A 57,671-nucleotide genomic window follows, 5' to 3' on the forward strand; every position below is an offset into this window, starting at 1 on the left:
GTCAACCACTACTTCCCCCAGATCGCGCGAAGAACCTTTTTTTTTGACCCTTTGCGCGTCAGGGCGTGTTCCGGACGGCAGGAGATGCAAGGTCCGTGGCGCGCGGCGGCGCAGCCGGCCGGTCTATTGCTTTCGCCGGGTGCCGCACTGCAATACAATGTTGATCTGTATCAAATTGAGGTTCCGGCCTCCGCGTATTCTTCGTGCCGACGTCGCCGGGGAGTCCGTTAGCGGTCGGGTGGCGTTGCTCAAAAGGGGTTTTCAACTAAGAGGTGACTCACATGCAATCGCAAGCGACTTATAACTATAAAGTCGTGCGCCAGTTCGCCATCATGACGGTGGTGTGGGGCATCGTGGGCATGCTGGTCGGCGTCATCGCCGCAGCACAGCTCGTGTGGCCTGAACTGAACGTTCACGAATTCCTGCATTTCGGCAGGCTCCGTCCGCTTCATACCAATGCGGTGATCTTCGCGTTTGGCGGTTGCGCGCTGTTCGCCACGTCCTACTACGTGGTGCAGCGGACCTGTCATACCCGTCTGTTCGCCCCCGGCCTGGCAGCCTTCACCTTCTGGGGCTGGCAGCTGGTCATCGTACTGGCTGCGATCACTCTGCCGCTGGGCTACACGACTTCCAAGGAGTACGCCGAGCTCGAGTGGCCGATCGACATCCTGATCGCCATCGTGTGGGTGTCCTACGCGATCGTGTTCTTTGGCACCATCGCCAAGCGCAAGATTTCGCACATCTACGTTGCCAACTGGTTCTTCGGCGCCTTCATCCTGACCGTTGCGCTGCTTCACATCGTCAACAGCGCCGCGATCCCGGTGTCGCTGACCAGCATGAAGTCCTACTCCGCCTACGCGGGCGTGCAGGACGCGATGGTGCAGTGGTGGTACGGCCACAACGCGGTGGGTTTCTTCCTGACCGCGGGCTTCCTGGGCATGATGTACTACTTCGTGCCGAAGCAGGCCGACCGTCCGGTGTATTCGTATCGCCTGTCCGTCGTCCACTTCTGGGCGCTGATCTTCACCTACATGTGGGCGGGTCCGCACCACCTGCACTACACCGCGCTGCCTGACTGGACCCAGTCCGTCGGCATGGTGTTCTCGCTGATCCTGCTGGCGCCGTCCTGGGGTGGCATGATCAACGGCATCATGACCCTGTCGGGGGCCTGGCATAAGCTGCGCACCGATCCGATCCTGAAGTTCCTGATCACCTCGCTGTCCTTTTATGGCATGTCGACCTTCGAGGGTCCGATGATGTCGGTGAAGACCGTGAATGCGCTGTCGCACTACACCGACTGGACCGTCGGCCACGTGCACTCCGGCGCGCTGGGCTGGGTGGCCATGATCTCGATCGGCTCGATCTACTTCCTGCTGCCGCGCCTGTACGGCAAGACCGAGATGTACAGCGTCAAGCTGATCAATGCCCACTTCTGGATCGCCACCATCGGCGTGGTGCTCTACATCGCTTCGATGTGGATTGCCGGCGTGATGCAGGGTCTGATGTGGCGCGCGACAAACCCGGACGGCACGCTGACCTACTCCTTCGTCGAGAGCGTGAAGGCCAGCTATCCGTTCTGGACTATCCGCTTCATCGGCGGCGCGCTGTTCCTCGGCGGCATGGTGATCATGTTCTACAACATGGTGAAGACCATCGCCGGCCAGAAGGCCTACGACGCTCCGGTGCTCGCCCCCGCAGCCGCCCACGCCTGATCGGAGAAAAAGAACATGGCTCAATCGAAACACGAAAAAGTCGAACGCAACGTATTCCTCATGATCGTTCTCACGCTCCTCACCGTGAGCGTGGGCGGTCTGGTGGAGATCGTGCCGCTCTTCTTCCAGCACTCGACCACCTCTCCGATCGGACCGGGCGGCAAGCAGTTGGACGTCAAGCCCTATGACCCCGTTCGACTGGTCGGCCGCGACATCTACATCCGCGAAGGTTGCTACAACTGCCACTCGCAGATGATCCGTCCGTTCCGCGCCGAGACCGAGCGCTATGGCCACTACTCGGTGGCGGGCGAGTCGATCTACGACCACCCGTTCCAGTGGGGCTCGAAGCGTACCGGTCCCGACCTGGCCCGCGTCGGCGGCCGCTACTCGGATGAGTGGCAGCGTGTTCACCTGCTGAACCCGCGTGACGTCGTTCCCGAGTCGAACATGCCTGCGTTCCCCTGGCTCGATCGTCCGGTCAAGGCCGACGACATCCAGGACAAGATGCGCGCGCTGAACAAGGTCGGCCTGCACAAGTACAGCGACGAGGAGATTGCCGCCGCGCCTGCCGCGCTGGAAGGGAAGACCGAGCTCGACGCCGTCGTTGCCTACCTGCAAGGGCTGGGCAAGGCGCTGCAGAACGTGAGGTAAGGAAGGAGACGCGTCGTGGATATCAACGATCTGAGAAGTCTGATCACCGTGCTGGGGCTGCTGTGTTTCCTGGGCATCTGTTACTGGGCATACAGCAAGCACTCGAAGGCGGGGTTCGATGAGGCGGCGCGTCTGCCCCTGACCGATGACGACGTGCCAGCCGCCGGCGGCTGGCAAGACAAAGAGGGAAAAGCAAATGGCTGACTTTATCAGCGGTTTCTGGAACATGTATGTGATGGTCCTCGTGGCCCTCTCCATCCTGTTCTGTGTGTTCGTGCTGGTGTCGAACATGACCAAGCGCGAGAAGGGGCCGGTCGAGCTGCACGGCCACGTGTGGGACGAGACGCTCGCCGAGTACAACAACCCGCTGCCGCGCTGGTGGATGTACCTGTTCTGGATCACCATCGTGTTCGCGATCGTGTATCTGGCCATCTACCCCGGTTTCGGTAACAAGAACGAGCACCGCGGTCAGTGGAGCCAGTACGAAGCCGAAATGAAGGCCGCCGACGAGAAGTACGGCCCGATCTTCGCCAAGTACCGGGAGATGGACCTGATGGCGGTTGCCGCCGACCCGGAAGCGAATGCGATGGGCCAGCGCATGTTCCTGACCTACTGCGCGCAGTGCCACGGCTCGGCGGCCCAGGGTGCGAAGAGCTTCCCGAACCTGACCGACAACGAGTGGCTGTGGGGTGGCGAGCCTGATGCCATCAAGACCACGATCATCGGCGGTCGCATGGGTGTGATGCCGCCGTTCGGCCCGGCGCTGGGCGGTGAAGGCGTCAAGGACGTCGCGAACTACGTTCGTTCGCTGTCGGGCCTGGCGCATGACTCGCTGCGTGCGCAGCGTGGCGCCGACCTGTTCGCGACGAACTGCGTGGCCTGCCACGGTGCCGACGGCAAGGGCAACCCGATGCTGGGCGCGCCGGACCTGACGAACAAGTCCTGGCTGTATGGTTCGTCCGAAGCCGTGATCATCGAGACGGTCACCAACGGTCGCAACAACCAGATGCCGGCCTTTGGCGAGTTCCTCGGTGAGGACAAGGTGCATCTGCTGGCGGCCTACGTGCTGAGCCTGAGCAAGAAGTAATGTAGTACTGCAGTTCCAACCCGGGGGGAGGGGGTCCCCCCGGGGTCTTCAATAAGAATAAAAACAATAATTCATCGGTAAATGACCATGAACAGCCCGTCCCCACAGCCGCAGCAAGCGGCCAAACCGAATTCCCCCCAATCTGCCGACACCCTTTACGAGTCGCGCAAGAAGCTCTACGTCCGTGCCGTCACTGGCGTGTTCGCAAACTGGCGCTGGGCGCTGGTGTGGATCACGCAGATCATCTTCTACGGCTTGCCATGGCTGTCGTGGAACGACCGGCAGGCCGTCCTGCTGCATCTCACCGAACGCAAGTTCTACATTTTTGGCTGGGTATTCTGGCCGCAGGATGTGTTCTTCCTCGCAATCCTGCTGATCATCTCGGCCTACGCGCTGTTCTTCTTCACTGCGATAGCCGGTCGCCTGTGGTGTGGCTACGCCTGTCCGCAGACGGTTTACACCGAGATCTTCATGTGGATAGAACAGAAGATCGAAGGCGACCACATCAAGCGCCAGAAGCGCGACCAAGGGCCGATGAGTGGCGAAAAGCTGCTGCGCCGCGGCGCGAAGTTCCTTGTCTGGGGCCTGGTGGCCTTGTGGACCGGCTTCACCTTCGTTGCCTACTTCTCGCCGCTCCACGAACTGCTGCAATCCGTGCCCACCTTCGGCTTCGGGCCGTGGGAGCTGTTCTGGATCCTGTTCTACGGCGCTTTCACCTTCCTGTTTGCCGGCGTGATGCGCGAGCAGGTGTGCAAGTACATGTGCCCCTACGCCCGCTTCCAGGCGGTGATGTTCGACCCGGACACGCTGGTCATCACCTACGACGAGGAGCGCGGTGAGCCGCGCGGCACCCGCAAGAAGGGGATCGATCCGCGCACGGTGAGCAAGGGCGACTGTATCGACTGCGGCATTTGCGTGCAGGTCTGTCCGACCGGCATCGACATCCGCAACGGCTTGCAGTACGAATGCATCGGCTGTGCCGCGTGCATCGACGCCTGCGACCAGGTGATGGACAAGATGAATTACCCGCGCGGGCTGATCCGGTACACGACCGAGAACGCGCTGAAGAAGCACTGGGGCAGCAAGGAGATCCTCGGCCACGTGCTGCGTCCGCGCACACTGATCTACGGCACGATCCTCGTGGCGATCAGCCTCGCCTTCGTCTGGGGGTTGGCGACCCGCGATCCGCTGCGCGTCGACGTGATTCGCGACCGCGCTTCGCTGGCGCGCGAGGTGGAGGATGGTCAGATCGAGAACGTCTATCGTCTGCAGGTCATGAACATGACCGAGGCGCCGCGTGCGTTCCGCTTCGAGGTGTCCGGCCTGCCGGGCGTGAAGATCGGCGGCGAGCAGCGGGTCGAGGTGGCCCCTGCCGCAACGCAGGCCGTGACCCTGCAGGTACTGGTACCCTACGATGCGGGCAAGCCGGGGTCCAACCCGATCCACTTTCAGGTCACGGCAGAGGACGACCCGTCCCTGACCGTGCGTGAAGAAACCACTTTCCTGTTGCCGCGCTGACGTGAGTACGACATTGACTGAAAAGCACCCCTCGCCCTGGTATCGCCAGGGCTGGCCTTGGTTTCTGATTGCACTGCCTGCAACGGCTGTCGTTGCCGGGATCATCACGCTGATCATCGCGGCACGCACCTTTGACGGCATGGTGGTCGACGACTACTACAAGGAAGGTCGCGCAATCGTGCAGACGCTCGACCGCGTTGAGCGCGCCAGTACGCTTGGGCTGGTGGCTGACCTCAAAGTACGCAGCGAGTCGGTGCGCATCGAACTCAGCGCTCTGCACGCTGATGATTTGCCCGAGCGTGCGATCCTGACCGTCATCCATCCGACGCGCGATGGTCAGGACCAGGAGATCATCATGACCGGCTCAGGCGGCGTGTATGAAGGCAGGCTTGCGCCGCTGAGTACCGGTCGCTGGCTGTTCCAACTAGAAGACGAGTCCCGCAGCTGGAGAATGAACGGGGCCGCATACCTCCCGACAGAGACGGAAATCCGGATTGACCCATCAAGTTCCTAACCTGTCTGTTTAAACCTGGAGGTGTACCATGGCCTGGGATCTTCTGATCAGTAGCGATATCGGTCTGCTCAGCCTGTTCACGATCGGCTTCATTCTCGTGATGGCGGTCTATCTCGTGCGCTTTGCCAAGCGGCATATCGCCGAGGACGAGCAGAAGGCGAAACTGGGACAGTAAGCGCACAGTTTCGAGGTTCACGGTTTAGGAGAAGCGCGATGCTGAAATGGATACAGGTGCTGTGGCCGTCTTTCCTGGTGGCTGCGGTGGCAGAGGCGATCTTCTTTACCGTGATCGACCCGCAGGAGTTGTACCTTTTCGGTCAACCGGTTCACTACGGGCCGCTGGCGACGTACTCGATCGGATTTCTCGGGTTCTGGTTGGTGTGTGCGGCCTCCAGCCTGAGTACGGTCTTCCTGCAACGCGGTGCCGACGAACTCAATCGTCGGCATTGATGCGAACCAAAGCAAAACGGCCCTTGCGGGCCGTTTTGCTTTCTTGGGGCGCTTCTCAGCGATAGACCAGCACGGGGGTCTTGCTGTGGGTCAGCACTTTCTGCGTCTCGCTGCCGAGCAGCAGCCCGGCGATACCGCGGCGGCCGTGCGAAGCCATGAAGATGAGGTCGCAACCGTGACGGTCGGCGGCGTCGATGATGGCTTCGTACGGGACTTCATTCACGACGGTGTCGGTTGCCGCCACCACGCCTTCGGCATCCGCGACGGCCTTGGCCTTGGCGAGGATCCCCTGCGCTTCGGCAGCGGCCGACTTGGCGAACTGCTCGGGCGTGGTGGGGTCGATCAGTGCACCCTCGCCGTAGATCGGCATCGGGAAATCGGGCTGGGCATAGAAGAAGGTGATGCGCGCCCCAGCTTCGCGCGCGAAGGTGACGGCGCGGGACACCGTGCCTTCCGACAGGCTGGAGCCGTCGGTCGGAACGAGAATATGTTTGAACATGGCGGAGAGTCTCCTGTCGGTTGTTACGGAACTGATTATAGCGACCTGATGGTCATCATCCGGCTTGATAAGGGTCAAACGTGCGCTTGCTTGAGGGGCGCATAGTTTGAAACAGGGAGGTGAGCGCGGTGAAACTCAGTTTTTTCGGTGCGGCAGGTGAGGTGACCGGTTCCTGTCTGCGCGTTGATCACGCGCAGGGAGCCTTTCTTGTGGATTGCGGCCTGTTCCAGGGCGGGCGGCACGCCGATGTCAAGAATCGGCAGGCGCTCGACTTCGATCTGAAGCGGATCGACTTCGTGTTGCTGACACATGCCCATCTCGACCACAGCGGCCTCATCCCCAGGCTCGTTGCGCTCGGCTACAAGGGGCCGGTCTATGCGACGCCGGCGACGGTGGACCTGCTCGGCATCATGCTGATGGATGCCGCGCACATTCAGGAGAAGGAGGCTGAGTGGGCCCTGCGCCATGCGCGCAACCGGCAGGCACGTCATCGCGTCGAGATGACGCCGCTGTACACGGTCGAGCAGGCCCGTGTCAGCCTGGGCCGGCTGAAGGCGGTGCCTTACGAGACGGACTGCCGCCCCGGAGCCGGTGTGAGCTTCCGCTTCCGCGAGGCTGGCCACATCCTCGGCTCGGCGATCATCGCGCTGGATGTGGGCGAGGGTGCCGCCGCGCGCCGACTCGTGGTGTCCGGTGACCTTGGACAACCGATGCGCCCGGTGCTGCGCGACCCGGTCTACGTCGAGCGCGCCGACGTGCTGTGTGTGGAGTCGACCTACGGCAACCGCGCGCACCGATCCTTCGATGCCACGCTCGATGAACTGGCGGACGCCATCAACCAGACGCTCGTCGGACGAGGTGGCAACGTCATCATTCCCGCGTTCGCGGTCGGTCGTACGCAGGAGATTCTGTTCGTGTTGGCCGATCTGGTGCGTGCAGGTCGGGTCGGGCCATTGAAGGTCGTAGTCGACTCGCCGATGGCCTCCGCCGTGACCGAGTTGACCGTCCGACACCGCGATCTGTGGGACGAGGAAACGCGCAAGCTCTTCGCCTGGTCGCAGGGCAACGGAGCAAGGTTCGATGTCCGTTTTGTGCAGGACGTCGAGGAGTCGATGGCTCTCAACAATGTCAGGGGCGGACTCGTGATCATCTCGGCGAGCGGCATGTGCGACGCTGGCCGCGTCCGCCATCACCTGCGCTACAACCTCGGGCGCAGCGAGTGCTCGGTCATCATCGCGGGTTTCCAGGCGGCTGGCACCCTCGGGCGCCGGTTGGTCGATGGTGCGCGGCAGATCAGCCTGTTCGGCGAGCGGATTCCCGTCCGGGCGCGGATTCATACCATCGGTGGCCTGTCCGCCCATGCCGACCAGCCGGCGCTGCTCGACTGGATGGCACACATCAAGCAGCCGCCGAAACGGACCTTCGTCGTGCATGGCGAGCCGCTGGGCGCGATGGCGCTCGCCGACGCGATCCATGCCAGGCTGGGTTGGCCTGCGCCAGTGATGCCCGATCCGGGCTTGAGCTACACGATGCCGTGACGCAAGGAGAAGAACATGGCCAGCGAGAACAAGCAGTCGTCCTCCCCGGGCGGGCGGCGTAGCCAGCCTCGAGCGGGGGCGCCGAACGGGCCGGAGATGGTGCGCAGCTTCCACCGATTGCGCGAGAGTGTCGTCGACGCGGTCGATCCGCTCGGCATGACGGCGCCGATCGTGCATGCACAGCTGGCCTGGCTTGCGCATCCGCAGGAGCTCGCCGAGCGCGCGGTGCGCCTGTCGAGCGATCTGTGGCGATTGCAGTGGCACACCTGGGACCGGATGCTGGGCGTGGCCAGCCCGGATCCGATTGCGCCCAACGCGGACGACGCGCGCTTCGCCGACCCCGTGTGGACGGAGTCGCCGACCTGGGACCTGATGAAGGAGTGGTACCTCGCCTTCACCCATCACACCCAGGACATGCTGTACGACACCCCCGCACTCTCCGGCAAGGAGCGGCGTCGTGCCGCCTTCTGGTGGCGGAAGTGGCTCAATGCGGTGGCGCCTACCAACTACCTGCTCACCAACCCGGTTGCAATGCGCAAGGCGATGGAGACGCGGGGTGACAGTCTCGTGCGGGGCTTCCGCAATTTCCTCGACGACCTGCAGGCTGGCAATGTCCGCATGACCGACCCCGGCGATTTCAAGGTCGGCGAGAACCTAGCCACCACACCGGGCGCGGTCGTGTTCCGTAACCGCCTGCTCGAAGTCATCCACTACGCGCCGACCCAGCCGCGTGTGCATGCCGAACCCGTGGTCATCGTCACGCCGTGGATCAACAAGTTCTATGTGCTCGACCTCGTGCCGAAGAAGAGCATGATCCGCTTCCTGCTCGATCAGGGGCTCGACGTGTTCATCACCAGCTGGAAAAACCCGGATGCATCGATGCGGGACGTCGGCTTCGACGACTACCTGCTGGAAGGCGTCGACACGATCGTGCGCGTGGCGCGCGAGTTCAGCGGAGCAGCGCGCGTGCATGCGGTCGGCTACTGCATCGGCGGCACGGCGCTGGCGATGTACATGGCGTGGGCGAACCGCCACTACGCGGCGGATGCCATGCCGGTCGCCGACTGGACGCTGTTCACGACGCTGGTCGACTTTCACAAACCAGGCGACATCGAAGTCTTCATCGACGAGGGCAGCATCGACTACCTGTGCGACCGCATGGAGCGCAAGGGCTACCTGGACGGTGGTGAAATGGCCGCTTCATTCAGGCTGTTGCGTTCCAACAGCCTGATCTGGCACTACGTCGTGCATGGCTGGCTGTACGGCGACTCGCCGCCACCGTTCGACGTGCTGTACTGGAACATGGACACCACGCGCATGCCGTATGCCATGCACGCGTGGTACCTGCGCGAGCTCTACCTGCATAACCGCCTCATCCAGACCAATGCCCTGCAGGTCGCGGGCGAGGCGCTCGACCTATCGACGATCCGCCAGCCTCTGTATGCGGTGTCCGCCGAGGACGATCACATCGCACCTTGGCGCCAGACCTTCGCCGTCAACAACCACGTGGTGGGCAACAAGCGCTTTGTGCTGTCGAGCTCCGGGCACATCCTCGGCATCGTCAACCCCATCGTGCATCCGCCGAAGCGACGCTACTGGGTTGCCGATGCGCAGCGGTCGGATACGACCGACTCGTGGCGCCGGCGTGCGGAGGAGCATGCCGGCAGCTGGTGGGAGGACTGGATGCGTTGGCTCAAGCCCCGCGCCGGGGAAGAGGTCGAGGCACGCCCGGCTGCCAGCAAACGCTTCCCGGCCCTGTGTGCGGCACCGGGCAGCTACGTGCGCGAAAAATAGGCGCGGGCCTCAGGCCTGGTAACGGGCGAGGCGGGCAGGGTCGTGCAGCGTGATGCGCTTGCCCTGCACACTGATCAGGCCGGACTCGCTGAGGTCGTGGAAGATGCGCGACAGGGTCTCGGGCGTCAGGTTCAGCCGCGAGGCGATTACCTGCTTGCTGGTCGGCAGCGCGATCTCGCACGGCGTGTCGCTGTCCGCCACCTGAAGCAGGTAGCCGATCACACGCTGGATGCTCGAGCGTAGCGAGTAGGTTTCCACGTCCTGGATCAGCCCGTGCAGGCGGATCGCCATGCCCGCCAGCAGCTTGTGCGCGAAGGTGGAGTCCTGGTCGATCAGTTCGGTGACCACGGCCTGGCCGACGTGGATCAGCACGGTCTCGGTCAGCGCCTCGGCGAAGACCGGGTACGGCTTGTTCATGAACATCACCGCCTCGCCGAAGCTCTGCATCGGTCCGATGATCTCCACGACCTTCTCGGTGCCCTGGGGCGACGAGAACGCAAGCTTGACCTGACCGGACACGACGAAGTAAAAGCCATGCGGCTGGTCGCCGCGCTGGAACAGCACTTCGCCACGCACGATGTGGCGGTCGCGTGTGTAGCGACCGACAAGCTCGAGGTCGGTATCCGAGAGCTCGCTGAACAGGGGAATGCGCTTGAGCAGCGCCGGGATGTCAAGGGAAGTGTGGGTCATGTCCGCGCGTTCCTGAGTGGGAAGCAGTCTCGTTATCGACGGCAATTCTAATCGACCCGGGGCGAAGCGCGGCGTGCGCGATGCCGGCCCGGGAGGGAGAACGCATGTATTTCGCAGTCAAGCACCTTCATGTCACCTGCGTTGTGCTCAGTGCCATGGGTTTCCTGTTGCGCGGCTTCTGGATGATGACGGGCAGTCCGCGCCTGAAGAGCCTGCCGGCACGTGTGCTGCCGCACATCATCGACAGCACCTTGTTGCTGAGCGCCATCGCACTGGCGGTCATGATCCGGCAGTACCCCTTCGAGGCCGGGTGGGTGACGGCCAAGGTGTTCGGCCTGATTGCCTACATCCTGCTCGGCACGGTTGCGCTGAAGCGCGGCAAGACGCAGGGGATCCGTCTCGGTGCGTTCGCCGCTGCGCTGCTGGTGTATGCGTGGATCGTCTCCGTGGCGCTGACCAAGAACGTTGCGGGCTACCTGGCGGTGGCCGGTTGACCTGTGCTGCGGGCCTTAGCGCCCGCTGCCGGCAGTCTGGTGCTGGATCAGCTTGCGCAGGCCCGCGGTGTCCAGCAGGCGGATGTGTTTCTGCTGTACGGCGATCAGGCCTTCTTCCTGGAAGCGCGAGAAGGCGCGCGAAACGGTCTCGAGCTTGAGCCCGAGGTAGGAGCCGATTTCCTCGCGCGTCATGCGCAGGTGGAATTCGGCCGCCGAGAAGCCGCGAGCGGTGAAGCGCTGCGACATGTTCAGCAGGAAGGCCGCCAGGCGCTCTTCGGCGCGCATCGAGCCGAGCAGCATCATGACGCCGTGATCGCGCACGATCTCGCGGCTCATCACCTTGTGGAACTGGTGCTGCAGGCCCTCGACCTCGTGCGACAGTTCCTCGAGCTTGGCGTATGGGATGACGCACACCTCGCTGTCTTCGAGCGCGATGGCGTTGCAGCTGTGGGTTTCGGTACTGATGCCGTCCAGGCCGAGGATCTCGCCGGTCATCTGGAAACCGGTGACCTGGTCGCGACCGTCCTCCAGCAGCACGTCGGTCTTGAAGGAGCCAGCGCGGATGGCGTAGATCGCCTCGAACGGATCGCCGGCGCGGTAGAGGTTTTGCTGGCGCTTGACCTTGCGCCGTGCGCCGACCAGTTCATCCAGCCGGCTCAGTTCGCTGTCGGACATGCCGAAGGGCAGGCACAGCTCAACGAGATTACACTGCGAACAGGCGGTCTTGAGCCCGCTCACGGTAATTGGCACGCTTGCCCTCATCTGCACGATAATCCCGTCATCCCGACTCACAGAGTCCCAAACGCGGTTTAACAGTGTCTCCGGCCGACATCACCATGGCCGTTGATCCACGTCAACCAAAAATTTGCGCTGGTCTGCCATTGTTCGGCACACACAGTAGCAGCAAGATCATGACCGAACAGAACGAACTCATCTTCGATCCGCAGCTGATCCGTCGATTCGACATCAACGGACCGCGGTATACCTCTTACCCGACCGCGGATCGCTTTGTCGAGGCGTTCAATGCTGACGCGCTCAAGCACTGGCTCGCCAAAAGGGCCATCGGCGGCGTCAGCAAACCGCTCTCATTATACTTCCACATCCCTTTTTGTAACACGATCTGTTACTACTGCGCCTGCAACAAGATCATCACCAAGGATCATGGGCGATCGGCCAAGTATCTGAAATACCTGGCAAAAGAGATCGCGATGCAGGCCGCCTGTCTTGAAGGCAGCCGTCAGGTAACACAGTTGCACCTGGGTGGCGGCACGCCAACCTTCCTTTCGCATGACGAAATGCGGGAGCTGATGGCCTCGGTGCGCGAGCACTTCACACTGGTGCCCAACGGCGAATACTCGATCGAGGTCGACCCGCGCAAGGTCGATTTCGATACCGTCAAGCTGCTCGCCGAACTCGGCTTCAACCGCATGAGCGTCGGCGTTCAGGATTTCGCCGAGGACGTGCAGCAGGCGGTCAACCGCATCCAGAGCTTCGACGAGACCAAGCTCGTCATCGACGCCGCGCGCGCCAACGGATTCAAGTCGGTGAGCATGGACCTGATCTACGGCCTGCCCAAGCAGAACGTCATCAGCTTCAACCGTACGCTCGAACAGGTGCTCGAGATCTCGCCGGACCGCATCTCGCTCTATAGCTACGCGCACCTGCCCGGTCTGTTCAAGCCGCAACGCCGCATCTTCATGAGCGACATGCCGACGCCGGACACCAAGCTGCAGTTGCTGCAGCTCGGCATCCGCCGCCTGACCGAGGCAGGCTACGTCTATATCGGCATGGACCACTTCGCCAAGCCCAACGACGAGCTCACCATCGCCCAGCGCCAGGGGCGTCTGCACCGCAACTTCCAGGGCTACTCGACACAGGCCGAGTGCGACCTGCTGGCCTTCGGCGTGTCGGCCATCGGCAAGATCGGCCCGGTGTATGCGCAGAACGTGAAGACGCTGGACGAGTACTACGATGCGCTCGACCGTGACGAGCTGCCGGTGCTGCGCGGCATCGAGCTGACCGCCGACGACCTGTTGCGGCGCGCGATCATCCAGGCGCTGATGTGCCATTTCGAGCTGTCGATGCAATCGATCGAGATCGCGCACCTGATCAACTTCCGTGAGTACTTCGCCGAGGAACTGGCTGACCTCAAGGAGATGGAGAAGGCCGGCCTGGTCAAGATCGACGGTGACTGGATCAGCGTGCAGCCGGGTGGGCGGCTGCTGGTGCGCGGCATCGCGATGGTGTTCGACCGCTACCTTCGCGCCGACCGCGAGCGTGCGCGCTACTCGCGCGTAATCTGACCGGCCCGATGCGGTTGTGGCAGTGCAGCGTAGAATGAGGCCTCGCACTCGTAGCGGGGCCTTCTCATCTCATGCCTGAAACCGGTTATCTCGCCGTCTTCCTGATCGGCCTGCTGGGCGGCACGCACTGCGTGTCGATGTGCGGCGGCATTGTCGGCGCGCTCACGGTGCAGGTGCAGACGCCCGGCAGCAAGCCGCAATGGCCGCTGCACCTGGCCTACAACCTTGGCCGCATCACCACCTACACCGCGCTTGGCGGTCTCGTTGGCGCACTCGGCTCGGTGGGCATGCTGTACGACGGCATGCTGCCGGTGCAGATGACGCTTTACGTGCTCGCGAACCTGATGCTGGTCGCGCTCGGGCTCTACCTCACTGGCTTTACCCGCCTGCTGGCGCCGGTCGAGCGTGCCGGGCACGTGATCTGGCGCCGCATCCAGCCGGCCACGCGGCGCTTCCTGCCGGCGCGCTCGGTCAAGCAGGCACTGCCGCTCGGACTCCTGTGGGGCTTCATTCCCTGCGGGCTGACCTATTCGATCCTCGCCACGGCGCTGGTCACCGGTTCCGGTGCGCGCGGCGCCGGGCTGATGCTCGCCTTCGGCCTCGGCACGCTGCCCAACCTCTTGTTGGCAGGCATGCTGTTCAAGCGCTTCCGCGATTTCACCCGCAACCCCAAGGTGCGCTTTGCCTCCGGCCTGCTGGTGCTGGGCTTCGGCATGTTCGGGCTCTATCACGCGCCCACGCTGGGCGGTGACCTGTGGAGCGGCGTGGTCTGCGTGACCTGAGCGGCTCAGCCGCCTGACAGCGCGCGCAGGATCGGGCAGGGCGCACCGGCCTGCGTGTCGTGGCAGCAGCGCACGAGTTCGGCCAGTGCGCCGCGCATATCCTGAAGCTGGCGAATGCGGGCGTCGATCAGCTCGATCTTTGCCTGCGCCGTTTCGCGCGCACGCTCGCGGTCGGTGTCTTCGTTGAGGGCGAGCAGGCTATCGATCTCTTCCAGCGAGAAACCAAGCTGCTGCGCGCGGCGGATCGCCTTCAGTCGCGCGAGTTCGGCCTGTCCGTACCGCCGGTAGCTGCCATGGCCGCGTTCCGGCGCGTGCAGGAGGCCGCGGCGCTGGTAGTAGCGGATGGTCTCGATGCTGACCTCCGCCTCGCGCGCCAGCGCACCGATGGTGAATGTCCGTTCGATTTGCGTGTCCACGGGTTGACTCCGTACCTTGGTACGGGGTTTAGACTGCCGTCTGTCGAACGTTTGCGCAATACCCGAAACCATGTCCCAGGCTACGCTGAACACGCCGCCCGAAGCCTCCGGCGCGGTGGCAACCGAATCTCTTGAACTGGCCATCGGCGGCATGACCTGCGCTGCCTGCTCGACGCGGCTGGAGAAGGTGCTGAACCGTCTGCCGGGCGTGCAGGCGAGCGTCAATCTGGCCACCGAGCGCGCCACGTTGCGCTTCGCGCCCGGCGCGCTGACGCTGGCGCAGGCCACGGCCGCGGTCGAACGCGCGGGTTTCCAGGCCAGCGACGCGCGCCAGCTGGCGCGTGAGGCCGAGCGCGCCCGCCACCAGGCCGAGTGGCGGGTGGAACTGCGCCACTTCTGGATCGCGGCGGTGCTGAGCCTGCCGCTGGCGGCGCAGATGCCGGCGATGTTCGGCCTGTGGCCCGGCGGCGAGGTGCATCACGATCTGGTGCCGCGCTGGCTGCAACTGCTGCTGGCGACGCCGGTGCAGTTCTGGATCGGCGCCCGCTTCTATCGCGGCGCCTGGGCCTCGCTGCGCGGCGGCGGCGCCAACATGGACGTGCTGGTCGCGCTCGGCACCTCGATGGCCTACTTCTACAGCCTTGTTGTCACGCTGGCCAACCGCCACGACCTGCATGTGTATTTCGAGGCCTCGGCGATGATCATCACGCTGGTGCTGCTCGGCAAGCTGATGGAGGCGCGCGCCAAGGCCCGCACCACGGCCGCGCTCGATGCGCTGCTGCGCTTGCAGCCGAAGATGGCGCTTGTCGAGCGCGACGGCGAGCTCGTCGAGGTGCCCGTCGAGTCGCTGCAACCGGGCGATCTGTTCGTGCTGCGTCCGGGCGATGCGGTGCCGGTCGATGGTGTCGTCGAGCAGGGCGAGTCGGCGGTCAACGAGGCGATGCTGACCGGCGAGAGCCTGCCGATCGACAAGCAGGCGGGCGATACGGTGTTCGCGGCCACTCTCAATGGCAACGGCCTGCTGCGCTGCCGTGCCACCGGCGTCGGGGCGCAGACGCTGCTGGCGGGTATCATCCGCCTGGTCGAGCAGGCGCAGGGCTCGAAGGCGCCGGTGCAGCGCCTGGCCGATCGCATCGCGGCGGTGTTCGTGCCGGTCGTGGTCGCCATCGCACTGCTGACCTTCGCCGGCTGGTGGCTGGCGAGCGGCGACTTCCAGCAGGCGCTGATCAACGCCGTGGCGGTGCTGGTCATCGCCTGCCCGTGCGCGCTGGGGCTGGCGACGCCGACGGCGATCATGGTCGGCACCGGCCAGGGCGCGCGAGCCGGCATGCTGGTGAAGAACGCAGAGGCGCTGGAACTGGCCGAGCGTATCGGCGTGCTGGCGGTGGACAAGACCGGTACCTTGACCGAAGGCCTGCCGGCCGTCACCGACGTGGTGCCGGCGGCCGACTGGACGCGCGAGCGCCTGCTGGCGGTGGCCGCTGCGCTCGAGCAGGGCAGCGGCCATCCCATTGCGACCGCCATCGTGGCCGCCGCCTGTGCCGACGCGATCGATCTGCCGGCGACCGAGGCGGTCAACGCCGTCGGCGGCATGGGCATCGAGGGGCGGATCCGGGGCGAAGCAGGTGTGCAGGCAGTGCTGCTCGGTTCGCCGCGTTTCCTGCTGGAGCGGGGCATCGGTCTGGCGGAGGCGGTCAGCGATGATCTCGCCGCCGCGGGCAAGACCTTGGTTGCGGTGGCGGTTGACGGCGTCTTCGCCGGACTCATCGGCGTGGCCGACCGGGTGCGCGAGGACTCGGCGGCGGCCGTTGCGCGGCTGCAGGCCAAGGGCGTACGTGTGGTGATGCTCACCGGCGACCATCCGGCCACGGCCGAAGCCATCGCCCGCCACACCGGGATCACCGACTGGCGTGCCGGCGTGCTGCCGGGCGACAAGGCCGCGGCGGTCGAGGCCTTGCGCCAGGCGGGGGACGACAAGCCGCTACGCGTGGGCATGGCGGGCGACGGCATCAACGATGCGCCGGCGCTCGCCGCGGCCGACGTCTCCTTCGCCATCGGCGTCGGTGCCGACGTCGCCGTGGAAGCGGCCGACATCACGCTGGTGCGCAACAGCCTGCATGGCGTGGCGGACGCGATTGACCTGTCGCGCGCAACGCTGTCCAAGATCCGCCAGAACCTGTTCTTCGCCTTCATCTACAACGTGCTCGGCATCCCGCTCGCGGCGGCCGGCATGCTGAACCCGGTGATCGCCGGTGCGGCGATGGCGATGAGCTCGGTGTCGGTCGTCAGTAATTCGCTGCTCCTGCGCCGGTGGCGCGCGGGGCGCTAGACAATCCCTTTTTCGCCAAGGAGTGATACGCAAATGAATGAAGTGACGATCAAGGTCGAAGGCATGAGCTGTGGCGGCTGCGTGAAGAACGTGACCGGTGTGCTGAAGGCGCTGCCCGGCGTGGCGGACGCGCAAGTGTCGCTGGCCGAGGCTTCGGCGACGGTTCGGTACGATCCGGCAAAGGTATCGGTGGCGGCGCTGCGCGAGGCCGTCGAGAACGCCGGCTTCGACTCCCCCGCCTGAGATTGGCCGCAGCGTGCAGGGGGCAATGATGCAGTGCAAGACATTGCGGTTTCCCCCTATAATCCGCGCACATTTTCCACGGGAGGGAACCATGGGTTTTGATCTGGTCAGCGCCGGCAAGGACGTGCCGAACGACATCAACGTCATCATCGAGATCTCCGCTCAGGGCGATCCGATCAAGTTCGAAGTGGACAAGGACAGCGGCGCCGTGTTCGTCGACCGCTTCATGGGCACCTCGATGCGTTACCCGCTGAACTACGGCTACGTGCCGCACACCATCGCCGGTGACGGCGATCCGGTGGACGTGCTGGTCGTCACCCCCTTCCCGCTGGCGCCGGGCGTCGTCATCCGCTGCCGCCCGGTCGGCGTGCTGAAGATGGAAGACGACGGCGGCGTCGACGCCAAGGTCGTGGCCGTGCCGGTGTCGAAGCTGACCCCGCTGTACGACAAGGTCCAGACCACCGACGACCTGCCCGAGTTGCTGATGAAGCAGACCGTGCACTTCTTCGAGCACTACAAGGATCTCGAGCCGGGCAAGTGGGTCAAGGTCCTGGGCTGGGGTACCGTCGAGGACGCCAAGGCCGAGATCGTCAACGGCCTGGCTGCCGCCAAGAAGTGATCCGGATCGGATGATCCGCTCGTGGCGCCGGCAAGGGCGCCATGGAAGCCGGGAAACCGCGGAATGCTCCGCGGTTTTTTTTCGTCCGCGCGCGGCGCAGGTCTTTCCGCCGGGCGTGGCCGATCTACACTGGAAACGAACGCGCGCCGATTCGTTTCATTGCCTGCGCAAGGCCTATGCAGGGCGCGTACATCTGCTCACCGGGTGTCGCAACATGCGGATCCAGAGCCTCGCCGTGGAAGCGGCGCTTCGCAGCCTGAACTCCACGCCCGGCGGCCTGACGGCCACGGAGGCGGCCCGTCGGCTGCTGGAGTACGGGCCGAACCGGGTCGAGCGGGTTGCCGCTGCACCCCTGCTGCACCGCCTGGGGCGGGAGTTCACCCATTTCTTCGCACTCGTACTGTGGGCGGCTGCCGTGCTCGCCCTCAGCGCGGAATACTTCCAGCCGGGCGAAGGCATGGGGCGCCTTGGCATCGCGATCGTGGGCGTGATCGTGGTCAATGGGCTGTTCTCCTTCTGGCAGGAGTACAAGGCCGAGCGCGCGCTTGCCGCGCTGCGACAGTTGCTGCCGCCCAAGGTGACGGTGTGGCGGGATGGAGCAGCGACGCAACGGGCTGCCGACCTTCTGGTGCCGGGCGATGTCGTCTCGCTCGACGAGGGTGACCTGGTGCCGGCCGACTGCCGTGTCATCGATTCGCTCGGGCTGCGGGTGAATACCGCCACGGTCACCGGCGAGTCGCGTCCGCGGGCTTGCGAGGCCGCCCCCAGCCAGGAAGAGTCGCCCCTGTTCGCGCGCAACCTGCTGCTTGCGGGCACGGCGGTTGTATCCGGGCAGGGACGGGCGGTGGTGTTCGCCACCGGCATGCGTACCGAGTTCGGCCGCATCGCCCACCTGACGCAGTCGGCCGGGGAGGCGGTGTCGCCCCTGCAGCGGGAGATCGTCCGCCTGTCGCGCCTGGTCGCCGTGCTCGCATGCGGTCTTGGGGTGCTGTTCTTCTCCATCGGTCATGCGCTGGGGATGCCGTTCTGGGCGAACCTGCTGTTCGCGATCGGCATCATCGTGGCCAATGTGCCCGAAGGCCTGGCACCCACGGTGACGCTGGCGCTGGCCATGGCCACGCAGCGCATGGCGCGGCGCAATGCCTTGGTCCGGCATCTGCCGGCGGTCGAGGCGCTGGGCGCCGCTACCGTGATCTGCTGCGACAAGACCGGCACGCTGACGCAGAACCGCATGGCGGTGCGGCGGGTGTGGGTGGCCGGTGCGCTGCATGCGGCTGATGCCTTGCCGTCGACACCGATGGCCCGCGAGGCGCTGCAGGCGCTTGGAAGCAATGCGGCCATCTGCCACAACCTGGCGCCGAACGTGTCGGGCGGGGAGGCACAGGGCGACCCGATGGAGGTCGCGCTGGCCGCATTCGGAGGGACGATCGTGGGTCGGGGGGAGTTGATGCATCGCATCGACGAGATTCCCTTCGATAGCGATCGCAAGCGCATGTCGGTGATCTGCGACAGCCATGAGGGGGCAAGACTGTTCTGCAAGGGGGCGCCGGAGACGGTAATGCCCTGCTGCAATCGGGCGATGACCGCGCAGGGCGTGGTCGAGCTCGACGATGCCTTGCGCACGCGGCTGCTGGCCGCGCTGGAGGCGATGACCGACGCTGGACTGCGGGTGCTCGCCTTCGCCCATCGTAGTCTGCGTAGCGGAACAGGGTGGGCGGCGCGGGACGAGTCGGGACTCGTGCTCAGCGGCCTGATCGGACTCGAGGATCCGCCGCGCCCGCAGGTGCCCGCGGCGATCGCGCGCTGCGCCGACGCGGGGATCCGCGTCATCATGATCACTGGCGACCATTCGCACACGGCGCTGGCGATCGCGCGCGAGATCGGCCTGGTGAAGAGCGGGGCGCCGGCAGTGGTCAGCGGCGACAGCCTGCGGCGAATGTCCGAGACGCAGCTGCAGATCGCGCTCGATGCGCGCGAGATCCTGTTCGCGCGCGTGGCGGCCGAGCAGAAGATGCGCATCGTCGAGGCGCTGCAGCGCAAGGGCGAGGTCGTGGCCGTCACCGGTGATGGCGTCAATGACGCCCCCGCGCTCAAGGTCGCCGACATCGGCATCGCGATGGGCCGCACGGGCACGGATGTCGCCAAGGCGGCGGCCGACGTCGTGCTGCTCGACGACAACTTTTCCACCATTGTCGATGCGATCGAGGAGGGGCGGGCGGTGTTCGACAACATCCGCAAGTTCCTGACCTACATCCTCAGTTCGAACATCCCCGAGATCGTCCCCTACCTGGCCTACGTGCTGTTCCGCATTCCCCTGCCGCTGACGATCATCCAGATCCTTGCCGTCGACCTCGGCACCGACATCTTGCCGGCACTGGCACTGGGAGCGGAGAAGCCGGATCCGGACGTAATGCGCCGGCCACCACGACCACGCGGCGAACACCTGCTCTCCTGGGGGCTGCTCGCGCGGGCCTATCTGTTCCTCGGCCTGTTCGAGGCTGCGGCGGCCATGAGCGTGTTCTTCCTCGTGCTGGGCGATGGCGGTTGGCAGTACGGCGAACTGCCTGGCGCGACCGATCCCGACTACCTGCGTGCCACCACCGCCTGCCTGGCGGCGATCGTCGCGATGCAGGTCATGAACCTGTTCCTCTGCCGCCACCCCACGCGCTCTAGCCTGTCGCCGGCGCTCGCCCGCAATCCCCTGCTGTGGGCCGGCATTGCGACCGAGGGGGCGCTGATCCTGTTCATCGTCTACACGCCGCTGGGCAACTGGCTGTTCGGCGCGTTGCCGCTTGCGCTCGAGCCCTGGCTGTACGTGCTGCCCTTCGCGCTGGCAATGTGGCTGGCGGACGAACTGCGCAAGCTGTGGTTGCGGCACCGTGCGCGGCGGCGCGGCGGAAGCGGGCAGGGCTGAGCCTTCCGGCGTCCCCCGGTGCGAAGCGACGGACGCTCAGCCGGCCAGCGCCTTCATCCAGCCCAGCCCCGCGTGCGTCCCCGCCGCGGGCAGGTACTCGCAGCCGATCCAGCCGGTGTAGCCGATGCGGTCGATGTGGTGGAACAGCCAGGCGTAGTTGATCTCTCCGCTGCCCGGCTCGTGGCGGCCGGGCGTGTCGGCGATCTGGATGTGGGCGATGCGGGGGAGCTGGCGTTCGAGGGTGTTGGCCAGCTCGCCCTCCATGCGCTGCATGTGATAGACGTCGTACTGGATGAAGAGGTTGTCCGAACCGACCTCGTCGAGCAACGCGAGGGCCTGCGCAGTGCGATTGAGCTGGAAGCCCGGGATGTCGAAGGTGTTGATCGGCTCGACGAGCAGGCGGATGCCGGCGTCCTTGAGCCGGGCGGCGGCGAAGCGCAGATTGGCGACGAAGGTTTCGCGCACGGTGTCGGCTTCCGCGCCGGCTGGAGCGATGCCGGCGAGGCAGTTGAGCTGTCTGCAGCCGAAGGTGGTGGCGTATTCGATGGCGCGCCCGACGCCGTCCTGGAATTCGCCGATGCGGTCAGGATGGCAGGCGATGCCGCGCTCGCCGGCCTCCCAGTTGCCCGCCGGCAGGTTGTGCAGCACCGGCACCAGGTCGTGGCGTTCCAGGCGTTCGGCGATCGCGTGGCGGTCGAAGGCGTACGGGAACTGGAACTCCACGCCGGCAAAGCCCGAATCGGCCGCGGCCTCGAAGCGGTCGAGAAAGGGCAGTTCGGTAAACAGCAGGCTGAGGTTGGCGTCGAACTTCGGCATCGGGTCGGTCTCCGGCTAGGGGGCCAATGATAAACGCGACCGGCGGTCGCGAAGGTGGCCTCCGTGTCCGGCGCCGCCCGGTGCGGTGCGCAAAGCGCGCTAGACTATGCAGCCCCCACAGTGCAGTCCGGACCGGTGCCGATCCTGCGCGCGGCCGCCGCAGGTCCCCCGCCCGTCGTCCGTCCAGCCATAACAATGAATACCTCCCGCCCCGCCCCGATCGCCATCCTCGCCCTTGTCGTGCTGTCCCTGATCTGGGGCTACAACTGGGTGGTGATGAAGCAGGTCATGCAGTACGTCGATCCCTTCGATTTCACCGCGATCCGCACCCTGCTTGGGGCGGCGACGCTGTTCGTCGTGCTGGCGCTGCTGCGCAAGCCCTTGAAGATCGCGGCCGTGCCGCAGGTGCTGCTGCTGGGCATGCTGCAGACCGGCGCCTTCACCATCCTGATCCAGTGGGCGCTGGTGGCCGGCGGCGCGGGCAAGACCGCGGTGCTGGTCTACACCATGCCGTTCTGGACCATCCCGATTGCCTGGTGGGTGCTGGGCGAGCGCGTGCGCGGCCTGCAGTGGCTGGCGGTGGCGATCGCCGCCTGCGGCCTGGTGCTGATCCTCGAGCCCTGGGCCCTGCGCGGCAGCCTGTTCAGCAACCTGCTCGCGATCGGCGCCGGCCTCGTCTGGGCGGCGTCCGCGGTGCAGGCCAAGCGCATGCGGCGCGACCACCAATACGATCTGCTGGCGCTCACGGCGTGGCAGATGCTGTTCGGCGCGTTGGCCGTGTGCGTGGTCGCTGTCCTGCATCCGTCGCGGCCGATCGATCCGACGCCTTACTTCTTTGGCGCGGTCGTGTTCAACGCGGTGTTCGCCACCGGCCTCGCGTGGCTGCTGTGGCTCTTCATCCTCAACAACCTGTCGGCCGGCATGGCAGGGCTGTCCGCGCTTGGCATCCCGATGATCGGCGTGCTGGCGGGCTGGATCGAACTTGGCGAACGACCTTCGACGGCCGAGTTCGCCGGCATGCTGCTGATTGGCGGCGCGCTGGCGCTCACCAGCGCGTGGACGGCCTGGCAGGCGCGGCGCCGCCCGCGCTAGCGACGCCAGGCCGGCACGCCCAGAACGTGGGTGGCGGCAACAGCGCGGTCGTCACCCAGCATCATCAGCACGAACAGGCGCTCGTCCAGCGTCGGGCAGGCAGCGGTGCGGCGCGCCAGCAGCGGCGTGGCCTGCGGGTCGAGCACGACAAGGTCGGCCTCCTTGCCGGGCAGGAAGTTGCCGATCCGGTCCTCCAGGTAGAGGCTCTCGGCGCCGCCCAGCGTTGCAAGGTGGAAGGCGCTCTCGGCGGAGAGACGCTGGCCGTTGAGCTGCAGGACCTTGTACGCCTCATTCAGCGTCTGCAGCATCGAGAAGCTGGTCCCGGCGCCGACGTCGGTGCCGATACCGACGCGGATGCCCTGCGCACGCGCGCTCGCCAGGTCGAACAGGCCGGAGCCGAGGAAGAGATTGGACGTCGGGCAGAAGCTCATTGCGGTGCCGGTCGCGGCCATGCGCGCACGGTCGGTGTCGTCGAGCCAGATGCAGTGCGCGTAGACGCTGCGCGGGCCGAGCTGGCCGAAGCCGTCATAGACGTCGAGATAGCTGCGCGCCTCGGGGTAGAGGCGGGCGATCCACTCGACCTCGCCACGGTTCTCGGCGACGTGCGACTGCAGGTAGAGCCCGGGATGATCGGCGAACAAGCGCCCGGCGCGCGCCATCTGCCCGGGCGAGGAGGTGGCGGCGAAGCGCGGCGTCACCGCGTACAGCAGGCGGTCGCGGCCGTGCCAGCGCTCGACCAGGGCGCGTGATTCGGCATCGCCCGTATCGGCCGTGTCGCGCAGGAAATCCGGGCAGTTGCGGTCCATCAGCACCTTCCCGGTGATCAGCCGCATGCGCCGCTGCCGTGCCGCCTCGAACAGGGCGTCGGCCGAGGCGGCATGTACGGTGGCGAAGGCCATCGCTGTGGTTGTGCCGTTGCGCAGCAGTTCGTCGCAGAAGAAGCTGGCCACGGCCGCCGCGTGGGCCGGGTCGGCGAAGCGCGCTTCGGCGGGGAAGGTGTAGCGCTCCAGCCAGGCCAGCAACTGCTCGCCGTAGCTGGCGATGATGTCGGTCTGTGCGTAATGGATGTGGGTGTCCACGAAGCCGGGCAGGATCAGCTTGCCGCGATAGTCGTCGAGCACGACGTCGGACGGCAGCTTGGCCAGCATGTCCTCGGCCGGCCCGAGTTCGGCAACACGGCCGTCGCGGATCGCCAGGATGCCGTCGGCGAAGTGCTCGATCGCCGCCTCGCCGTGAATGGCCGGGTCGGACAGGAAGTGCAGGATCTCGCCGCGGACGGCGTGCAGGGGCAGGGGGGCAGGCAGGGTCATGGGTGCGGAGGTTCAGGGCTTCTGGGGGGCGGCGCAGCTTCCGTCCGGCGTTGCGCGGGGCGGGCGTCGAAGCGGGTGCCACGCAGTTGCAGCAGCTCGGCCGCAACCGCAATGGCGATCACTTCGGGTTCCTTGCCGATGATGCCGGGTGCGCCGATCGGACAGTGCAGGCGGGCAATGGCGGCTTCGCTGCAGCCGCGCGCCCGTAGCCGCTGGGCAAAGTTCTCGTGCTTGGCGTGCGAGCCGATCATGCCGCAGAAGCGGGCATCGCCGCGGTCGAGAATGGCGCGCACCAGGTCGAAGTCGAGCGCATGGCTGTGCGTCATCACCAGGAATACGGCGCCCGCTGGCGCGTCGGTCACCTCTGCGAGCGGCGTGTCGGTGCTGCGGCAGTCTGTGCAGGACGTGCGTTCGGTCGTGGAGTCGGCCGGAAAGGCGCCTTCGCGGGTGTCGATCCAGGTCAGGCGCAGCGGCAGGCGTGCCAGCACCCTCGCCACGGCGCAGCCCACGTGACCCGCGCCGAACAGCACGACATGCAGCTCGGGCGGTACGCTGGCGTCGACCAGCCAGTCCGCATCGCCGCCGGGGCGCGTGTTGGCGAGCAGTGCGCCATCGGCGTGCCCGGCCAGCAGGTTGGCGGCGCGCTCTGCGAGCACGCGCACGCCGTCCTCGCCGTAGCCGTCGTGCGCATGCAGGGTGTGCAGCTGGGTATCGAACACCCGGGTCCGGGCGGGCGTCGCCCCAATGGCGACGATTCGAGCCCACGGGCGGCCCGCCTTCGCATGCGCCAGGGCCGCATTCACCCATTCACCCGCATCGGCACCGATGGGCTCGAACGCCAGTTCCATGACCCCGCCGCAGCACTGGCCCACACTGGCGCCGAGCGGGAAGCGGCGCACACAGGGGCGGACCGCGGCGTCGGCGATCATCGCGCGCGCCAGCTCGATCGCGCGCAGCTCCAGCTGCCCGCCACCGATGCTGCCCGTGCTGTCCTGCGGCCCGACGACCATGTGGGCGCCGGGTGCGCGCGGGGTCGAGCCGCGGGCAGCCGCCACCGTCACCAGCACGGCCGGCCGGTCGCTTTCGATGCGGGCGGCGAGATCTTCGATCCATGGCTTCATGTGTTCTCGCTGGCAGTCAGGGGAGGGGAAGGGCGGCCACATGGTACTGGATTGTGCGGCCCAGGCTGCACGCCAGCCGCCGCATCCGCATGGCGAGCGCGCCTGCAGCGTGCTTGAATGAACCAGGGATTCCGCCAAGGGCGCCGCCAATGCCGAGCCTTTTCATCTCGTACCGCCGTGAGGACAGCGCAGGGTTTGCCGGCCGGCTGACCGATGCGCTCGAGCAGCGTCTGGGTGCGGGCAGCGTGTTCCGCGACGTCGACGACATCCCGCCCGGCGCGGACTTCGAGGCGGTGATCGAGCGTGGCTTGCAGCAGGTGCACGCGGTGCTGGTGATCATCGGCCCGCACTGGCTCACTGCGTCGGCCGGGGGGCAGCGTCGCCTGGATCGCGATGATGACTACGTACGGCGCGAGGTCGAGCACGCGCTCGCATCGGGCAAGCCGGTGGTGCCGGTGCTGGTGGGCGGGGCGGCGATGCCGTCGGCCGAGGTCTTGCCCATATCGATCCGTGGCCTGGCCAACCGTCATGCCCTGTCGCTCAACGACGCCTCATGGGCGACCGACCTGCAGCGCCTGCAGGACGTGCTGGCGCAGTGGCTTGCCGCCCCGCCGGCGCCGCGCCGACGGTGGTGGGGCGCCATTCTGGGTGCTTTCGCGGCTTGTCTTGCTCTGGCCGCCTGGCTCGCGTGGTACGACACAGCGCCCGGGCCGGAGGCCTTGCAGGGCGAGTGGCAGGCGGACGTTGCCTATCCGTGGAACCTGAGCGTGCAGGAGCGTTTCGAGCTCGTGATACGCGACGGTGTGCTTGAGGGCACGGCGAGCTTCCTCGGTGTTCCGCGCGAAATCGAGCAGCTCGAATGGCGGGGTGGTCGACTGCGCTTCGCCACCCGCGCCGAGACCGTTTCGGGCAACGATTCCCCGCGCGAGCTGGAGCAGCGCTATGAATTGTGGCCCGAGGACGAGGCACTGCGTGTGCGCCTGACGATACATCGTAGCCACAGCGTGGACGCGCCGCTGGAGTTCGTGGCACGACGGCCTTGAAAGGAAGGTGACGCCTTGATTGGGCCGCCGGGTGCCTCGCGTCCGTGCTGCGCTGGAATGCCAGCGGCCTGCATGGCAAAGTAGCGCCTCGATTCGATCGAAGGGAAAATCCCATGTTCTACGGCATCACCGACCTCGCGACCTTCGTCCTCGGCACGATCTTCATCGTGCTGCTGCCCGGCCCGAATTCGCTGTACGTGATGGCGACGGCGTCACGCTGGGGCGTGACGGCCGGCTACCGTGGTGCGGCGGGCATCTTTGTCGGCGACACCATCCTGATGCTGCTGGCCGTCACCGGCATGGCCTCGCTGCTGCGCGCGACGCCCGAGCTGTTCATGGCGATCAAGTATGCGGGTGCGGCCTATCTGGCCTGGGTGGGCTTCAGCCTGCTGCGCGCGGGCGTGGCAGGATGGCGCAAGCGGGGCGATGACACGACGGCTTCCGCGGCCGACTATCCCGTTGTGCGCGGTACGCCACACCCTTTCCGCACCGCGCTGATCATCAGCCTGATGAACCCGAAGGCCATCCTGTTCTTCGTGTCCTTCTTCATCCAGTTCGTCGATCCGGCCTACGCGCACCCGGGCCTGTCCTTCCTGATCCTCGGCGTCATCGTGCAGGTCTGCAGCCTGCTCTACCTGTCGGTGCTGATCTTCGCCGGCGCCCGGCTTGCTGCCCAGTTCCGCCGCCACCGTCGCGCAGCGGCGGGCGCCACGGCCGGCGTGGGCGGCGTATTCATCGGTTTTGGTGCCAAGCTGGCGACGGCTACGCTGGGTTAGCGACCCATGCGCGTGGCGACGGCGCTGCGCAGCCAGCCTTCGATGTCCGCTGCGGGCATCGGCCGCGCGAAGTGGTAGCCCTGGGCCTCGTCGCAGTTCAGGCCGCGTAGCACGGCGGCGAGGTGATCGTGCTCGACGCCTTCGGCGATGGTCTTGAGCCCGAGGCTGTGCGCCATCTGAACGATGGCGAGGACGAGGGCGGCGCTGTCGGCGTCGCGATCCATGTCGCGCACGAAGGACTGGTCGATCTTCAGCTTGTCGACGTCGAAGCGTTTCAGGTAGGCGAGGCTGGAGTAGCCGGTGCCGAAGTCGTCGATCGACAGTTGCAGGCCGAGCGCCTTCAGCTGGCGTACGGTTTCGAGCACGCCGTCGGCGTCGTTGATCAGCAGCGACTCGGTCAGTTCCAGTTCCAGGCAGCCGGGCGGCAGACCGGTATCCGCGAGCGTATTGGCTACCGTCTGGCAGAAGTCGGGCCGGCGGAACTGCACGGCTGACAGGTTCACCGCGACAACGAAGTGCGGCAGCCCGGCGTCCTGCCAGGCCTTGGCCTGCCGACAGGCCTCGCGCATGACCCAGGTGCCGATCGGCACGATCAGGCCGCTTTCCTCTGCGATCGGGATGAAGCGCGCAGGTGACACCATGCCGAGTTCGGGGTGCTGCCAGCGGATCAGCGCTTCCGCGCCGATGACTGTGCCGGTGTGGAGATCGATCTGGGGCTGGTAGTGCAGCCGCAGTTCGTCGCGTTCGAGTGCGCCACGCAGCAGGGCGAGCAGATGCCGGCGTTCGACGAGCTGTGCATGCATCGCCTCGTCGAAGAAGCGGAAGATGTTGCGGCCCGCGGCCTTGGCTTGCGACATGGCCGTGTCGGCCTTGCGGTACAGGGTGTCGAAGTCGGCGCCATCTTCGGGGAAGCGGGCGATGCCGATGGACGCGGTGCAGGTCTGTACGGTGCTGTCGAGCTGTACCGGCTCGGCAAGGGCGGCCAGTGTGCGCTCGGCGAAGGCGGCGAGCCGCTGCTGGTCGTTGGCGTCTCCGACCAGCATGAGGAACTCGTCGCCGCCGACGCGGCAGGCGAGGTCGTGCTCGCCGATCAGGGTGCGCACGCGCGCGGCGAGTTCGCGCAGCAGCTCATCGCCCACCGCGTGACCGAGCGTGTCGTTGATCGCCTTGAAGTCGTCGAGATCCAGGTACACCAGTGCGCGGTTGCGCCCGTCGCGTTCGGCAGCCAGCAGGGCCTCGCGGCATTGCTGCTGGAACAGCAGCTTGTTTGGCAGCGCAGTCAGCAGGTCGTGGTGGGCAAGGTATTCGATGCGCGCCGCGGCTGCCTTGCGTCCGCTGATGTCGCGCACGAAGCAGTAGTAGCGCGGCGCACCGCCGTGCAGCAGGTACTGCACGCTGACTTCGACGTCGCGCAGTTCGCCGTCCTTGCGCCGCCAGCGGCTGTCGAAGCGGGACGAGCCCTCGCGGGCGATGCGGCGCATCACCGCCATCAGCGTGTCCTTGTCCACCGCGGCGTCGAGGTCGGCCACGCTCATCTGCGACAACTGCCCGCGCGAGTAGCCGCTGAGTTCACAGGCAGCGTCGTTCACCTCGAGCAGGTTGGCGCTCTCGTCGACCATCATGAAGGCGTCCATCGAGCTGCGGATGATGGCGCCGTAGCGTTCTTCGGCGATCTGGCTGTCGGTGATGTCGGTCGCTATGCCGCCCATGCCCACGACCTGGCCATGTTCGTCCAGCAGCGGGAAATGGACGGACTTGAACAGACGAGTGTCGCTGTCGAGGTGGGTACGGATCTCCTCGGTCTCGAGCAGGGGCTGATTGGTCGCAATGACGTTGTGATTGCGGCGGTCGAGCCGGAAGGCCACGTTCTGCGGGAACAGGTCGAACGCGGTACGACCCAGTATCTCCTTGCGCGGCTTGCCGATCAGGCGTTCGAACGCGGCATTCGCAAGCGTGTACCGGCGATCGATGTCGGTGAGGTAGATGACTGCGGGCGAATTCTCGACCACCGCCCGGTTCAGCGCCTGGCTCTTGCGCAGGGCAGCGGTGCGCTCGGCCACCTTGGCCTCGAGTTCGCTCTCCTTCTGCTTGAGGCTGCGGAACAGCAGGTCGAAGGGGCTGGCGATGCCGGCGACCAGCACCGCGCGGTAGAGCAGGAAACTCGAGATGAAGAGCAGGTAGTGGCCGAACTCGTTGGCGGCGTCGAACACGCCCGCGTAGCTGGTGAAGGCGAAGTCGGCCAGCGCAGCGGTCAGCATCGCCGCGATCAGCAGCCGGGCGACGCTGGGGGCGAAGTGGTGGCGCTGGACATAGATGGCGCCCGCGCACGCGCTGAAGATGCCGATCAGCACGAACTCGCTGACGATCTTGAACGGCGTCAGGCCGCTTCCTTCGATGTAGCAGTCGGGAAAGTTGCCGCTGAAGATCAGGACGCCGAGGACAAGTGTGAGCAGGCTTCCGCCAGTCAGCAGCAGGTCGGCGCGAACCGGGCGTCCGATGTTGTAAAGCGCAGCCAGGAAGGCGGCGCCCTCGAGGTAGCGGAAGGCGATCCAGAGCTGGGTGGGCAGGTTGGCGTCGTAGCCGGGGAACAGGTTGAGCCCCTTGAACGACAGCGTGTGCAGGATCTCGAGGGCAGCGACGCAGATCGAACCGATGCCGACGATCAGCAGGAAGCCGTCGCTTACCCAGCGGCGCGAGTTCCAGGCCAGCACGAAGATGCTGCCGAGCACGACGATGCGGATCGTCTCGACCAGCGTGTGGAACAGCAGGTAGTTGTAGCGCGCGGTGAAGTGGAGCAGGGCACAGAACACGACCAGCCCGCCAACATGACGGAAGCCCAGCAGGCGGGGAGCCTTTCCGGTGCCGGCGTGGTCGAGGTTGAGTGCGATCATGTGCGAGTGCCCATTTTGGGGCGTTGTTGCGGTTTCCGGCAGTCTAACGGCATGCGGAGTTGGCAGCCAGTGCGACAGGTCACGTACAGGGGCCGGGAATCCGCGGCAGTGTGGCGTATGTCACGATAAGCCTACATCAGGTAGGGGAATCTACGCTTGCGGCGCGGACGTGTCAGCATCATTGCCCGCTGTGCCGGGCCGCGGATGCGCCAACCAGTACAGCAGCTTCTCGTAGAGGAATTCCGGCGCGATCGGCTTGCTGATGAAGTCGTCCATACCGGCCTGCAGGCAGCGGTCGCGGTCTTCGGAGAAGGCGTTCGCGGTCAGGGCGATGATCGGCAGTGAAGCGCCACCGGGCAGGGCGCGGATCTGGCGCGTGGCGTCGATCCCGTCCAGCAGCGGCATCTGCATATCCATCAGCACGAGTGCGGGGGGCTGTTTCTTCACCGCATCGACGGCCTCGACGCCGTTCACTGCGCACACCGGGGTGAGGCCGCCGCGCGACAGCAGGATCTGGCCGATGGCGCGGTTGATCGAGTCGTCCTCGGCAAGCAGCACGCGCACGCCGGCGTGGCGCGCCGCGAGTTCATCGCGCAGGCGGCCGACGTCGGCCGCGCTCGGTGCAGCCACGGTCTGCGGGCTTTTCTTCAGGCGTGCGGTAAACCAGAAGCAGCTGCCACGTCCCAGTTCGCTTTCCGCGCCGGCCTGCCCGCCCATAAGTGCCGCGAGGCGCGAGGTGATCGTCAGGCCCAGTCCCGTGCCGCCGTGCTTGCGGGCGGTGCTGCTGTCGCCCTGTTCGAAGGCTTCGAACAGGCGCCCCAGGTCGGACGCTGAAATGCCGGGGCCGGTGTCCTCGACCTCGAAGCGGATCAGGGCGTCGTTCTCGCGGTTCTCGAGCTGGCGGCAGCGCAGGGTGATGCTGCCACGCTCGGTGAACTTCACCGCGTTGACGAGGTAGTTGATCAGCGCCTGACGCACGCGCGTGGCGTCGCCGACCATCGATTTGGACGGAAGGTCGATCTCGACATTCATTGCCAGCCCCTTGGCCTCGACCTCGTGGCTGAGCATACTTGCGGCCTCGTTGACCAGGTGGCGCAGGTCGAGCGCGGACTCTTCGAGCTGGAACTTGCCCGCCTCGATCTTCGACAGGTCGAGAATGCCGTTGATGACCGACAGCAGATGCCGGCCCGCATCCTCGATGTGCTGCAGGCGCTCGGCCTGGACCGGCGGGAGCGCGTCCTCCTTCATCAGGTTGACCATGCCGAGGATGGCGCTCATCGGCGTGCGGATCTCATGGCTCATGTTGGCGAGGAAGGCCGACTTCGCCTCGCTGACGCCTTCGGCTGCTTCCTTCGCCTTCACCAGCTCGGCGTGTGCCTGCTGCAGCTCCTCCTCGGCCTTGCGCCGCAGGTTGATCTCGCGCGTCATCAGCACGGTGCGGCTGGCGAGCTTGTCGTACATCGACATCACGGTCTCGATCAGCACACGCATCGAACCGGACATGCCCTCGTCGGCCCGCTTCTTGGAGGCCTCGACGGACAGCCCTTCCTCCAGTCCGCGCACCACGAGCGCCATGCGCTTGTCGGATTCAAGGATGTGCAGCGCGAGCCAGCGTGTCAGGAAGGTGACGATGTTCTCGATGACGGTCTCGAAGGGCTTGCTCTCTTCCTCCGCCTTCAGGCGCAGGACTTCGTCGACGAAGCTGGTGTGCGTGGTGTGGTGGCGGGCGGTCCACGGGTCATCCGTCAGGTATTGCCCCCAGATGGCCTCCTCGGTCGTGAAGTGCACCACCGTGTAGTCGCGCAACTGGTCGAACACTGCATTCAGCGTCGGTGCGTCGGACTGGAATGCGAGGTGGCTGACCAGCGTGTTCAGCAGGCTGACGAGCGTCTTGTGCTGTTCGTCGATGACGGTGATGCCCGTCTCGAAGTTGGCATCCCACGGGAAGATTTCCACCTGGGTAATCATCGTTGCCGCTGCTCCCGGATTGCTCTCCGCGCGAAGGGAGAACAATGAAATGATTAATTATTGCTGTCGTCGCGATTGTAGTGTTTTTGGTGCATTGCGGCACCGATTTGCACATCGACACCGTGCGATTTTCCCCATCTGCGGCGCATGCGTGCGCGATGTGCGCGCCACCTTGCTTCAGGTCGCGCCTTCAGCGCGGAATGTGCCGCGTCAGCTTACCGAACAGGGCGTCGCGGTCGAAGGGCTTGACCAGGAAGTCGACCGCACCGGCCTTCAGGCTCGCCTCCAGCACCTGGCGCTCGCTGTGGCCGGTGATCATCACGATCGGGATATTCGCCAGGCGCGGGCTGGCCTTCATGCGCCGGGTGATCTCGACACCGTTGAAGTCCGGCAGCGCCACGTCCATCAGCACCAGGTCGGGGTGCTGGCGGCCCAGCACTGCGAGCGCCTCGGCGCCTGTGTGCGCGAACACCGTGCGGTACTTCTCGCTGCCCAGCATGCGTTCGAGCAGCTTGCACTGGAAGGTGTCGTCATCGACCACGAGGATCAGCGGCATGGTGACGCCTGTGAGTGCGCCGAGCTGGCGTGCGGCGTCCAGTTGCGGTTTCACCTCCTGCTTGATGCCGCCGATCCAGTCCGCCAGTGGCGTGACCTTGCGCTCGGCCTCGTCCACGCGCAGCTTCACGGTGTCGCGGATCTGCTTGGCGGCCGCCTGGAACAGGTGCGTCCGGTCGATCGCACCCTCGGGCACGCCGGCCGTGTCGAGGTCGAAGCTCAGCGGGGCGTCAGGGGTTCCCGTCGCTGCTCCTGACGCCGTTCCGGGATTGAGTACTGGCGTCTCGCCGACCTCGTGGATTGCCTGCCTGAGCACCTCGCTGCGCTGCTTGCCGGTTTCGATGCTCTTGTCGAGCACCGCCTCGAGCTCGTTGACCGAGCGCACATGGGCCGCGACAGCGCGTGTGGGGGTGCTGTTGCGCTGTGCCTCGAGCGAGCGTGCCGCGAGGATGATCGACATCGCCAGGCGCGGCGTGTCATAGACCAGCGGCCAGTACATCACGTAGTCGTCGAAGTACTCCTTGCGGCACAACTCGAAGGCGCGGTGCACATTCTCCTTGTCGCACAGCACGATGCTGCGGTGCGGCAGGGTATGCACCATTGCGCTGTGGCGGTAGAGGCCCAGCGAGTAACGTTCGGCGCGTTCCAGGCTGGCAAAGGCCAGCACCAGCACATCGGGCTGGTGACGTTCGAAATCGGCGATGAAGTTGGCTTCGGTGGTCGACAGGTTGATCGTTTCGAAGTGATCGCCAAGCAGTTTGCCGATCTGGGCTGCGTCGGCCAGCACGTCGGTGACGACGAGCACCTTGGTCTTTTCGGGTTTCATCGGATGGCCTCCCACATCGCCGGTGGAGGGGTGAGACATGGGGTCGGGGCGTGCGCGGCAGTCATGCTCATCCGTGACGGGCCTCGATGGCGGACGATACCGCATCCACGGCGGTACCGAAGCCCTGCATGAGTCTTTCTGCGTCCTCAGGGCGGTTGGCGCGCCCGGCAGCCTCCAGGGCGGCACACAGCTCACCGAGCTGCAGGGCGCCGACCGAGCGCGAGGCGGACTTGAGACGGTGGGCGATCTCACCCACGCCCTTCCAGTCGCCCGCCGCGCGGGCCGCCTGCATCTGGCGCGCCGAATCCAGCAGGGAGCTGCGGTACTCGGTGAGGAACTCCCCGATCATGGCCTCGTCGTCGCCGATCAGGCGTGCGAGCACGCGCGGGTCGAGCAGCGCGAGCGCGGGTTCAGGGACCTCTGCCGCAGTCGCCTTAGCCGCCTGCGGCATCACCGGCTTCGAATCGGCAGGTGCCCAGCGTTGTAGTACGCGGCGCAGCACCTCGAGCTGGACCGGCTTGGCGATGAAATCGTCCATGCCGGCGTCGAGGCAGCGCCGGTCCTCGCCGCGCATGGCATTGGCGGTGACGGCGATGATCGGCAGGCGCTTGCCGCCGGAGGACTCCTCGCGGCGGATGTGAGCGGTCAGCTCGTAGCCATCCATCTCCGGCATGTGCAGGTCGGTCAGCAACAGCGTGTAGTCGCCCTGGCGCCAGCGTTCGAGGGCTTCCCGCCCGTTCTCCGCCATGTCGCACTGCAGGCCCAGCAGCGCGAGCTGGCGTTCGATGACACGACGGTTGATGGCGTTGTCCTCGGCGAGCAGGATGTGGCCGCGCAGGGCGTTGCCAGCGCCGGTCTCGCCGCGGTCGGCGCTGGGGGCGGCCGGCATGGGGAGGGCACCGGAAGAAGGGGGGAGCGTCGTCGCAGCGCTCACCGCGCCTGTGCCTGCCGTGGGCAGCGTGACGACGAAGCGTGAGCCACGACCGGGAATGCTCTTGAGGTCGATGCGCCCCCGCAGCAGCTGCACCAGGCGCGAGGAGATCGACAGGCCGAGCCCGGTGCCGCCGAAGCGGCGGGTGGTGGACATTTCCGCCTGCGAGAAGGGCTGGAAGATCTTCTCGAACACCTCGGGTGCGATGCCGATCCCGTTGTCGGTGACCATGAATCGGATCACGCCGGGCATGGGGGCCTCTGCCCGCAGCTCGGCCCGGCCGGTGCGCTCGAGACCCGACGAGAACTTGATGGCGTTGCTCAGCAGGTTGGTCAGCACTTGCCTGAGTCTCAGTTCGTCGGTTTGCACGATCTCCGGGATGCCCTCGCCGATGTGCGTGCTCAGCTGAACGGCCGTCTTCCGGGCGAGAGCCGCGAGACTCTGTTCGATGTTCGCCATCAGCCCGCGAACCGACACCGGCGCGATCTCGAGCTGCAGCTGCCCGGATTCGATCCTTGAAAAATCGAGGATGTCGTCGATCAGGCGCAGCAGGGTCGAGGCCGATTCGCGCATGATGGCCACGAGTTCAGCCTGATCGGCGGACAGTCCCTGGTGCGCGAGTACGTCGAGGACGCCGGTCACGCCGTTCATCGGCGTGCGGATCTCGTGGCTCATCGTGGCAAGGAACTCGTCCTTGGCACGGCTGGCGACCTTGGCCGCCTCGAGTGCGCGTTGCAGTTCGGCGGTGCGGCTCTCGACCAGGCTTTCGAGCTGTTCGCGGTGGCGCAGCAACTCCTCTTCCATGCGCCGCTTTTCGGTGATGTCTTCCTTGACGGCGACGTAGTGTGTGGTGCGCCCGTCATCGTCATCGTGGATCGGCGTGATCGTGACGCGCTCGAGCAGGATGCGGCCGTCACGGTGGCGGTTGTGCAACTCGCCGCGCCAGGTCTCGGAGCAGGTCAGGGTCGCCCACATGTCGCGGTAGGTCTCGGGCGGCGTCAGGCCCGACTGCAGGATGCGCGGGTTCTTGCCCAGTACCTCCTCCAGCGTGTAGCCGGTCTTCTCGACGAAGGACTGATTGACGTATTCGATCTCGCCGTTGGTGTTGGTGATGACGATGCTTTCCGGGCTCTCCTCCACCGCGCGCGAGAGCTTGCGCAGCTTCTCCTCCGCCGCCTTGCGTGCGCTGATGTCGAGCGTGAACACGAAGCGCGCGACCGTCTTGCCACTGTCGTCCTGCAGCGCGGTCATGCCAATGTACAGGGGTATCCGGCTGCCGTCCTTGCGGAAGTGGACGGATTCGAAGCTGACGTTGCCGACCCGGTCAGCCTCGGCCAGCCTGGCGGGCAGCAGGGCGCGCTCCTCGGGCGGGTAGAGCGCCATCACGCGTGTGCCGCGCAACTCGTCGGCTGTGTAGCCGTGCTGTTCCGCGTAGGCCTCGTTGACGTCGATGAAGGTGTTGCCGGCCACCTCGTGCATCGCAATGCCCAGGTGCGACAGGCGGAAGAAGCGCTCCCAGCGGCGCATCACGGTTTCGGCGCGCTTGCGCTCGGTCACGTCGTGAATGATCGAGAACAGCAGCGCGCGGCCCTGGTCCTCGGTGGGGCCGCTATAGACCTCGACGTCGCGGATCGAGCCGTCGGCGCGCCGGTGGCGAAACTCGAAATGGCTGCGGCGGGCGGTGCGTGCGGCCTCGAGCTCGATGCGAAGCTCCTGCTCGGACAGGATGTTGATGTCGCCGACACGCATTGCCAGCAACTTCGCCCGCGGCCAGCCGTAGAAGGTCTCCGCGGCCGGGTTCGCATCGACGATCCGACCCGTGTGCGGATCGAGGATCAACATGATCGCGTGGCAGTTGGCGAAGATGCCCTGGTAGCGGCCGCTGCCGCGTTCGCTGGCATGTTCGGCCTGGTACTGGCGCGTCAGGTCGTTGATGTAGGACAGGATGGAGACCGCACGACCGGCCGGATCACGCCGGATGAAGTTGCGCCATTCCGTATAGACCAGGTTGCCGTTGCGCGCGAAGTTGCGGCCCAGCGCCTCGTTGCGCTCTGCCCGCCCCGCGAGCAGTTCGCCGACGGCATGCTTGGCGCTGCGGAGGTCGTCCTTGTGGAAGAACGCCCATTCGTCGGGCCGACGCCCTCGTACCTCATCCTCGCGCCAGCCGAACAGGGATTCTGCGCCCTGCGACCAACGCCGCACGCGCAGGTCGCGATCCCATTCGATGATGGCGAATGGCGCGCTGCGGATGAAGAAGTCGAGCTCCGTGCCGTCGTTGGGCGGCTTCGCCTCCATGGCGGTAACCCTTTCGAATGTGCGGCCAGGCGTCCGCACGAGAAACCAGGAGGCATCCCATGCCCCCATCCTTTCGGGCTACAGATTAATACAGCGGGCGAATTTTGCCTTTGCCGGAATCAAGAAATTTGTGCGGGACGGCACGAATGCTGTTTTTGATGATGTCCGTCGTCTTCTGTCGCAGAGTCTCAAGTGCGACAAGGGGTGGCGTCACGCCGGACCCGGTCCTCGAAGTCCGCGACCGCCATCGGGCGATGGAAGCGGTAGCCCTGGAAGCTGCTGCAGCCTTCCTTCAGCAGGGCGTGCACCTGATGCGGCTCCTCGACGCCCTCGGCGATCAGCCGCAGGCCGAGGCTGCGGGCCAGCGCCACGATGCTCCTGACGATGGCCAGGCTGCTGGCGTTGTCTGGCAGGTCCTGGACGAAGGAGCGGTCGATCTTCAGTTCGTCCAGCGGCAGGCGCTGCAGGTAGGCGAGCGAGGAGTAGCCAGTGCCGAAGTCGTCGATGGAGAACCGGATCCCCAGGTCGCGCAGCGTGGCCATGGTCTGCACCGCCGCCTCCATGTCGTCAACCAGCATCGATTCGGTCAGCTCCAGCACCAGGTGGTCGGGCGGGCAGCCGGTGCGTGCCAGCAGGTCGCGGGTTTCGGTGACGAAGTCTGGGGCGTAGAGCTGCGATGCGCTGAGATTGACCGACAGGCGCAGGGCGGCGAACCGGGGGTCGTTGCGCCAGTGCCCGAGCTGGGTGCAGGCCATCGCCAGCAGTTCGCGGCCAAGCGCCGGCATGAGGCCGCAGCGTTCGGCGATCGGGATGAACAGACCGGGCGACACCAGGCCGCGCGCCGGGTGGTGCCAGCGCGCCAGCGCTTCGACACCATCGATGCGTCCGTCGGCATCGCATTGCGCCTGGTAGTGGAGCTCGAACTGGCCCTGCGACAAGGCCTCGCGCAGGTCGTTCTCGAGCTGGATGCGCTCCGAGACCGTGCGTTGCATGACCGGGTCGAAGAAGCGGATGCGGTTCTTGCCCTGGCGTTTCGACTCATACATCGACAGGTCGGCGCTCTGCATCAGTTCGTCCACGGTCTGCTCGTGATCGCAGAACATCGCGATGCCGATGCTGGCGGTGCACACCTTGTGCTGGTCACCAATGAGATAGGGCGCGCCGAGCGTGGCGAGCAGGGCCTCGGCGAGCCGTTCGGCCGTGGCCGCCGCGGCCAGCTCGTCGTTCGGCAGTTGTTCGAGCAGGACCACGAATTCGTCGCCGCCGAAGCGGGCGACGGTGTCGGTTTCGCGCACGCTCAAGCGCAGCCGGCCGGCGGCGCGGGCGAGCAGGGTGTCGCCCGCCTGGTGGCCAAGCAGATCGTTGATGTCCTTGAAGTCGTCGAGGTCGATGAACATCAGCGCGCCGCGCGAGCCGTCGCGATTGCTGTGCGCGAGCGCGTGGTGCAGACGGTCGGTCAGCAGGCGGCGGTTGGGCAGACCCGTCAGCTGGTCGTAGAAGGCGAGTGCGTGGATTTCCTCCTCGTTCGCCTTTCGCAGCGTGATGTCGGTGAAGCTGCCGACGTAGTGGGTGATGCGGCCGGAATCGTCGCGAACCGCGCTGATCGAAAGCCGCTCCGGATACACCTCGCCGTTGCGGCGCCGGTTCCAGATCTCGCCTTCCCAAAGATCCTTTGCCGCAAGCTGCAGCCACATATCGCGGTAGAAGCCCGGCCCATGGCGGCCGGAGGCCAGGATGCTCGACGGCTGGCCGATGACCTCCTCAGCGCGGTAGCCGGTGACCTCGGTGAAGGCCTTGTTGACACGCAGGATGCGCGTGTCCGCATCGGTGACCATCATGCCCTGCTGCGACTCGAAAGCGATCGCGGCGATGCGCCGCTCCTGCTCCAGCGTCGCACGATGGGTGACGTCCTGGGCGATGAAGACGACGGTGCGGGGTTGCCCGTCGCCCTCGATCGCCTGGATGCGACCTTCGAAAATCCGTTGTCCCTTGGGGGTTTCGAGTGCGTATTCGACCGTGACCGGGTTGCCGGACTGGATGGCCTCGCGGATGGCGCCCACCAGCCGGGTGCTGAGCGGCTCGGGGAGGACGTCGTGCAGGCGACGTCCCAGCAGCTTTCCGGCTTCGCGGTAGAGCAGGCCCTCATCGTGGGTCATGACCTCCTGATAGCCGCCGTTCTCGTCGAGCACGAACAGGATGTCGGGCACGGCGCCGGCGATGGCTCGCAGGCGGGCCTTGCGTTCGCGCAGCGTTCGTTCGTTCCGCTGACGGTCTTCGAGATCCTGCAGCAGGAAGCCGAGCACTGCGGTTGCCACGCCCATGATCAGCAGGTAAGGCAGGCCGAGCGATGCGAAGACCTTTTCGATGCTTTGCCCGGGGACGAGGCCGATGATGACGATGGACAGCGAGTGCACCAGCGCGCCGAAGGCGAACAGGCTCAGCGGTGTGCGAGTGATCCAGGCACGCGTCCAGACGAAGCGATAGGCCAGGCCCAGCCCCACCCCGAGCGCGATGGCGGTGATGCCGACCACCATGCCGTCGCCACCGAGCGACAGGCGATAGGCGCCCGCGACGACCCCGGCGATCACGCCGGTAAGCGGCCCGCCGAACAGCCCGGCCATCGATAGCACGACCGACCGCCCGTCCACGATCACCCCGGGGGCGAGATTGATCGGGATCATCATGCCGACGATGCACACGCTACCGAAGATGAGGCCCGACGCAATTTCGGCGAGACGGGGCTTGAGTTCGAAAAAGCGGATGCACAGCCCTTGCAGCAGGCTCAGGGCCAGCAGCAGCGCGGTGGCTTGGATAAGGTCGATAATCATCGCAAGGCACAAGCCTCGTCAGGCCTGCGCGTAAAAGGAATCTGGCGCGGGGAGACTAGCGCGCACTGCCTGCACGGTGGCGTCGACAAACGCACACCCGTGACAAGAAATGCGCGCCCCGGATCTCCTGCGCCAAGGGTTGTAGGGCGGCTTCGCGTCAGGCGTCCGGCCTGTACGGCTTGCCCAGCGAGACCGGCGAGTTGAGCCTGATCGTGTTGGCGTTGCGCGAGATCGCCACCAGCACGACGATGGTCGCCCAGTAGGGCAGGGACGACAGCAGTTGCGAGGGGAAATCGATCTGCAGGCCCGAGCCTTGGATGAAGAGCTGGGTGATCATCACGCCGCCGAACAGGTAGGCGCCGATCATCACCCGCAGCGGCCGCCAGGTGGCGAACACCACCAGCGCCAGCGCGATCCAGCCGCGCCCGGCGACCATGCCCTCGGCCCACATCGGCGTGTAGAACACCGACAGGAAGGCGCCGCCGATGCCGGCCATGGCGCCGCCGAACAGCACCGCCAGGTAGCGAATGCGGATCACCGGATAACCGATGGCGTGCGCCGACGCGGGCGATTCGCCCACCGCGCGCAGCACAAGGCCGGCGCGGCTGCGGTAGAGGAACCACAGCAGGCCCCAGAACAGCGCCCAGGAAAAATACACCAGCGCCTGCTGGTTGTAGAGCGCCTCGCCTATCAGCGGCAGGTCGGCGATGAAGGGGATGCGGATCGGCGGCACCGCTTGCAGCGCGACCGCTTCGTAGGGTTTGCCGACGAAGGCCGCCAGGCCGACGCCGAAGATCGCCAGCGCCAGCCCGGAAGCGACCTGATTGGCCATCAGCGTCAGCGTCAGCATGCCGAAGATCAGCGCGATCACCATGCCTGCGCCCATGCCGGCCAGCACGCCTAGCCAGGGGCTGCCGCTGTGGTGGGTGACGGCGAAGGCGGCGACCGCGCCCATGGCCATCATGCCCTCGGCGCCGAGGTTGAGCACGCCGGCCTTCTCGCTGACGAGCAGGCCGAGCGCGACGATGATCAGCGGCGTGCCCGCCACCACCGTGGCGAACAGCATCGAGGTGAAGAGGCTGGCGTCCATCGTTCGTGCCTCCTCAGTGGCCTTGGACCGCGCGGCGGCGCAGCCGCAGGCGGTAGTTGATGAACACGTCCGAGCCGAGCAGGAAGAACAGCAGCATGCCCTGGAACACCATCGAGATCGAGCTGGGCAGGTTCAGGTATTGCTGCGCCTGCTCGCCGCCGATGTACAGCAGCGCCATCAGCAGGCTGGCGAGCAGGATGCCGAAGGCGTTGAGGCGGCCGACGAAGGCGACGATGATCGCGGCGAAGCCGTAGCCGCTGCCGACCTTGTCGGTGAGCTGGCCCATCGGCCCGGCAACTTCCCCCATGCCCGCCAGCCCCGCAGCGGCGCCGCCCAGCAGCAGACCGATCCAGATCATGCGCGTGGCCGAGAAGCCCGCGTAGCGCGCGGCGTCCGGTGCCTCGCCCGCCACCCGCATGCGGAAACCGGCGAAGCTGCGGTTCATGAAGGCGTAACCCGCCACCAGCACCGCGAGCGCCAGCGCAAAGCCTAGGTGCAGGCGGGTGCCCTCGAGCAGCACCGGCATCAGCGCCGCGTCGCCGAACATCTGGGTCTGCGGGAAGTTGAAGCCGTCCGGATCCTTCCACGGTCCGAACACCAGCCACGACACGAACAGCTGCGCCACGTACACCAGCATCAGCGACACGAGAATCTCGTTGGCGTTGAAGCGCGTGCGCAGCAGCGCCGGGATTGCCGCCCAGGCCGCACCGCCGAGGGCGCCGGCCACGATCATCGCCGGCAGCAGCAGGGCGCTTTCCGAGCCGTCGAAATACAGCGCCACCCCGGTCGCTGCCACCGCGCCGAGCATGAACTGGCCCTCGGCACCGATGTTCCACACGTTGGCGCGGAAGCCGATCGCCAGCCCGATCGCGCACAGCATCAGCGGCGTGGCCTTGAGCAGCAGTTCGGACAGGCCGTACAGGTCCTTCACCGGATTGAGGAAGAAGATGCGGAAACCTTCGAGCGGATCCTTGCCGAGGGCGGAGAACACCAGCATGCCGCCGGCGATTGTCAGCACGACCGCAAGCAGCGGCGACAGCCAGGACATCAGCCGCGAGGGTTCGGCGCGGGCTTCGAGTTCAAGCATGCAGGGACTCCGCGCGGTTCGTCGGCAGTTCGGAGGAGTCGGCGCCCGGCCACATGCCGCTCATCCACACGCCGATGTCCTCCACCGTGGTCTCGGACGCCGGGCGGGTGGGCGACAGCCGACCCTTGGCGATCACCGCGATGCGGTCGCAGATCTCGAACAGCTCGTCGAGCTCTTCCGAGATGACCAGCACCGCGCAGCCGCGGTCGCGCAGATCGATCAGCGACTGGCGGATGAAGGTCGCGGCGCCGACGTCTACACCCCAGGTGGGTTGGGCGCAGACCAGCAGCCCGGGTGCCTGCAGGATCTCGCGGCCGACGATGAACTTCTGCAGGTTCCCGCCCGACAGCGACTTGGCCGCCGCACCGGGCCCGCCGCACTTGACATTGAAGGCCTCGATGCAGCGCTGGGCGAAGTCGCGCGCGCGCTCGAAGCGCAGGAAGCCGCCTGCCAGCAGGCCCTGGCTGTGCGCGGCGGTGAGCAGGGCGTTGTCGGCCAGCGACATGCCGGGCACGGCGCCGCGGCCGAGGCGTTCCTCGGGCACGAAGCACAGGCCGAGCTTGCGCCGCTGGCCGGGACTGAGACGCCCGGCCTCGACACCGCAGATCTGCACCGGGAATCTCTCCGCCAGCACGTCCTCGCCGGAGATCGCGCGCAGCAGTTCCTGCTGGCCGTTGCCCGACACGCCGGCAATGCCAACGATCTCGCCCGCGCGTACGTCGAGATGGATGTCCTTCAGGTCGGTGCCGAATGGGTCGTCCGAGGCGTGCGACAGGCCGGCCAGACGCAGGCGCACGTCGCCGTCGGTGCGGGCGGCACCGTGTTCGCAGTGCGGCAGGTCCTTGCCGATCATCAGCCGCGCCATCGACGCGGGCGTCTCCTGCGCCGGGATGCATTCGCCGGTGACCTTGCCGCCGCGCAGCACCGTGGCGGTGTGGCAGAGCGCCTGGATCTCGTCGAGCTTGTGGCTGATGTAGAGGATCGAGCAGCCCTCGGCGGCGAGCTGGCGCAGGGTCTCGAACAGCTTGCGCACCGCCTGCGGTGTCAGCACCGAGGTCGGCTCGTCCATGATCAGCAGGCGCGGGTTCTGCAGCAGGCAGCGGATGATCTCGACGCGCTGGCGTTCGCCCACCGACAGTGCGTGGATGTGGCGGCGCGGATCGACCGGCAGGCCGTAGCGTTCGGACACCTCGGTGATGCGCTGCGCCAGTTCGTCCAGCGCCGGGTTGCCGGGCAGGGCCAGCGCCACGTTCTCGACCACGGTCAGGGTCTCGAACAGCGAGAAGTGCTGGAACACCATGCCGATGCCCAGGCTGCGGGCGTGCGCCGGATTCTCGACGCGGACTTCCTCGCCTTCCCAGTAGATGTGCCCCGCGCTCTGGTGCGTGACGCCGTAGATGATCTTCATCAGCGTCGATTTGCCGGCCCCGTTCTCGCCCAGGATGGCGCGGATCTCGCCCGGCTGTACCGACAGGTCGACCTGGTCGTTGGCGACCACGGTCGGATAGACCTTGCTGATGCCCCGCAGCTGCAGGCGCGGGGCGGTCGCAGCCGGAGGCGGGACGGGTTGGGAAGTGCTCTGACTCATGGTCGGTGCATCCGCGGCATCGTCGGACGGGGCAGGTTGTGCTCGTGGGGGCGCATTGTGCCTCAAGTCCCGCCGATTTCCCGCATCGCGTCGGCGGCGCGCAGGATCGCTTCGGGTGTGGCCGGGGCGTCGAGCGGCGGCGCGACGCGGTGTCCGGCGAGACTGCCGAGCGCGTCGCGGATGGCGAAGAACACCGAGAACGCAAGCAGCAGCGGCGGTTCGCCTACCGCCTTGGAGCGCAGGATGGTGTCTTCGCGGTTGGCGTTGTCGAACAGTCGCACGCGGAAATCGGGCGGGCAGTCGTGGATGGCGGGGATCTTGTAGGTGGAGGGCGCATGCGTCAGCAGGCGGCCCTCATCGTTCCACACCAGCTCCTCCAGCGTCAGCCAGCCCAGGCCCTGCATGAAGCCGCCTTCGACCTGGCCGCGGTCGATCGCCGGGTTTATCGATCGGCCGGCGTCGTGCAACAGGTCGGCCCGCAGCAGCGTCCATTCGCCGGTCAGGGTGTCGACCGCGACCTCGGACACCGCCGCGCCGTAGGCGAAGTAGTAGAAGGGGTGACCGGTGAGCGTGCGGGCGTCCCAGTGCAGGCCGGGGGTGGCGTAGAAGCCGTCGGACCATAATTGCAGACGGGCGACGTAGGCCTCGCGTACGAGCTGGGCGAAAGGGATGCGTGCAGTGCCGGCCTGTACGTGGTCGTCGGCGAACACCACGTCGACGGCGGCGACGCCAGTGCGCTCGGCGGCGAAGGTTGCCAGGCGGTCGCGGATGCGGCGCGCGGCCGCTTCGGCCGCCTTGCCGTTGAGATCCGAGCCGCTCGACGCCGCCGTGGCCGAGGTGTTGGCGACCTTGCCGGTGTCGGTGGCGGTGCAGCGGACGCGCGCCAGCGGCACGCCCAGCGTGTGCGCCACGACCTGTGCGACCTTGGTGTTGAGGCCCTGACCCATCTCGGTGCCGCCGTGGTTCACCAGCACCGAACCGTCAGTGTAGACGTGCACCAGCGCGCCCGCCTGGTTGAGGTGGCTGAGGTTGAAGGAGATGCCGAACTTCACCGGCGTCAGCGCCAGCCCCTTGCGGATCACCGGACTGCCGGCGTTGAAGGCGGCAATCTGCGCGCGGCGGGCGCGGTAGTCGCTGTCTTCTTCCAGCTGCGCGACCAGGGTGTGGATGACGTTGTCGGCGACCGGCTGGCCATAGGGCGTGGTGTCGCGGCCGGCGCCGGCCTGTGCCGCGTAGAAGTTGCGCTTGCGCACATCCAGCGGGTCGAGCCCGGTGGCGTAGGCGATGTCGTCGAGGATGCGCTCGATCGCGAAGGCGCCCTGCGGCCCGCCGAAGCCGCGGAAGGCGGTGCTCGACTGGCGATTGGTGCGCGCGCAGCAGGCGGAAACGTCGGCCGCGGGCAGGTAGTAGGCGTTGTCGACATGGCAGACGGCGCGCGTGGCGACCGGGCCGCTGAGGTCGGCCGACCAGCCGGCGTCGAGCACCATGTCGATGCGCACACCGTGCAGCAGGCCATCCGTATCGAAGCCGGCGGCCCAGTCGCAATGCACGGCGTGGCGCTTGCCGGTGACGAGCATGTCGTCGTCGCGGTCGGGCCGCAGTTTGACCGGGCGTTGCAGCCGTTGCGCGGCCAGCGATGCGATGCAGGCGAAGACGGCGGACTGCGCTTCCTTGCCGCCGAAGCCGCCGCCCATGCGCCGCACCTCGACCCGCACCCGGTGGCTGGCCACGCCGAGCATGGCCGCGACCGCGTGCTGCATCTCGCTCGGGTGCTGGGTGGAACTGTGCAGGTGCAGGCCGCCATCCTCCGTCGGCCAGGCGTACGCGATCTGGCCTTCGAGATAGAAGTGCTCCTGCGCGCCAACCCTGGCGCGCCCCGCAAGCTGCAGCGGGGCCTGGGCGAGGGCGGTTTCGGCATCGCCGCGGGCGAGCCTGAGCGGTGGCAGCACCCAGGACTGCTGACGGTGGGCTTCGAGCGGATCGAGCACGGCCGGTCGCGGTGCGTAGTCAACGGCCGCAAGGCGCGCGGCATGGCGCGCCTGCTCGCGCGTGTCGGCGACGACGGCGAACACCGGCTGGCCAAGGTAGTGGACTTCGCCATCGGCCAGGATCGGCTCGTCGTGCAGCACGGCGCCGCAGTCGTTGACAGCGGGAATGTCGGCGGCGGTGAGGACCGCGCGCACACCCGGCGCCGCGCGCACGGCCTCGAGGTCGAGGGCGGCGATGCGCGCATGGGCATGTGGCGACAGGCCGAGGGCGCAGTGCAGCGTGCCGGCGAGTTCGGGCAGGTCGTCGACATAGGGCGCGCTGCCGGTGACGTGCAGGTGCGCGGACTCGTGCGGCGGGACGGGGCGGCTCATTGCCGTGCTCCTTCGCGCAGCGCGGACACCCGGGTCGCCGTGGTGGGCAGCGGCGCCTCGGGGCGCGTCTCGAGCCAGAAGCGCCACAACAGGTTGCGTGCGACGCGGCGGCGATAGTCGGCACTGGCGCGCAGGTCGGTTTGCGGCGTGTAGTCGGCGTCGAGCGCGGCCATCGCGGCGCGAACCGCGGCCTCGGACCACTGCTGGCCGGTGAGCGCCGCCTCGGCCGTTGCTGCGCGGCGCGGTGTGGCGGCCATGCCGCCGAAGGCGATGCGCGCCTCGACAATCTGCGCTGCGTCACTGCCGGTCGCGGGCTCGATGCGCAGCGCGAACGCGGCGCAGACGGCGGAAATGTCGGAGTCGAAGCGCTTGGCGACTTTGTAGCTGCGGAACACCTGGGCATCGTCGGGCAGCGGCACCTCGATTGCGGCAAGGAGTTCGTCGGACGCCATTGCGGTGCGACGGTAGCCAAGGTACAGCGTCTCTAGCGGCAGGCAGCGGTTGCCGCGCACGCTCGCAAGCTCGACCGTGGCGCCGAGCGCGATCAGCGCCGGCATCGAATCGCCGATGGGCGAGCCGTTGGCAACGTTACCCCCGAGCGTGCCGGCGTTGCGGATCGGGGGTGAGGCGAAGCGCTCGGCGATCTCCGCCAGCTGCGGCCAGTGCGGCACCAGCGCCGCCCAGGCCGCGGTGAGGCTTGCGCCGGCGCCGATGCGCAGCCGATTGGCGCGCACGTCGATCCGTTTCAGTTCATCCACGGCGCCGATGTAGAGAATGTCATCGAGGTCGCGAAGCTGCTTCGTCACCCACAGGCCGACGTCGGTGCAGCCGGCCAGCAGCGTGGCATCCGGGGACGCGGCACGGGCAGCGAGCAGTGCGTCGAGCGTGCGGGGCGCGCGGAAGCGGCCCGCAGGGTGACGGAGGTCCAGTGGCGTGCCGGTGTCCAGGTTGCGCAGCTGGTCCCGTAGGGCGGCGCGATCGAACGGTGCCGGCAGCGCGAACATGCGCTGCGCGGCGTCGAGGATGGGGCGGTAGCCGGTGCAGCGGCACAGGTTGCCGCTCAGCGCGCTGCAAGCGGATTCGGGGGGCGGACGCTGCGTGTGACCGGCTGCATTGTTGTAGTGCGCCCACAGTGACATCACGAAGCCCGGCGTACAGAAGCCGCATTGCGAACCATGGCAATCGACCATGGCCTGCTGCGCCGGGTGCAGGCCGCCGCCCGCTGCGCGGATGCCCTCGACCGTGAACACCGCCTTGCCGTCGAGCGCGGGCAGGAACTGGATGCAGGCGTTGAGGGCGGCGAGGCGGACCCCGTCAGGGGCGGCAGGATCGAGTTCGCCAACGACCACCGTGCAGGCGCCGCAGTCGCCCTCGGCGCAGCCCTCCTTGGTGCCAGAGAGTCCGCGTGATTCGCGCAGCCAAGTCAGCAGGCTGCGGGTCGGCGCGCAGTCGGCGATCTCGAGCGCCTCGCCGTTGAGCAGCAGGCGGATCGGGCGTGGCGGAGCGGCGGGGCGGTTCATCGGATCGACTCCTGCGGCGTGGCTGTCGTGAAAAGCGTCACGGAGGCCGGTGCGGCGATTTGCGCCTGCTCGGGGGCGAGCGGCGCCCGTCGATCCGAAGGTCTCAGACCGGCCGGAGCCTTGTCAAACGGGGATTTCGGATACGTTGGTCGGGGCGGCGAAGGGGGCGGAATGAGGCCCCGGGTTGCGTCTGAATTCGTGCTTTCTATCGACAAATCAGAAACTTGTTTCCACAGGAGGTTTATCGCCCGCAGTGAGGCGACTATACTGCAGCCATTGTGTTGCGGTGCAGCAAATGCTGTCGCCGCGCATCCGTGCTTTCGGGCCGTTCGCGTCGCGGTGTGTTTCGTCCCGCCTGTGCGAATGCCGGCCCGGACTCGAAGCTGCCGATGCGAACGCTCTCCTTTGCCAACTATCAGGATTCGATCATGAAAACCCCCATGCATTTTGCCGCTGCCGCCACCCTGGCCCTTGGTCTGGCAGCCACGCCCGCCCTCGCTGAAAACGCCACGCTGAAGGTTGCGCTGGCGGACTCCGCCGCCATGCAGGCCCAGCCGCTGGCCGTGATGCTCGACCAGCCGACGGGCGGTGCCTTTGTTTATTTGCAGGAAGAAGGCTGGAAGTTCTCGGCTCGCAACGCGGCCGCAGGCAACGTCGACGCGCCCGTGCCGGGCGCCGGCCAGCCGGTGAGCCTGTTCGTCGATGGCCCGACCGGCTTCGTGTTCAGCTACGTGGTGGACAAGGGCTGGACCTACGCCGGCCGCGTTGGCGGCGCCGAGTAAGTTCTGCCGCGGGCGCGCCCGGCCGCGCCCGGCCGCGCCCGCCTAGTCCTGCGCGACGGGGCCCGATATCGGCAGCGCGAGATTGCCTTCGGCCGCGACGGATTCGGCCTGCGCGGCCTTCAGTTCTTCCTGCGACAGCTTCAGCGCGATGTTGTCGCGTTCATGCACGCCATCCATGTTCATCTGCGCCGCCGCGCGATTGAACCAGACGTAGGCCGTTACCGCGTTCTGCTCCACCCCAAGGCCGCTGCGATACAGCCGGCCGAGCTCGACCATGCCGTCGGTGTTGCCGGCATCGGCCGACGCGCGTACCCATTTTTCCGCGTACTCGTAGTTCTGCGGCACGCCCACGCCGCTGCGGTAGAGCTTGCCCAGTTGCAGCATCGCGCCGGAGTGCCCGCTGGCGGCGGCACGGCTGAGCCAATGCACCGCTTCGGCCCCTGCCGCCTTGCCGTGCGAGGCATCGAGCAGGGCGGCGCGCCCGATGCGGTATTGGGCCTCAGGGTCGCCTGCCTTCGCGGCCTCGAGCGTGCTGGTGGTCGGTGGCGCTTCCTGCATCGCCGTTTCCGTCGTGCCGGAGCTGTCATCGTCCTCGCCTGCCAGCAGCGCGGCGGCAACCAGGCCCACGCCTGCCAGCAGCACCGCGGCGACAACGGTCGCCCAAGTGCCTGTCTGGCTATTTCCGCTGCTGTTGCGCGCCGGCGGCTTGGCGATGAAGCGATGCGAGCACGCCAGGCAGCGATAGGGGTGGCCACCGGGGTGAGACAGCTTCTCCTCGTGTGAGCGCCAGCGTGACTCGCGGCAGCGACTCGCACCACATTCGGGACAGCAGGGCGCGGCGCGAGCGCTCATGACGTGGAGTGCCTTCAAAGGTCGTCCCGGCGCGTCAGGGTGGGCCGGGTATTTCGGGTGGTGCTACAGGTGTGTGTGGCACGCAGTTGCTTATATGCGTCGGAATGCGATTCTCGGTCAAACAGCGCCGAAGTTCAAGGTGGGCGCGGGGTCTGGGCGCGAAGGGTGCTGCGGGTCGGGGCGGAGAATATGAAAAAAGGGTGCCGTTTGGCACCCCTTTTCCAATTGGGGGCGAGCCCCCGTTCGGGTCTGATCCCCGGATCAGCCGCAGGTCCCCACCGCGCCGCAGGCGGTGCAGAAGTCGCAGCCGTCCTTGCGGATCACCGTGTGGTTGCCGCACTCGGTGCACAGCGCGCCCTGCATCAGCTTGGGCTCGTTGTCGTCGCGCGGCGACTCGAGGATGCCCATCTCGCGCGTCGGGTAGCCGCGCTCGTCGAGCACGCCAAGCATGGCGTAGCGGTGGATGATGAGCTGCGCCAGGTAGGCCACCGTGCTGGGCCAGTTCTGCTGGCGGCGGGTGCCGGGCACGAAGGCCATGAAGTCGCCCAGCGGCTCGGGGTAGTCGAGCAGCTTGCGCAGCTTCATGCCGATCCAGGCCGGGTCCATGACGCGCATGTCGAGCGACAGGATGCGGGTCAGGCCGTCCAGGGCGCGCGGGTAGTTGCCCGACAGCCACACCGAGTACGGGCGGGTGACGCCGTCCGGCAGGGTGATTTCCTTCAGGCCGAGCACGAAGTCTTCACCGGTGGCCGGGTTGTAGATGTCCACCGTCCACGACAGGGTGCCGTCGGTGCCGGTCTTGGGCTCCTCGAGGCTGAACAGGGTGTCGAGCACGCTGTTGCTCTCGTCTTCCTTGTCGAACACGCCGAGCTTCTCGCAGCGGTAGTTCACCACCTGGGCGAAGGCCGACACCACGCCGGGCACCAGCTTCTTCTCGCCGTGCGGCGGGAAGGGCATCTCGAACGAGCGCTCGCCCACAGTACGGGCCAGGGTGTCGAGCTTGAGCTTGAGCCAGCCGCGGTCATTGGCGCGCATGTCCATCGACAGGGTCTTGGCCACTGCGCCCAGGCCGCGCGGCTGGTCGGCACCGTTCACCCACACTTCAAAGGGGAAGCTGCCGCCGTTGTTGCCCACCTGGCCGACGAACAGCGCAAAGCCGCCGGTCGGGGTGTTGAGCATGTAGGTCCAGGCCAGGTTGCCATCGGGAAGGTCCGGACGGCCGGGCCAGCGCAGGCTCGAGAGCACCGGGGCCGGCAGGTTCTTGATCGACAGGCGCTTGTTTGCGTCGGAAATCTCGACGTCGTGCGGCTGCTTCTGCTCGGTGGTCGGGGTGACCGACAGCACCGAACCCAGCACCGAGTTGGGGCGGTACGTGGCGAGACCCTTCAGGCCAGCCTTCCACGCGGTGAGGTAGAGGTCCTCGAATTCGGCGTAGGGGTAGTCCTCGGGCACGTTCACCGTCTTGGAGATGGACGTGTCGATGTAGGGGGCGACGGCGGCGACCATGTCCTTGTGCGCCTGCGCGGAGATCTCCAGCGCGGTGACGAAGGATTCCGGCAGCTTGTCGACGTTGCCGCCGAGGTGGCGGTACAGGCGCCACGCGTAGTCCTCGACCGCGTACTCCTTGAAGGTGCCGTCGGCCATGCGCTTGCGGCGGGTGTAGGTGTAGGAGAAGGGCGGCTCGATGCCGTTCGAGGCGTTGTCGGCGAAGGCCAGGCTGATGGTGCCGGTGGGCGCGATCGACAGCAGGTGCGAGTTGCGGATGCCGTTCTTGCGGATCCTGTCCTTCACGTCGGCCGGCAGGCGCGAGGCGAAGTTGCCGCCCGACAGGTACAGGTCGGCGTTGAACAGCGGGAAGGCGCCGCGCTCCTTGGCCAGGTCGGACGAGGCGAGGTAGGCACGATTACGCATGAATTCGGAGATCTTGCGCGCTTCCTCGCGTGCCTCGGTTGTGTCGTAGCGCTTGCCGAGCATGATCAGCGCGTCACCCAGGCCGGTGAAACCCAGACCCACGCGGCGCTTGGACTGCGCTTCGGCATGCTGCTGCTCGAGCGGCCAGTGGGTGGCTTCGAGCACGTTGTCGAGCATGCGGATAGAGACGTCGACCACCTTGCCGAAGCCGGCGTAATCGAACTCGGCCTTGTCGCTGAACGGGTTCTTGACGAAGGGCGTCAGGTTGATCGAGCCCAGGCAGCAGCAACCGTAGGGCGGCAGCGGCTGTTCGGCGCAGGGGTTGGTGGCCTCGATGGTCTCGCAGTAGTACAGGTTGTTGTCCTGGTTCATGCGGTCGAGGAACAGGATGCCCGGCTCGGCGTGGTCGTAGGTCGAGCGCATGATCTGGTCCCACAGATCGCGCGCGCGCACCTTGCGGTACACCCACAGGCCGTCGTCGCGCTGGTAGGCGCCGGCCTGCTTCAGTTCTTCGGTGGGCTCGGCCTTGTGCGCGAGCTCGACGTCGCCATTGGCCTCGACGGCCTGCATGAAGGGGTCGGTCACGCCAACCGAGATGTTGAAGTTGGTGAGGTCGCCTTCGTCCTTGGCGTGGATGAATTCCTCGATGTCCGGATGGTCGCAGCGCAGCACGCCCATCTGCGCACCGCGGCGCGCACCCGCAGACTCGACCGTCTCGCACGAGCGGTCGAACACGCGCATGTAGGACACCGGGCCGGAGGCGTTCGACGCCGTGCCCTTCACGAGCGCGCCCTTCGGGCGGATCGACGAGAAGTCGTAGCCGACGCCGCCGCCGCGGCGCATGGTCTCGGCGGCCTGGGCCAGCGCGGTGTAGATGCCGGGGCGGCCATCGACGGCCTCGGTCACCGAGTCGCCGACCGGCTGCACGAAGCAGTTGATCAGCGTGGCGGCCAGCGTGGTGCCCGCGGCGCTGTTGATGCGACCGGCGGGCACGAAACCCTTTTCCTGCGCTTCGAGGAATTTCGCTTCCCAGTGGGCGCGCTTATCCTCGGCCTCGACCGCGGCGAGTGCGCGCGCGACGCGCTGGCGCACCTGGGCAACGGTCTGCTCGTCGCCTTTGGCATATTTCTCGATGAGGACTTCGCCCGAGATTTCCTGCATCGCCAGGTTGGCGGCGGTGGGCTTGACGTTGCCTTGGGTGGGTGCGCTGGTGGTCTCGCTCATGGTCTTTTTCTTCATCCGTGGGAGGTTCGTAAAACGGACTGAAGAATAGCGCCTAAACTGCGCGAGCGCAAAAAAATAAAACCGTTTAAAAACAAAAGCTTAATTATTATGGTTGTGTTGCATTTAAAAAAACAATACTAGATCTAGTAGCAAAAATTCGTTCGATTTTGCGCGAAAACCCAGTGTTTTCGCGGGTTTCGAGGTCTTTGGCGACCTAGCGGGGGGCGGACGAGAAGAACAGCGACAGGTAGGCCGCGAGGTTCAGCTCAGCCTCTTCGCGTAGCGTGGCGATGCATTCCGCATCGACATCGAGCAGATCCCACACCGTCTGGTCGATGCGTGCAGCGGTCTGTTCGCTCGACTCACCGAGCTTGTCCGCGGCAACGATGTGGCTGGCGAGATTTAGCGCTGCGGCATCGACGGCATGCTCTCCGCCCAGGCGCGGCAGCGTCTGCGCGCCGATGGCTTCGGCAAAGGCGCGGGGTACCCGCCAATGGTCCATCAGTGTCGCGCCGACCTCGGCGAAGTCGCAGCCGACGATCCGGCGTTCGACGAGGTGAAGGGGTTCGTCGCCCTGTTCGGCAATCGTTCGCGCTTCGGCGGCGAGCTCCGGCGCGGTCTGGAACAGCACCAGATGACCGATGTCGGCCAGCAGGCCGATCACGAAGCTGCGCTCCACCGCGACCGAGCCCGTGCGTTGCGCGATCGCGCGCGAAGCCAGGGCGCACAGCACGCTGTCGCGCCAGAAGCGGTTCATGTCGAGCTGTGCCGGGCGGATGCCGGCAAACACCGCATGCAGCGACATTGCCAGCACGAGGTCGTGCACCTGCTGCAGGCCGAGGATCTGCACCGCGCGCACGACATTGTCGATCTCGCCCCGGTGGCCGTACATCGCGCTGTTCACCAGGCGCAGCAGCCGGGCAGTGAGGGCGGGGTCGGCCGACACCAGGCGCGCGACCTCGAATACCGATCCGTCTGGCGACTCGAGTTGCTCGCGCACGCGCTCGTACACCGTCGGCAGCGAGGTCAGGGCTTCGATCTGGCTGACCAGTTCCTGGGCTGAATGCATGGAGGGCTCCTGTTGCGTGCGGCCGATTATCCGCGATCGCTCATGACGCTGGAACGCCGCGGCGTGAACACGAGCGGCGCGGCAGGGGGCAGTTCGGGCTGGAGGGTGACGTGCTCGATGCCGAAACGCTCGCGCAGCAGTGCCTGTTCCGCCTCCAGCACCGTCTGCCACGCTTGCTCGCCGGTCAGCAGGATGTGTGCGGAAAGTGCGGTACGGCGCGAATCCAGGCTCCAGATGTGGAGGTCATGCACTGAACGCACGCCGGGCACCCCTGCCATGCCGCGGCCCACATCGGGCAGCGACAGGCCGTCGGGCACGCCCTCGAGCAGGGTGTGCAGCACGTTGCGCAGCAGCGACAGCGTGGAGAACAGGATCAGACCGCAGATCAGCATGGTCAGCAGCGGGTCGATCGGCGTCCAGCCGGTGAACTGGATGACGAGGCCGGAGGCCAGCGCCGCCACCGAGCCGAGCAGGTCGCCCATCACGTGCAGCAGCGCGCCGCGGGTGTTGAGGTCGCCCTCGCCGCGGGTCAGCAGCCAGGCGACGACCAGATTCAGCACGAGGCCGCCGAGTGCCACCAGCGTCACCATTTCGCCCGCGATCTCGCGCGGCTCGAGCAGGCGCAGCACCGCCTGCCACAGCAGCAGGGCCACCACCGCGAGCATGAACAGACTGTTGGCCAGTGCCGCGAGCGCCTCGACGCGGCGCAGGCCGTAGGAGTGGCGCGGACTCGTCGGGCGCAGCGCGATGCGTGCCGCAATCGCGGCCAGCCCGAGCGACAGTGCGTCGGTAACCATGTGCCCGGCGTCCCCCAGCAGTGCCAGCGAACCCGACCACCAGCCCGCCAGCGCCTCGACCGCGGCGAAGCCGAGGGTCAGCACCAGCGCCAGCGGCAGGTAGCGACTTGCGGCGTGGTCGTGATGGTGGGGCCCATGTCCATGCCCGCCATGTCCGTGTTCATGGCCGTGCGTATGGGAATGGTCGTGATCGTGGTGGTGTCGCGGGTCGTGCGTCGCTGCCATGCGTTGCGGCCTCTGCTGTGGATGACGTGATTATGCGGCGCATGACCGGTGGTGGCATACCGCCGGTTTGGGGCAGGGGCGCAATAGGTAAAACCATCTAGCCGGTTGCCTCATTTCCCCAATTTTTGTAGGGACATTGCGGGCCTAGAGTGGCAACCACGCCAATGGCACCTGGAGTCCGTCATGAAGTCCTGTTCCCCTCCCCAAGCAACCCCGGCCTCGCCCTCGCGCCGCAACTTCCTGCGTGGCGTGCCCGTGGTGACCGCCGCCGCCGCGGTGGCGCCGACCCCTGCCATCGCCAGCACCGGCAAGCACCAGTGGGCGATGCTGATCGACGTGCGCAAGTGCATCGGCTGCCAGGCCTGCACGGTGTCCTGCATCCAGGAGAACGCGGTGCCCGAGGGCAGCTTCCGCACCGTGGTGTCGACCTACAGCGTCAAGCTCACCGACAGCGCCCAGCCCGCCGGCACCTACGTGCTGCCGCGCCTGTGCAACCACTGCGACAACCCGCCGTGCATCCCGGTGTGCCCGGTGAGCGCCACCTACAAGCGCGAGGACGGCATTGTCGCCGTCGATGGCGACCGCTGCGTGGGCTGCGCCTACTGCGTGCAGGCCTGCCCCTACGACGCGCGCTTCATCAACCACGAGACCAACAAGGCCGACAAATGCACCTTCTGCGCCCACCGCGTGGATGCCGGCCTGTTGCCCGCCTGCGTCGAGACCTGCGTCGGCGGCGCGCGCATCTTCGGCGACATCAACGACCCCGAGAGCGAACTCGCCCGCCGCCTGAAGGAGGCGCAGCCGCAGCTCAAGGTGCTCAAGCCCGAGCTCGAGACCGCGCCGCGGGTGTTCTACATCGGCCTCGACGAGCGCTTCACCGGCAAGGTCGAGGGCCAAGGCACGCTGTGGAAGCCCCGCAACCTGCCGCACGCCTGAACCGCACGCGAGGAGATCCATCATGAACCCGAACATCGTCGAAACCATCAATGTCGCGCGCGAAGTCGCGTGGCTGCCGTGGGCGGTGCAGTACTTCTTCCTCATCGGCCTGTCCTACGGCGCCTGCCTGCTGTCGCTGCCGGGCATCGTCTTCCGCCGCCCGGGCTGGGCGGGCATCTCGCGCCTGGCCCTGCTCGGCGCGCTGGTGTGCGGACTGGCCGCGCCGGTGGCGCTGCTGGCCGACCTGCACCAGCCCGGTCGCTTCTGGCATTTCTATGCCTACTTCACACCCACCTCGTGGATGTCGTGGGGCGCCTTCTTCATCCCGGTGTATCTGGGCGGACTGCTCACTTATGCCTGGCTCGCCTTCCGTCCCGATCTGGCGCGCCATGCGCAGGGCGGTGGCAAGCTTGCCGGACTGGCAGGCGTGCTTGCCTACGGCGGTCACGAGAGCCGTGGTGCGCTGAAGGCCGCGGCGCTGCTCGCCTTCGTCGGCGCGGCGCTGGTGGCGCTCTACACCGGGGCCGAGGTCGCGGTGGTGCAGGCCCGTCCGCTGTGGAACACGCCGCTGCTGCCGCTGCAGTTCTTCATCACGGCCTTTGCCGGCGCGGTCGGCCTGGCCTTGCTGTTCAACCGTTTCAGCGTGCGTGACGCGGCCGCCAACCGCCGCATGGCCGGCGTGCTGGCCGCGACGCAGGTGGTGGCGCTGGCCGTGGGTGCGCTGTGGCTGGCGCTCGGCGTTTCCGGCATCTCGCCAGTCCATGCCCAGGCCCTGGCCGAAGTCGGCCCCTCGGCCAACTGGCAGCTCTCCGCCGCGTGGGCAGTGGCTGCCACCGTGCTCACCCTGGTGCTGGCGTGGAAGTGGCCCGGCTCCGGCCTGCTGATCGGCCTGCTGGCGCTGCACTCGGCGTGGATGATGCGCTGGTCCATCTTCATCGGCGGCCAGGAAGTGCCCAAGACCGGCGCCGGCTACTACACCTATTCGCTGCCGCTCGGCCCCGAGGGCCTGATGGGCATCGTCGGCACCGCCGGGCTGTGGGTCTTCCTCTTCATCCTCATCACCACCTTGCTGCCGCTCGACCGCCTCGCGGCCGGCAACACCGACAAGGCTGCCGCCTGAGCGCGGGCGACCAAGGAGAAGCATCATGAAAATCGAACGTCGTGAAATCATCGCCGCCGGTGGCCTTGCCGCCTTTGCCGCCGGCTTCTCGCAGACCCTGGGCCGCATGGTGGCCAACTTCACCGGCCCCGAAGAGAAGAAGATCGCTGGGGGCCGCCACATCCACGGCCGCTCGGCCGAACCGGAATTCACCGTCGATCCGGTGAGCGGCGAGTTCACCCCCAACCCCAACCAGCAGGTCAGCTACACGGCCTGCCTGGGCTGCACCACCCAGTGCGGCGTGCGCGTGCGCATCGACAAGACGAGCGGCCAGGTCATCCGCGTGGTCGGCAACCCCTACAGCCCGCTGTCGACCGAGCCCCACCTGCCGATGAAGGCGTCGGTGAAGGAGAGCCTGGTCGCCATGTCGCGCTTCCAGGACAAGGGCCTCGCCGGGCGCTCGACCGCCTGCGGCCGCGGCAACGCGGCGATGGACCAGATGAACTCGCCTTTCCGCGTGCTCACCCCCTTGAAGCGTGTCGGTCCGCGCAACTCGGGCCAGTGGCAGCCGATCTCCTTCGAGCAGCTGGTGAAGGAAGTGGTGGAAGGCGGCGACCTGTTCGGCGAGGGCCATGTCGACGGCCTGGCCGCACTGCGCGACCTCGAGAAGCCGATCGATGCCGAGGCGCCCGAGCTGGGCAAGCGGGTGAACCAGGTCGCGGTGCTGACCAGCGTCAATGACGGCCGCGAGAACTTCAGCCGCCGCTTCTGGAACCAGGCCTACGGCACGCTCAACCACGTCGGCCACGGCTCCTACTGCGGCGGCGCCTACCGCTCCGGCTCGGGTGCGCTGTTCGGCGACGTCAAGCGCATGCCGCATGCCAAGCCCGACCTGGCCAACGCCGAATTCGTGCTCTTCATCGGCACCGCGCCGGGCAACGCCGGCAACCCCTTCAAGCGTACCGGCGGCATGCTCGCCAAGGGCCGCGCCGAAGGCCGGCTGGACTACGTGGTGGTTGATCCGGTGCTCAACAACTCGCACAACCTGGCTGCCGCCGAGCACGGGCGCTGGGTGCCGATCCGCCCGGGCACCGACGGTGCGCTGGTGATGGGCATGATGCGCTGGATGTTCGACAACGCGCGTGTGAACACCGACTACCTGGCCTGGCCCAACCTCAAGGCCGCCCAGGCCGCCGGCGAGCCGTCCTTCACCAACGCCGGCTGGCTGGTGATCGCCGAAGAAGGTCATCCGCGCCAGGGCCGCTTCCTGCGCGGCTCCGACATCGGCATGGTCATCGCCGCCGAGGACAAGTACAAGGACGCCGACCCCTACGTGATCGCCACCGCCGACGGCGCGCTGGTCGCCGCCGAGACCTCGACAGTGCCGGCGGTGCTGGAAGCCACGCGCATCATCGAACTGGGTGGCAAGCCGGTGACGGTGAAGACGCCCTTCGAGTTGCTGCGCGAATCGGCGCGTGCGCACGCGATCGCCGACTACTCGGCCGCCTGCGGCATCCCGGAAGAGGTCATCGTCGGTCTGGCCGACGAGTTCACCCGCCACGGCCGCAAGGCGAGCGCGGTGGCCCATGGCGGCATGATGGCCGGCAACGGTTTCTACAACGCCTACGCCGTCGTCACCCTCAACGCCCTGATCGGCAACCTGAACTGCAAGGGCGGGTTCGTGATGAACGGCGGCGGCTTCAAGGACAACGGCGCCGGTCCGCGCTACGACCTCGAGAGCTTTCCCGGCATGCTCAAGCCCGCCGGCACCCCGCTCGGGCGCAACGTGCCCTACGAGCGCTCGGCCGAGTTCAAGCGCCGCCAGGCCGAAGGCAAGCCCTATCCGGCCAGCGACGCCTGGTTCCCCAACGCCCCCGGCCTGGGCACCGAGTGGTTCCCCGGCGCGCTGCGCGGCTACCCCTACAGCCTCAAGGCGCTGGTGCTGTGGAGCTGCAACCCGCTGTACGGCATCACCGGCGTGCGTCCGCTGATCGAGCGGGACCTCGCCGACCCGAAGAAGCTGCCGCTGATCATTTCAGTGGACCCGCTGATCAACGAGAGCAACGCGTTTGCCGACTACATCGTGCCCGACTCGCTGATGTACGAGAGCTGGGGCTGGGCCGCGC

General features: G+C 66.7%; 46 protein-coding genes (1 of these 46 running past the window's edge). 24 read left to right on the forward strand and 22 right to left on the reverse strand.

Annotated elements, in window-relative coordinates; translation table 11 throughout:
• Positions 1-281 precede the first annotated feature (281 nt).
• The 8 genes from ccoN to CGK74_RS10725 all read left to right on the forward strand — a co-directional run bounded on the left by ccoN (position 282) and on the right by CGK74_RS10725 (position 5,932).
• Positions 282-1,712, forward strand: coding sequence for a cytochrome-c oxidase, cbb3-type subunit I (gene ccoN / locus CGK74_RS10690; RefSeq protein WP_094268478.1), 1,431 nt, complete (start codon positions 282-284; stop codon positions 1,710-1,712).
• Between the two features lie 15 nt (positions 1,713-1,727).
• Positions 1,728-2,363, forward strand: a complete 636-nt coding sequence (ccoO, locus tag CGK74_RS10695; RefSeq protein WP_004258712.1) for a cytochrome-c oxidase, cbb3-type subunit II — start codon at positions 1,728-1,730, stop codon at positions 2,361-2,363.
• A 15-nt stretch (positions 2,364-2,378) separates the two neighbouring features.
• Positions 2,379-2,567: a cbb3-type cytochrome oxidase subunit 3 gene (locus CGK74_RS10700; protein ID WP_094268479.1), complete on the forward strand. Its 189-nt coding sequence runs from the start codon at positions 2,379-2,381 to the stop codon at positions 2,565-2,567.
• Complete coding sequence (gene ccoP / locus CGK74_RS10705; RefSeq protein WP_094268480.1) at positions 2,560-3,450, forward strand: cytochrome-c oxidase, cbb3-type subunit III; 891 nt, start codon at positions 2,560-2,562, stop codon at positions 3,448-3,450. The genes CGK74_RS10700 and ccoP overlap by 8 nt, the downstream gene beginning before the upstream one ends.
• 87 nt (positions 3,451-3,537) lie before the next feature.
• The gene (ccoG, locus tag CGK74_RS10710) at positions 3,538-4,968 is read left to right on the forward strand and encodes a cytochrome c oxidase accessory protein CcoG (RefSeq protein WP_094268598.1); all 1,431 of its coding nucleotides are present in this window, start codon (positions 3,538-3,540) and stop codon (positions 4,966-4,968) included.
• Between the two features lie 13 nt (positions 4,969-4,981).
• Positions 4,982-5,482, forward strand: a complete 501-nt coding sequence (locus CGK74_RS10715; protein ID WP_420823173.1) for a FixH family protein — start codon at positions 4,982-4,984, stop codon at positions 5,480-5,482.
• A gap of 28 nt (positions 5,483-5,510) precedes the next feature.
• Entirely contained in the window at positions 5,511-5,657 is a 147-nt protein-coding gene (locus tag CGK74_RS10720) for a DUF3149 domain-containing protein (protein WP_094268482.1), read from the forward strand.
• Between the two features lie 38 nt (positions 5,658-5,695).
• The gene (locus CGK74_RS10725; protein WP_094268483.1) at positions 5,696-5,932 is read left to right on the forward strand and encodes a hypothetical protein; all 237 of its coding nucleotides are present in this window, start codon (positions 5,696-5,698) and stop codon (positions 5,930-5,932) included.
• Between the two features lie 55 nt (positions 5,933-5,987).
• Here the strand turns inward: CGK74_RS10725 and CGK74_RS10730 are convergent, their stop codons facing one another.
• Positions 5,988-6,431 carry a universal stress protein gene (locus tag CGK74_RS10730; RefSeq protein WP_094268484.1) on the reverse strand — a complete coding sequence of 148 codons (444 nt, stop codon included), beginning with the start codon at positions 6,429-6,431 and terminating at the stop codon, positions 5,988-5,990.
• A gap of 74 nt (positions 6,432-6,505) precedes the next feature.
• Positions 6,506-6,742 carry a hypothetical protein gene (locus tag CGK74_RS19210; protein ID WP_240498702.1) on the reverse strand — a complete coding sequence of 79 codons (237 nt, stop codon included), beginning with the start codon at positions 6,740-6,742 and terminating at the stop codon, positions 6,506-6,508.
• Here CGK74_RS19210 and CGK74_RS10735 point away from each other — a divergent pair.
• On the forward strand, positions 6,641-7,969 hold the full coding sequence (locus tag CGK74_RS10735; protein ID WP_240498700.1) for an MBL fold metallo-hydrolase RNA specificity domain-containing protein: 1,329 nt from the start codon (positions 6,641-6,643) through the stop codon (positions 7,967-7,969). The two genes, CGK74_RS19210 and CGK74_RS10735, sit on opposite strands and share 102 nt — an antisense overlap.
• Before the next feature lie 96 nt (positions 7,970-8,065).
• Complete coding sequence (locus tag CGK74_RS10740; RefSeq protein WP_094268485.1) at positions 8,066-9,763, forward strand: PHA/PHB synthase family protein; 1,698 nt, start codon at positions 8,066-8,068, stop codon at positions 9,761-9,763.
• A 9-nt stretch (positions 9,764-9,772) separates the two neighbouring features.
• On the opposite strand, the gene CGK74_RS10745 is transcribed toward CGK74_RS10740, so the two are convergent.
• Positions 9,773-10,453, reverse strand: coding sequence for a Crp/Fnr family transcriptional regulator (locus CGK74_RS10745; RefSeq protein WP_094268486.1), 681 nt, complete (start codon positions 10,451-10,453; stop codon positions 9,773-9,775).
• A gap of 104 nt (positions 10,454-10,557) precedes the next feature.
• Between CGK74_RS10745 and CGK74_RS10750 the strand changes: the two genes are divergently transcribed.
• A complete protein-coding gene (locus tag CGK74_RS10750; RefSeq protein WP_094268487.1) occupies positions 10,558-10,947 on the forward strand; it encodes a SirB2 family protein in 390 nt (129 codons plus the stop codon).
• A gap of 15 nt (positions 10,948-10,962) precedes the next feature.
• Here CGK74_RS10750 and fnr read toward each other — a convergent pair whose 3' ends face one another.
• A complete protein-coding gene (gene fnr / locus CGK74_RS10755; protein WP_094268488.1) occupies positions 10,963-11,709 on the reverse strand; it encodes a fumarate/nitrate reduction transcriptional regulator Fnr in 747 nt (248 codons plus the stop codon).
• Positions 11,710-11,858: 149 nt separating this feature from the next.
• Between fnr and hemN the strand changes: the two genes are divergently transcribed.
• Positions 11,859-13,250, forward strand: coding sequence for an oxygen-independent coproporphyrinogen III oxidase (gene hemN, locus CGK74_RS10760; protein WP_094268600.1), 1,392 nt, complete (start codon positions 11,859-11,861; stop codon positions 13,248-13,250).
• A 71-nt stretch (positions 13,251-13,321) separates the two neighbouring features.
• Positions 13,322-14,032 (forward strand): sulfite exporter TauE/SafE family protein, encoded by a 711-nt coding sequence (locus CGK74_RS10765; protein ID WP_094268489.1) that lies wholly within the window; start codon positions 13,322-13,324, stop codon positions 14,030-14,032.
• Positions 14,033-14,037: 5 nt separating this feature from the next.
• Here CGK74_RS10765 and CGK74_RS10770 read toward each other — a convergent pair whose 3' ends face one another.
• Complete coding sequence (locus tag CGK74_RS10770; RefSeq protein ID WP_094268490.1) at positions 14,038-14,448, reverse strand: MerR family transcriptional regulator; 411 nt, start codon at positions 14,446-14,448, stop codon at positions 14,038-14,040.
• 70 nt (positions 14,449-14,518) lie between these two features.
• Here CGK74_RS10770 and CGK74_RS10775 point away from each other — a divergent pair, with 70 nt between their 5' ends.
• The 4 genes from CGK74_RS10775 to CGK74_RS10790 all read left to right on the forward strand — a co-directional run bounded on the left by CGK74_RS10775 (position 14,519) and on the right by CGK74_RS10790 (position 20,553).
• Positions 14,519-16,777 (forward strand): heavy metal translocating P-type ATPase, encoded by a 2,259-nt coding sequence (locus CGK74_RS10775; RefSeq protein WP_094268491.1) that lies wholly within the window; start codon positions 14,519-14,521, stop codon positions 16,775-16,777.
• 33 nt (positions 16,778-16,810) lie between these two features.
• The gene (locus CGK74_RS10780; RefSeq protein WP_094268492.1) at positions 16,811-17,020 is read left to right on the forward strand and encodes a heavy-metal-associated domain-containing protein; all 210 of its coding nucleotides are present in this window, start codon (positions 16,811-16,813) and stop codon (positions 17,018-17,020) included.
• 91 nt (positions 17,021-17,111) lie between these two features.
• Positions 17,112-17,639 (forward strand): inorganic diphosphatase, encoded by a 528-nt coding sequence (gene ppa / locus CGK74_RS10785; RefSeq protein WP_094268493.1) that lies wholly within the window; start codon positions 17,112-17,114, stop codon positions 17,637-17,639.
• Between the two features lie 214 nt (positions 17,640-17,853).
• Complete coding sequence (locus CGK74_RS10790) at positions 17,854-20,553, forward strand: cation-translocating P-type ATPase (RefSeq protein ID WP_094268494.1); 2,700 nt, start codon at positions 17,854-17,856, stop codon at positions 20,551-20,553.
• A gap of 36 nt (positions 20,554-20,589) precedes the next feature.
• Here the strand turns inward: CGK74_RS10790 and hyi are convergent, their stop codons facing one another.
• Entirely contained in the window at positions 20,590-21,369 is a 780-nt protein-coding gene (gene hyi, locus CGK74_RS10795) for a hydroxypyruvate isomerase (protein WP_094268495.1), read from the reverse strand.
• A 195-nt stretch (positions 21,370-21,564) separates the two neighbouring features.
• Here hyi and CGK74_RS10800 point away from each other — a divergent pair, with 195 nt between their 5' ends.
• Entirely contained in the window at positions 21,565-22,461 is an 897-nt protein-coding gene (locus CGK74_RS10800) for a DMT family transporter (protein WP_165770074.1), read from the forward strand.
• Here the strand turns inward: CGK74_RS10800 and guaD are convergent.
• Together guaD and xdhC are read right to left on the reverse strand one after the other, a co-directional pair.
• Positions 22,458-23,771 (reverse strand): guanine deaminase, encoded by a 1,314-nt coding sequence (guaD, locus tag CGK74_RS10805; protein WP_094268496.1) that lies wholly within the window; start codon positions 23,769-23,771, stop codon positions 22,458-22,460. The two genes, CGK74_RS10800 and guaD, sit on opposite strands and share 4 nt — an antisense overlap.
• The gene (xdhC, locus tag CGK74_RS10810) at positions 23,768-24,892 is read right to left on the reverse strand and encodes a xanthine dehydrogenase accessory protein XdhC (protein ID WP_094268497.1); all 1,125 of its coding nucleotides are present in this window, start codon (positions 24,890-24,892) and stop codon (positions 23,768-23,770) included. Before xdhC ends, guaD begins: the two co-directional genes overlap by 4 nt.
• A 149-nt stretch (positions 24,893-25,041) precedes the next feature.
• Here xdhC and CGK74_RS10815 point away from each other — a divergent pair, with 149 nt between their 5' ends.
• Positions 25,042-25,935 carry a toll/interleukin-1 receptor domain-containing protein gene (locus tag CGK74_RS10815; RefSeq protein WP_094268498.1) on the forward strand — a complete coding sequence of 298 codons (894 nt, stop codon included), beginning with the start codon at positions 25,042-25,044 and terminating at the stop codon, positions 25,933-25,935.
• Between the two features lie 113 nt (positions 25,936-26,048).
• Positions 26,049-26,711 (forward strand): leucine efflux protein LeuE, encoded by a 663-nt coding sequence (gene leuE / locus CGK74_RS10820; protein ID WP_094268499.1) that lies wholly within the window; start codon positions 26,049-26,051, stop codon positions 26,709-26,711.
• Here leuE and CGK74_RS10825 read toward each other — a convergent pair.
• The 10 genes from CGK74_RS10825 to xdhA all read right to left on the reverse strand — a co-directional run bounded on the left by CGK74_RS10825 (position 26,708) and on the right by xdhA (position 46,650).
• Positions 26,708-29,602 (reverse strand): bifunctional diguanylate cyclase/phosphodiesterase, encoded by a 2,895-nt coding sequence (locus CGK74_RS10825; protein WP_094268500.1) that lies wholly within the window; start codon positions 29,600-29,602, stop codon positions 26,708-26,710. The two genes, leuE and CGK74_RS10825, sit on opposite strands and share 4 nt — an antisense overlap.
• 150 nt (positions 29,603-29,752) lie before the next feature.
• Positions 29,753-31,570 (reverse strand): bacteriohemerythrin, encoded by a 1,818-nt coding sequence (locus tag CGK74_RS10830; protein ID WP_094268501.1) that lies wholly within the window; start codon positions 31,568-31,570, stop codon positions 29,753-29,755.
• Positions 31,571-31,760: 190 nt separating this feature from the next.
• The gene (locus CGK74_RS10835; protein WP_094268502.1) at positions 31,761-32,951 is read right to left on the reverse strand and encodes a response regulator; all 1,191 of its coding nucleotides are present in this window, start codon (positions 32,949-32,951) and stop codon (positions 31,761-31,763) included.
• A gap of 67 nt (positions 32,952-33,018) precedes the next feature.
• Positions 33,019-36,177 (reverse strand): PAS domain-containing hybrid sensor histidine kinase/response regulator, encoded by a 3,159-nt coding sequence (locus CGK74_RS10840; RefSeq protein ID WP_094268503.1) that lies wholly within the window; start codon positions 36,175-36,177, stop codon positions 33,019-33,021.
• Positions 36,178-36,365: 188 nt separating this feature from the next.
• Positions 36,366-39,005, reverse strand: coding sequence for an EAL domain-containing protein (locus CGK74_RS10845; protein WP_094268504.1), 2,640 nt, complete (start codon positions 39,003-39,005; stop codon positions 36,366-36,368).
• 157 nt (positions 39,006-39,162) lie between these two features.
• Entirely contained in the window at positions 39,163-40,095 is a 933-nt protein-coding gene (locus tag CGK74_RS10850) for an ABC transporter permease (protein WP_094268505.1), read from the reverse strand.
• A gap of 13 nt (positions 40,096-40,108) precedes the next feature.
• On the reverse strand, positions 40,109-41,182 hold the full coding sequence (locus CGK74_RS10855) for an ABC transporter permease (RefSeq protein ID WP_094268506.1): 1,074 nt from the start codon (positions 41,180-41,182) through the stop codon (positions 40,109-40,111).
• On the reverse strand, positions 41,175-42,770 hold the full coding sequence (locus CGK74_RS10860) for an ABC transporter ATP-binding protein (protein WP_094268507.1): 1,596 nt from the start codon (positions 42,768-42,770) through the stop codon (positions 41,175-41,177). Before CGK74_RS10860 ends, CGK74_RS10855 begins: the two co-directional genes overlap by 8 nt.
• A 62-nt stretch (positions 42,771-42,832) precedes the next feature.
• The gene (gene xdhB, locus CGK74_RS10865; RefSeq protein WP_094268508.1) at positions 42,833-45,130 is read right to left on the reverse strand and encodes a xanthine dehydrogenase molybdopterin binding subunit; all 2,298 of its coding nucleotides are present in this window, start codon (positions 45,128-45,130) and stop codon (positions 42,833-42,835) included.
• Positions 45,127-46,650 carry a xanthine dehydrogenase small subunit gene (gene xdhA, locus CGK74_RS10870; RefSeq protein ID WP_094268509.1) on the reverse strand — a complete coding sequence of 508 codons (1,524 nt, stop codon included), beginning with the start codon at positions 46,648-46,650 and terminating at the stop codon, positions 45,127-45,129. Before xdhA ends, xdhB begins: the two co-directional genes overlap by 4 nt.
• A gap of 428 nt (positions 46,651-47,078) precedes the next feature.
• Here xdhA and CGK74_RS10875 point away from each other — a divergent pair, with 428 nt between their 5' ends.
• A complete protein-coding gene (locus CGK74_RS10875; protein WP_094268602.1) occupies positions 47,079-47,432 on the forward strand; it encodes a hypothetical protein in 354 nt (117 codons plus the stop codon).
• Positions 47,433-47,474: 42 nt separating this feature from the next.
• Here the strand turns inward: CGK74_RS10875 and CGK74_RS10880 are convergent, their stop codons facing one another.
• The 4 genes from CGK74_RS10880 to CGK74_RS10895 form a co-directional block, all read right to left on the reverse strand.
• Positions 47,475-48,284 carry a tetratricopeptide repeat protein gene (locus CGK74_RS10880; protein ID WP_094268510.1) on the reverse strand — a complete coding sequence of 270 codons (810 nt, stop codon included), beginning with the start codon at positions 48,282-48,284 and terminating at the stop codon, positions 47,475-47,477.
• 261 nt (positions 48,285-48,545) lie between these two features.
• Positions 48,546-51,419 carry an adenosylcobalamin-dependent ribonucleoside-diphosphate reductase gene (locus CGK74_RS10885; protein ID WP_094268603.1) on the reverse strand — a complete coding sequence of 958 codons (2,874 nt, stop codon included), beginning with the start codon at positions 51,417-51,419 and terminating at the stop codon, positions 48,546-48,548.
• A 214-nt stretch (positions 51,420-51,633) separates the two neighbouring features.
• Positions 51,634-52,488, reverse strand: coding sequence for an HDOD domain-containing protein (locus CGK74_RS10890; RefSeq protein WP_094268511.1), 855 nt, complete (start codon positions 52,486-52,488; stop codon positions 51,634-51,636).
• 26 nt (positions 52,489-52,514) lie between these two features.
• Positions 52,515-53,510 carry a cation diffusion facilitator family transporter gene (locus tag CGK74_RS10895; protein WP_094268512.1) on the reverse strand — a complete coding sequence of 332 codons (996 nt, stop codon included), beginning with the start codon at positions 53,508-53,510 and terminating at the stop codon, positions 52,515-52,517.
• A gap of 183 nt (positions 53,511-53,693) precedes the next feature.
• On the opposite strand from CGK74_RS10895, the gene dsrO reads away from it, so the two are divergent.
• The 3 genes in view from dsrO to CGK74_RS10910 are tightly spaced (at most 25 nt apart) and all read left to right on the forward strand, a layout consistent with a single transcriptional unit that may run on beyond the window.
• Positions 53,694-54,446: a sulfate reduction electron transfer complex DsrMKJOP subunit DsrO gene (gene dsrO, locus CGK74_RS10900; protein WP_094268513.1), complete on the forward strand. Its 753-nt coding sequence runs from the start codon at positions 53,694-53,696 to the stop codon at positions 54,444-54,446.
• Positions 54,447-54,468: 22 nt separating this feature from the next.
• Positions 54,469-55,566: an NrfD/PsrC family molybdoenzyme membrane anchor subunit gene (gene nrfD / locus CGK74_RS10905; RefSeq protein ID WP_094268514.1), complete on the forward strand. Its 1,098-nt coding sequence runs from the start codon at positions 54,469-54,471 to the stop codon at positions 55,564-55,566.
• A 25-nt stretch (positions 55,567-55,591) separates the two neighbouring features.
• Positions 55,592-57,671: the 5' portion of a molybdopterin dinucleotide binding domain-containing protein gene (locus tag CGK74_RS10910; RefSeq protein WP_094268515.1), read on the forward strand. It continues 1,016 nt past the right edge of the window; only the first 2,080 of its 3,096 coding nucleotides appear in the window; its start codon is at positions 55,592-55,594; its stop codon lies off the right edge, out of view.

Source organism: Thauera propionica (assembly GCF_002245655.1).
In the GTDB taxonomy this organism is placed as follows: Bacteria; Pseudomonadota; Gammaproteobacteria; order Burkholderiales; family Rhodocyclaceae; genus Thauera; species Thauera propionica.

Coding starts and splice junctions, on each gene's coding strand:
- ccoN (WP_094268478.1), top strand. CDS start 282: ATGCAATCGCAAGCGACTTATAACTATAAAGTCGTGCGCCAGTTCGCC.
- ccoO (WP_004258712.1), top strand. CDS start 1,728: ATGGCTCAATCGAAACACGAAAAAGTCGAACGCAACGTATTCCTCATG.
- ccoP (WP_094268480.1), top strand. CDS start 2,560: ATGGCTGACTTTATCAGCGGTTTCTGGAACATGTATGTGATGGTCCTC.
- ccoG (WP_094268598.1), top strand. CDS start 3,538: ATGAACAGCCCGTCCCCACAGCCGCAGCAAGCGGCCAAACCGAATTCC.
- CGK74_RS10720 (WP_094268482.1), top strand. CDS start 5,511: ATGGCCTGGGATCTTCTGATCAGTAGCGATATCGGTCTGCTCAGCCTG.
- CGK74_RS10725 (WP_094268483.1), top strand. CDS start 5,696: ATGCTGAAATGGATACAGGTGCTGTGGCCGTCTTTCCTGGTGGCTGCG.
- CGK74_RS10730 (WP_094268484.1), bottom strand. CDS start 6,431: ATGTTCAAACATATTCTCGTTCCGACCGACGGCTCCAGCCTGTCGGAA.
- CGK74_RS19210 (WP_240498702.1), bottom strand. CDS start 6,742: ATGTGTCAGCAACACGAAGTCGATCCGCTTCAGATCGAAGTCGAGCGC.
- CGK74_RS10740 (WP_094268485.1), top strand. CDS start 8,066: ATGGTGCGCAGCTTCCACCGATTGCGCGAGAGTGTCGTCGACGCGGTC.
- CGK74_RS10745 (WP_094268486.1), bottom strand. CDS start 10,453: ATGACCCACACTTCCCTTGACATCCCGGCGCTGCTCAAGCGCATTCCC.
- CGK74_RS10750 (WP_094268487.1), top strand. CDS start 10,558: ATGTATTTCGCAGTCAAGCACCTTCATGTCACCTGCGTTGTGCTCAGT.
- fnr (WP_094268488.1), bottom strand. CDS start 11,709: ATGAGGGCAAGCGTGCCAATTACCGTGAGCGGGCTCAAGACCGCCTGT.
- hemN (WP_094268600.1), top strand. CDS start 11,859: ATGACCGAACAGAACGAACTCATCTTCGATCCGCAGCTGATCCGTCGA.
- CGK74_RS10765 (WP_094268489.1), top strand. CDS start 13,322: ATGCCTGAAACCGGTTATCTCGCCGTCTTCCTGATCGGCCTGCTGGGC.
- CGK74_RS10775 (WP_094268491.1), top strand. CDS start 14,519: ATGTCCCAGGCTACGCTGAACACGCCGCCCGAAGCCTCCGGCGCGGTG.
- CGK74_RS10780 (WP_094268492.1), top strand. CDS start 16,811: ATGAATGAAGTGACGATCAAGGTCGAAGGCATGAGCTGTGGCGGCTGC.
- ppa (WP_094268493.1), top strand. CDS start 17,112: ATGGGTTTTGATCTGGTCAGCGCCGGCAAGGACGTGCCGAACGACATC.
- CGK74_RS10790 (WP_094268494.1), top strand. CDS start 17,854: ATGCGGATCCAGAGCCTCGCCGTGGAAGCGGCGCTTCGCAGCCTGAAC.
- hyi (WP_094268495.1), bottom strand. CDS start 21,369: ATGCCGAAGTTCGACGCCAACCTCAGCCTGCTGTTTACCGAACTGCCC.
- CGK74_RS10800 (WP_165770074.1), top strand. CDS start 21,565: ATGAATACCTCCCGCCCCGCCCCGATCGCCATCCTCGCCCTTGTCGTG.
- guaD (WP_094268496.1), bottom strand. CDS start 23,771: ATGACCCTGCCTGCCCCCCTGCCCCTGCACGCCGTCCGCGGCGAGATC.
- xdhC (WP_094268497.1), bottom strand. CDS start 24,892: ATGAAGCCATGGATCGAAGATCTCGCCGCCCGCATCGAAAGCGACCGG.
- CGK74_RS10815 (WP_094268498.1), top strand. CDS start 25,042: ATGCCGAGCCTTTTCATCTCGTACCGCCGTGAGGACAGCGCAGGGTTT.
- leuE (WP_094268499.1), top strand. CDS start 26,049: ATGTTCTACGGCATCACCGACCTCGCGACCTTCGTCCTCGGCACGATC.
- CGK74_RS10825 (WP_094268500.1), bottom strand. CDS start 29,602: ATGATCGCACTCAACCTCGACCACGCCGGCACCGGAAAGGCTCCCCGC.
- CGK74_RS10830 (WP_094268501.1), bottom strand. CDS start 31,570: ATGATTACCCAGGTGGAAATCTTCCCGTGGGATGCCAACTTCGAGACG.
- CGK74_RS10835 (WP_094268502.1), bottom strand. CDS start 32,951: ATGAAACCCGAAAAGACCAAGGTGCTCGTCGTCACCGACGTGCTGGCC.
- CGK74_RS10840 (WP_094268503.1), bottom strand. CDS start 36,177: ATGGAGGCGAAGCCGCCCAACGACGGCACGGAGCTCGACTTCTTCATC.
- CGK74_RS10845 (WP_094268504.1), bottom strand. CDS start 39,005: ATGATTATCGACCTTATCCAAGCCACCGCGCTGCTGCTGGCCCTGAGC.
- CGK74_RS10850 (WP_094268505.1), bottom strand. CDS start 40,095: ATGGACGCCAGCCTCTTCACCTCGATGCTGTTCGCCACGGTGGTGGCG.
- CGK74_RS10855 (WP_094268506.1), bottom strand. CDS start 41,182: ATGCTTGAACTCGAAGCCCGCGCCGAACCCTCGCGGCTGATGTCCTGG.
- CGK74_RS10860 (WP_094268507.1), bottom strand. CDS start 42,770: ATGAGTCAGAGCACTTCCCAACCCGTCCCGCCTCCGGCTGCGACCGCC.
- xdhB (WP_094268508.1), bottom strand. CDS start 45,130: ATGAGCCGCCCCGTCCCGCCGCACGAGTCCGCGCACCTGCACGTCACC.
- xdhA (WP_094268509.1), bottom strand. CDS start 46,650: ATGAACCGCCCCGCCGCTCCGCCACGCCCGATCCGCCTGCTGCTCAAC.
- CGK74_RS10875 (WP_094268602.1), top strand. CDS start 47,079: ATGAAAACCCCCATGCATTTTGCCGCTGCCGCCACCCTGGCCCTTGGT.
- CGK74_RS10880 (WP_094268510.1), bottom strand. CDS start 48,284: ATGAGCGCTCGCGCCGCGCCCTGCTGTCCCGAATGTGGTGCGAGTCGC.
- CGK74_RS10885 (WP_094268603.1), bottom strand. CDS start 51,419: ATGAGCGAGACCACCAGCGCACCCACCCAAGGCAACGTCAAGCCCACC.
- CGK74_RS10890 (WP_094268511.1), bottom strand. CDS start 52,488: ATGCATTCAGCCCAGGAACTGGTCAGCCAGATCGAAGCCCTGACCTCG.
- CGK74_RS10895 (WP_094268512.1), bottom strand. CDS start 53,510: ATGGCAGCGACGCACGACCCGCGACACCACCACGATCACGACCATTCC.
- dsrO (WP_094268513.1), top strand. CDS start 53,694: ATGAAGTCCTGTTCCCCTCCCCAAGCAACCCCGGCCTCGCCCTCGCGC.
- nrfD (WP_094268514.1), top strand. CDS start 54,469: ATGAACCCGAACATCGTCGAAACCATCAATGTCGCGCGCGAAGTCGCG.